Genomic DNA, 57,671 nt, shown 5'->3' with positions numbered 1-57,671 from the left:
TGCAAAAGAAAATAAAAGCAGGGGCTAAATTTTTCCAAACACAAGCACTTTACGACATAAATACAATGAGAAAGTTTAGAGAATTAACAAGGGATATGGATTGCAAGGTATTAGCAGGGATAGTACCTTTAAAATCTCCAGGAATGGCTAAATTTATGACTGCAAATGTACCAGGAATATTCGTTCCAGATGAACAAATCGAAAGATTAAGAGCAGCTGGAAAAGAAAACTGGGTAAGTGAAGGAATAAAAATGGCAGGGGAACTTATCAAACAATTAAAAGAAGAAGATTTATGTGATGGTGTTCATATAATGGCAATTGGGGCAGAAGAGAATATACCTGCTATACTGGATGCCGCAGGTTTATAGTATTGCAAGATTGTAGATTATATAAGGTTTGGGGGAATTAAGGATGAAGATAGTAGTAGTAGGTGGTGGACCAGGAGGATATGTAGCAGCTATAAGAGCTTCTATGCTTGGTGCAGAGGTAACAGTTATTGAAAAAAGAAGAGTTGGAGGAACTTGCTTAAACGCAGGATGTATACCAACTAAAGCACTTCTTGCTTCTTCAGGAGTACTGAATACTGTAAAAGAAGCAAAGGATTTTGGTATAGAAATAGATGGTACAGTTAAGCCAAACTTTACTGCCATAATGGAAAGAAAAAATAAAGTTGTAAACCAATTAATAAGTGGTATAGAGTTCTTATTTGAAAAAAGAGGCGTAAAACTAGTTAATGGTTTTGGAAAGTTAATTGATAAAAACACTATAGAAGTAACTAAAGATGATGGAACAGTAGAAACTATAAAAGCAGATAAGATAATACTAGCAAATGGTTCTGTTCCAGTTGTACCAAGAATGTTCCCATATGATGGAAAAGTAGTAATAACTAGTGATGAAGTTCTTGGACTTGAAGAGATACCTGAATCTATGTTAATAGTAGGTGGTGGAGTCATAGGATGTGAGATAGGGCAGTTCTTTAGAGCCTTAGGAACAGAAGTAACTATAGTTGAGATGGTTGACCAAATACTATTAAATGAAGACAAAGATGTAGCTAAACAACTACTTAGACAATTTAAAAAAGATAAAATTAAAGTTATCACAGGTATTGGAGTACAAACTTGTGAAGTAGTTGATGGTAAGGCTGTTGCAACTCTTTCTAATGGAAAGGTTATAGAAGCACAATATGCACTAGTATGTGTTGGTAGAAGACCTAACCTTGATAATTCTGGAGTAGAAGATATAGGAATTGAAATGGAAAGAGGAAAAGTAGTAGTTAATGAGCATCTTGAAACTAATGTAGAAGGTATATACGCAATAGGTGATATAATAGATACTCCTTTCCTAGCACATGTTGCTTCTAAAGAAGGTATCGTAGCAGTTGAAAATGCTTTAGGTAAGACTAAGGTAGTAGATTACAGAGCAATTCCAAGATGTGTTTATACTGAGCCTGAAGTTGCTGGTGTTGGTAAAACTGAAAAGCAACTTGAAGCTGAAGGTGTAGAATACAATGTAGGTCAATTTGATTTTAGAGGTCTTGGAAAAGCACAGGCTATAGGACATTTCCAAGGATTTGTAAAAATTATAGCTGATAAAGAAACTGATAAGATAATAGGTGCAGCAGTAGTAGGACCTCATGCTACAGATTTATTAACAGAGTTATCACTTGCTGTTCATCTAGGATTAACAGTAGAACAAGTAGGGGATGCAATACATCCACATCCAAGTTTATCTGAAGGACTAATGGAAGCACTTCATGATGTACATGGAGAATGTGTTCATTCTGTACCTAAATTATAATAAACAGACAGAGTACATAAGGCTCTGTGGCTAGATTTAAGGGGGAAGTCTTAAAATGGGATACAATATAGCTGTTGCAGGAAAAGGTGGAACTGGTAAAACAAGTCTCACAGGGCTTTTGATTGATTATTTGGTTAAGGACAAAAAGGGACCAGTATTAGTTGTAGATGCTGATGCTAATGCTAACATAAATGAAGTATTAGGTATCGAAGTTGAAGCAACAATAGGAGAAATAAGAGAAGAAGTAAATCAAAGAGAAAAGTTAGGCAATGCATTCCCTGGTGGTATGACAAAAGCACAATATCTACAATTTAGATTAAATTCTATAATTGAAGAAGGAGAAGGATATGACTTATTAGTAATGGGAAGATCAGAAGGGGAAGGATGTTACTGTTTTGTAAATGGAATACTTAGAGAACAAGTAAACAAAATATCTGGTCATTATAAATACTTAGTCATGGACAACGAAGCTGGTATGGAACATTTAAGTAGAAAAGTCACTAGACATGTTGATACGCTTTTATTGGTTAGTGATTGTTCAAGACGTAGCATACAAGCTGTTGCTAGAATAAGAGATTTAGCTGAGGAACTAAAATTAAGTGTTGGAAGAATACTTCTAATTGTAAATAAAGTTCCAAATGGGGTTATGAATGATGGTGTTAAAGAAGAAATTGAAAAGCATAACCTAGAGCTAATCGGTGTCGTACCTATGGATGAATTGATATATGAATATGATTCTACAGGTATTCCTTTAGTTAATTTACCTGAAGATTCAAAATCTAAAGTGGCTATGAAAGAAATTTTTGCTAAATTAGAATTAAAATAGGCTTAAGGGGGAAAAAAATATGGCATTTAAAATGTCTACTCAAAAATATTCTGGAAAAATATCAGAAGTTGAAGTAGGAATAGGGGAAAAAGCAATTAAATTAGGTGGGGAAAATGTATTACCTTTTTATAGTTTTGATGGGGAAGTAGGTAATTCTCCAAAAATAGGTATACAAATATCAGACGTTTATCCTGAAAGCTGGACTGATTCATATAAGGAGTTATACAAAGATGTAGCTAACTGTCCAGTGGAATGGGCTAAATATGTTGAAGCTAATACACAAGCAGACTTTATTTGTTTAAAATTTGATGGTTCTGACCCAAATGGATTAGATAAGTCAGTTGATGAATGTGCTGATGTAGCTAAAGCAGTGGTTGAAGCAATAAAATTACCTTTAGTTGTAGCTGGTTCAGGAAATCATGAAAAAGATGGTAAACTGTTTGAAAAATTAGCTCAAGCATTAGATGGACATAACTGTCTATTTATGTCAGCAGTAGAAGATAACTATAAGGGAGTAGGAGCATCAGCTGGTATGGCTTATGCACATAAAGTAGGAGCTGAATCTTCTGTTGATATAAACCTAGCTAAACAATTAAACGTATTGTTAACTCAATTAGGCGTTAAAGGTGAAAATATAGTTATGAATGTTGGATGTTCAGCAGTTGGTTATGGATATGAGTATGTTGCATCTACTATGGATAGAATCAGACTTGCAGCATTTGGTCAAAATGATAAGACATTACAAATGCCTATCATAACACCAGTAGCTTTTGAAGTAGGTCATGTTAAAGAAGCTATAGCTCCAATTGAAGATGAGCCAGATTGGGGTTGTCCAGAAGAAAGAACTATAGCAATGGAAGTTTCAACTGCAGCAAGTGTTTTAGTAGGTGGTTCAAACGCAGTTATACTTCGTCATCCAAAATCAATAGAAACTATAAAAGAATTAGTTAACGCATTAGCTTAATTAAATTGTTAAGGTTAGGGGGAGAAAATAATGGCATTAAAAGCTTTAGATATATTTAAATTAACACCAAAGAAAAACTGTAAGGATTGTGGATTCCCAACTTGTATGGCTTTCTCTATGAAGGTTGCTTCAGGAGCTGTAGAAGTAGGTAAATGCCCACATATGTCTGATGACGCTATAGCGAAACTATCAGAGGCTACTGCACCTTTAATGAAAGCTTTAAAAGTTGGTGCTGGTGCATCTGAGTATGAACTAGGTGGGGAAACAGTATTATTTAGACATGAAAAAACATTAGTAAGTAGAAATAGATATGCAGTTTCATTCTGTACTTGTATGAGTGATGAGGCAGTAGACGCTAAGATAGCTAACATGAAAAAAGTTGACTATGTAAGAATTGGTGAACAAATGAAAGTTGAAATGGCTGTTTTAGAGTATTGTGGAGATAAAGACGCATATTTAAAATTAATAGATAAAATAAAAGGCAGTGGATTAGAAGTAGCTTATATTTTAACTTGTGATGATGCACAAGTAGTTAAAGAAGCTGTTGAAGTATTAAAAGATACTAGACCAATGGTATATGGAGCAACTAAAGAGAACTACAAAGATATGATAGAAGTAGTTAAAGGAGCAAGTTTACCATTAGGTGTAAAAGCTGGTAGCTTAGAAGAATTATATGAAACAGTTGAATTAGTTCAAGCTGCTGGATATAAAGAATTAGTATTAGATGTAACAGGAGAAAACATAAAAGATACTTACACTAATGCTATACAAGTTAGAAGAATAGCTTTAAAAGAGCAAGATAGAACATTTGGATATCCTTCAATAGTATTTGCAAATAGATTATCTAATTCAAACCCTATGATGGAAGTTGCTTTATCATCAATATTCACTATAAAATACGGTTCTATAATAGTAATAGATGATATTAGTTATGCTAAGGCATTACCATTATTTGCACTAAGACAAAACATATACACTGACCCACAAAGACCAATGAGAGTTGAACCAAAGATTTATCCAATCAATAACCCAGATGAAAATTCTCCAGTATTAGTTACTGTTGACTTTGCATTAACTTACTTCATAGTTGCTGGAGATATAGAAAGATCAAAAGTTCCAGTATGGTTAGTAATACCAGATGCAGGTGGATATTCAGTTCTTACATCTTGGGCTGCTGGTAAATTTGGTGGAAACTCAATCTCTGCTTTCATCAAAGAAAGTAAAGTAGAAGAAGTAACTAATTGTAAAGACCTTATAATTCCAGGAAAAGTTGCAGTACTTAAAGGTGATATAGAAGATAACTTACCAGGATGGAATGTAGTTATAGGACCAGAGGAATCTATGGAATTACCTAAGTTCTTAAAAGGATACCAAGAAAAAGCATGCCAAACAAACTAATAAAATATTAACTAACTATTAATATTAAATTTAAAGGGGGACATTATAAATGGAAAAATTTATGATTATAGGTGAAAGAATACACTGTATATCACCTTCAATAAGAAAAGCATTAGCAGAAAGAGACCCAGCTCCAATCTTAAAAAGAGCAAAAGAACAATTAGAGGCAGGAGCACACTATATAGATTTTAATATAGGGCCTGCTGAAAGAGATGGCGAAGAAATAATGACATGGGGAGTTAAATTACTTCAATCTGAGTTCAACAATGTTCCTATAGCATTAGATACAGCTAATAAAAAAGCTATCGAAGCTGGACTTAAAGTTTACGATAGAACTAATGCAAAACCAATAATAAACTCTGCTGATGCTGGTTCAAGATTTGATTTAATAGATATAGCAGCTGAATATGACTCAATGGTTATAGGTTTATGTGCAAAAGAAGGTATACCAAGAGATAATGATGAGCGTATGGCTTACTGCCAAGAAATATTAGAAAAAGGCTTAATGTTAGGAATGGAACCAACTGATATACTATTCGACCCATTATGCTTAGTTATAAAAGGAATGCAAGAGAAACAAGTAGAAGTTTTAGAAGCTATAAAAATGATGACTGAAATGGGACTTTTAACTACAGGAGGATTATCTAACGTATCTAATGGATGTCCTAAGCATGTTAGACCTGTTTTAGATAGTGCATTCTTAGCAATGGCAATGGCCAATGGATTTAGTTCAGCTATAATGAATCCATGTGACCCAGAATTAATGAAAACTGTAAAATCTTGTGACATAATCAACGGGGCATCTTTATATGCAGACTCTTTCTTAGAGCTAAATGAAGGTGGATTTGCTTTCTAGGGTTTTTAGGGTATAGTTAATAAAAAATAGGTGTAAATATTAAAGGGGGAAATAGAATGAATCTATATAATATAATCTTTACAGGGTCAGAACAAGCTTTAGGTGCGGCTCAAGCTATGCTAGCTGAAGCTATAGAAAAAAATGGAAAAGAGCATAAAGTGGCTTTCCCTGATACAGCATATTCATTACCTTGTATATATGCTGCAACAGGACAAAAGATGAACACTTTAGGGGACTTAGAAGGTGCTTTAGAAGTAGTAAAATCTTTAATAAATAGAACTCATTTATTAGAACATGCTTTTAATGCTGGTTTAGCTACAGCTTTAGCTGCAGAAGTAATTGAAGCATTAAAATATTCAACTATGGATGCTCCATATAGTGAGCCATGTGCAGGTCATATAACTGACCCTATAATCAGATCACTTGGTGTACCACTAGTTACAGGAGATATACCTGGTGTTGCAGTTGTTCTTGGTGAATGTCCTGATGCTGAATCAGCAGCAAAAGTTATAAAAGATTATCAATCTAAAGGTTTATTGACTTTCTTAGTTGGTAAAGTTATAGACCAAGCTATAGAAGCTGGAGTAAAAATGGGTCTTGAACTAAGAGTTATACCTCTAGGATATGACGTAACTTCTGTTATCCACGTTGTATCTGTTGCAGTAAGAGCGGCATTAATATTCGGTGGATTAACTCCTGGTGATTTAAACGGATTATTAGAGTACACAGCTAATAGAGTTCCTGCATTTGTTAATGCATTTGGACCATTAAGTGAATTAGTTGTATCTGCAGGTGCTGGAGCAATAGCTTTAGGATTCCCAGTTGTAACTGACCAAACAGTTCTTGAAGTTCCAATGAACTTATTAACTCAAAAAGATTATGATAAGATAGTAGCTACTTCATTAGAAGCTAGAGGAATAAAAATAAAAGTTACTGAAATACCTATCCCAGTTTCATTTGCAGCAGCATTTGAAGGTGAGAGAATTAGAAAGAGCGACATGTTTGCTGAATTTGGTGGAAACAGAACTGAAGCTTGGGAACTTGTTGTTAAGAAAGAAGCAACAGAAGTTGAAGACCATAAGATAGAAATAATAGGACCAAATATAGATGAAGTTGATGCAGATGGTGTATTAAGATTACCACTTGCTGTAATAGTTAAAATAGCTGGTAAAAACATGCAAGAAGATTTCGAGCCAGTTCTTGAAAGACGTTTCCACTACTTCTTAAACTATATAGAAGGTGTAATGCACGTTGGACAAAGAGATATGGCTTGGGTAAGAATCTCTAAAGATGCATTTGATAAAGGATTTAGACTTGAGCATATAGGAGAAGTTTTATATGCTAAGATGTTAGATGAATTTGAATCTGTTGTTGATAAGTGTGAAATAACTATAATTACAGATGCTGAAAAAGTTTCAGAATTAAAAGGTGAAGCAATAGCTAAGTACAATGCTAGAGATGAAAGACTAGCTTCATTAGTTGATGAAAGTGTTGATACTTTCTATTCTTGTAACTTATGTCAATCATTCGCACCAGCTCACGTTTGTGTTGTTACTCCTGAAAGACTTGGTCTTTGTGGAGCAGTTAGCTGGTTAGATGCTAAAGCTACTAAAGAATTAGACCCTACAGGTCCTTGTCAACCAATAGAAAAAGGTGAATGTTTAGACGATAGAACAGGTGTATGGAACTCTGTAAATGAAACTGTAAACCAAATATCTCAAGGTGCAGTTGAAGCTGTTACATTATACTCTATATTAGAAGACCCTATGACTTCTTGTGGATGTTTCGAGTGTATCTGTGGTATAATGCCAGAAGCAAATGGATTTGTTGTAGTTAACAGAGAATTTGCAAGTGTTACTCCAGTTGGTATGACTTTTGGAGAACTTGCTTCTATGACAGGTGGAGGAGTTCAAACTCCAGGATTCATGGGACACGGAAGACATTTCATATCTTCTAAAAAATTCGCTTATGCAGAAGGTGGACCAGAAAGAATCGTTTGGATGCCAAAAGAATTAAAAGATTATGTAGCTGATAAATTAAATGCTACAGTTAAAGAAATGACTGGAATAGAAAACTTCTGTGATATGGTTTGTGATGAAACTATAGCTGACGATTCTGAAGGAGTATTAGCTTTCTTAGAAGAAAAAGGTCATCCAGCATTAGCTATGGAAAGTGTAATGTAATTGATGGAAAATTTAAAATAATATGATATAATATTAATATGATTTAAGTAATTTAATCAATAATATAATATTGGGGGTCTATCGAAATGAAATTATTACCAGAATTAAAATACTCTAAAGATCATGAGTGGGTAAAAGTAATTGATGGAGATATTGTATATATAGGTATAACAGACTATGCTCAAGATCAATTAGGAGAAATATTGTTTGTTGAAACACCAGAAGTAGAAGATACTGTAACTAAGGGAGTAGATTTTGGAGTAGTTGAGTCTTCTAAAGTAGCTTCTGATTTAATATCTCCTGTTAATGGTGAGGTATTGGAAGTTAATGAAAAATTAGAAGATGAGCCAGAATGTATAAATGAAGACCCATATGAAAACTGGATATTAAAAGTAAAACTAGCTGATGTGGCTGAACTTGATACGTTATTAAGTGATAAAGAATACGAGGCTGGATTAGAATAATTAAAGATTAGTATATTATTATAATTGGGGAAAGTATAGTAAAATTTGAGTGCACGCAAATTTAGCTATACTTTCCTTTTATAATATATAGAACAAATTGGGAGGATAATATGATAAAAGTAACTTTTACACCAAACAATAAAGAAGTTTATTGTAATGAGGGGGATATATTACTAGAGGTTGCAAGAAATGCAGACATATTTATAGATGCTCCTTGTAATGGAAATGTGTCTTGTGGTAAATGTAAAGTAAAATTATTGAATGGGAAAGTTGATACAGAAAAAACAAGACATATAACGGATGATGAGTGGGAGCAAGGTTATATACTGGCTTGTTGTACAAAGGTAATCTCAGATATAGAAATTGAAGTTCCTTCTAAAGTATCATCTTCTATGCATGGTATGAAGATAGAAGGTAGTAATAAAAAAGAAGATAGAGAAATATTTGAAAGAGCTAAAAAAATAATTGAAGAACATAACCTTCAATTTAAAACAAATATAAAAAAGAAATACATAGAAATGGAAGAGCCAAACTTAGATGATAATATAAGTGATGTAGATAGATTGGAAAGATATGTTAGAAATAACTTAGGATATAATGAAATAGATTTTAGGCTAGATATACTTAGAAAGATGCCAACAGTATTTAGAAAGAGTGATTTTAAAATTACAATAACGTATGTTCAAAAACAAAAAAAACTTACAATCATAAATATAGAAGAAGGTAACAAAGAAAATTCCTTATATGGAGTTGCAATAGATATTGGTACAACTTCAGTAGTAGTATGTTTAGTAGACTTATATTCAAAAGAAGTAGTAGATAAAGCCTCTTCTGGAAATGCACAGATAAAATACGGAGCAGATGTTATAAATAGGATTATATATTCAACTAAGAAAAATGGCTTAGAAACACTTCACAAAGCTATAGTTGAGGAAACTATAAATCCACTATTAAAAACAATATACGAAAGAAATGGAATAAATAAAGAAGATGTAGTTACTTTAGTGGCTGCTGGGAATACAACTATGACAAGTTTATTCTTAGGTGTGTATACAGACTTCTTAAGACAAGAACCTTACATACCACCATTTTTGAAATCTCCAAAACTTATGGGAGAAAATGTTGGACTTTTTGTAAATGACAGTGCATATGTGTACTTAGCTCCATCTGTTGCAAGTTATGTAGGAGGAGATATAACAGCAGGTGTATTATCTGCAGGTATATGGTCAAGTGAAGAAAATGTTTTATTTATAGATTTAGGAACTAATGGAGAGATAGTATTTGGAAATCAAGATTATATGATGAGCTGTGCGTGTTCAGCAGGACCTGCATTTGAAGGTGGAGGTATAAGCTGTGGAATGAGGGCATCAGCAGGAGCAATAGAAAAAGTAACTATTGATAAGGAAACTTTAGAGCCAACATTAAAAATTATAGATGAATGTGCCCCAGTTGGTATATGTGGTTCTGGTATAATTGATTTAATCTGCCAAATGATTACTAAAGGTGTAATAGATAGAAGAGGTAAGATATATAGAGATTTGGACAATAAGAGAGTTAGATTTAATGAGCATGAGATAGGAGAGTATGTATTAGCATTTAAAGAAGAATTTGATTTAGAAAATGATATAGTAGTCAATGAAGTTGACATAGATAACTTCATAAGAGCTAAAGGAGCTATATATTCAGGTGCATACACTCTTGTAGACAGTTTAGGTATGGATTTTAGTATACTAGATAGAGTTTATATAGCAGGTGGTATAGGAAATAACTTAGACATAGAAAACTCAATAATTATAGGATTACTTCCTGATATTGATAGAGAAAAATTTACTTATATTGGAAATAGTTCACTTGTTGGTTCTTACTTAGCTCTTATAAGTAAGGATGCAAAAAATAAGCTTGAGGAAATAGGTAATCAAATAACTTATGTTGAACTTAGTGTATACCCAAGCTATATGGATGAATTTATCTCTGCATGTTTCTTGCCACATACGAATATAGAACAGTTTCCAACAGCAAAGAAATTATTAGAAGAGTAAAATGTAACTGAAAAGGAATAAACTATGAACAATAATCTATCTGAAAAAATGAAAATAGCATTTGATATTAAATTAAGGAATTTTGGAAATAAAATAGAGTTTGCTTATCCTAATCAGACATTAGCTCTTAGTACTACAAGCAATCAATGTAGTTTGAAATGTGCTCATTGTAATGGTCACTATTTAAACAATATGGTGCCAATAGAGGATTATAAGGAAAAAGTACAATCAAGGAATATAACTAGCTTTTTATTGAGTGGTGGTTGTAGTTATGAGGGAGATGTTCCAATGAGTACTCATATTCAGACTATTAAAAGCTTAAAGGAGCAAGGATACAGGTTGAATGCTCATTTAGGACTTATGGATAAATGTAGTATTATAGAGTTGTGTAAGTATTTAGATATAGTTTCTTTTGATTTAGTATTTGATAAAGAAACTATAAGAGAAGTTTATAAGATGGAAAAGAGTAAAGAAGATTATATCGAAGTTTATAATACACTAAGAGAAAATACAGAAGTAGCACCACATATATGTATTGGTTTAAAAGGAGGAAAAATAAAAGGTGAATATGAGATTATAGAATACCTACAAAAAAATCCTCCTAATAAACTTACCTTTATAGTTCTTATTCCAACAAAGGGAACTGAATATGAAAATGTAGAACCTCCTAAGCTAGAAGGAGTAGTAGATATTTTATGTGAAGCTAGAATTAACTTGCCAGATACTGAAATTAATCTAGGGTGCATGAGACCAAGAGGTATGTACAGAAAAGAGTTAGACCAGCTATCTATAATGTGTGGAGTCAATAAAATAGTATTACCATCAAGGTCTGCTAAGAATAAGGCTATAGAAATGAATATGACAATAACTGTGTGTAAGGAGTGTTGCGTTTTATGATTAGATTATCATCTGGGACAGCAATAGAACTTGGAATATTAAACAAAAAAAGCGATATACCTCCTACTACAGCATATGTAATGATTGGAGAAAAGTGTATAAACAGATGCAGTTTTTGTTCTCAATCAATAGAAAGTAGTACTAGAAAAGATAAGTTATCAAGAGTAGTTTGGCCAGCGTTTTCTAAAGAGGAAATATTAGATGCTTTAAGAACTTATAAAGGGAAAAATATAAAGAGAATATGTATTCAATCAATGGCAAGTGAGGAAGCACACAGGTCTGTTTTAGATTTTATAAACTATATAAATGGTAAGATAGATATGCCAATTTCGTTATCTGCAAAATTAGAGAATGATGAAGAAATAAATAAGTTTTTTTCAGCAGGAGTAGATAAAATAGGAATAGCGATAGATGCAGCAAATAAAGAATTATATGAAAAAGTAAAAGGAAATAACTATGACGAAAAGTTAAAATTTATAACTGAAATGTCAAAATCATATCCTAATAAAATAAGTACACATATAATAGTTGGTATGGGTGAAAGTCATGAAGATATATATAGCTTATATACTTATTTAAAGGAAAATAATATAACGATTAGTTTATTTGCATTTACTCCAGTTAGAGGAACTGAAATGGAAAATATAAGTCAACCAAACATAGAAAGTTACAGAAGGGTACAGTTAATGTCTTATATGATAAATAAAGGCTATTCAAAAGAGTACTTTGAATTTAAAAATGGATACTTAGATAGTATAAAACTTAATAATGATATTATAAAAGACATAAACAAAGGCTATCCTTTTGAAATAAGAGGATGCAAGGACTGCAATAGACCATACTATAATGAAAGACCAGGAAGTACTATATATAACTATTCAAGACCTTTAAATCAAAGCGAGATAGATTTAGTTATAAGAGAAATAAATCTATAGAGGATTTCTAGGATATATTTATACTAAAGATGGAGGCGTAATAATCATGAATCAGTGGAGAGTTATACATAATAAATCATATGATGGTGCAATGAATATGGCAATTGATGAAGCTATATTTACTGCATATAAGAAGGGACATAATAGGCCAACACTTAGATTTTATACATGGAAGCCAGCTTGTTTGAGTATAGGATATTTTCAGAAATTGGAAGATGAGATAGATTTGGATAAGTGTAGATGTATGAATATAGACTATACTAGAAGAATTACAGGAGGAAGAGCTGTATTACATGATAATGAGCTAACTTATAGTATAATTATAGGAGAAGATAATCCTTTAATTGATAAGAGTATTAACCAGTCTTATAGATATATAAGTGAAGGTTTAGTCAAAGGGTTAAATTTAAGTGGTATAGAAACAGATAATCTAAATAGAGGCGAGAGAATAGGTAGGGAAAATCTATCAGCTGCATGTTTTAATGCACATGCATCATATGAAGTTACTATTAATAATAAGAAAGTCATTGGAAGTGCTCAAAGTAGAAAAGATGGTGTTCTATTACAACATGGTTCAATAATACTGGATTTTGATGTAGAAAAATTATTTAAATTAATAAAAACTAAGACACCAGAATTGAAGGAAAGGGCTATGAAATTTACAGCTGAGAAGGCAAGTGGAATAGAAAATGAACTTGGTAGAAAAATAGATATAGATATTCTACAAGAAAATATAGTAAAGGGATTAGCTGAACAATTTAATGTTGAGTTTGTAGAGGACGATTTGACTGATTATGAGAAGCAATTAGCTAAAGAATTATATGAAAAATACAAGAATGAAGAGTACAACAAAAAGCGTTAACTTTAATTGACTTTATATAAATTAAAGTGCTATACTTAAGGTATAATAATATACAAAAACTGAAATCATGAAGATTTCTTTGGTGTATTGAAATACCTAAGGAAATCTTTTTTTGATTTTTAATAAAATCATATTAGGAGGAGATTTATATGTGTGAATCATCAGCTTTCATTTGTAAAAGTAATAATGAGTTAGAAAAGGTTATGGAAAATGTGGTTAATATAGACCCTTGTGATGGAAAGATTTATTTAACTGATTTATTAGGAGAGCAAAAGATAATAGATGGAATAATTAAAGAGATAAGATTGATGGACCATAAGATAATAATACAAGAAAATTAATTAATAGGGGAATTTCATATGATAATAGCAGTGATAGATGGAATGGGTGGAGGCATTGGAGCCCAGATAGTTTCTTCTTTGAGAGAAGAATTGCCTACATATGTAGAAATTTATGCACTAGGGACTAATTCTATAGCAACCAGTTCTATGATGAAGGCTCATGCTAATAAAGGAGCTACAGGGGAAAATGCTATAGTAGTGTCAGCTAAAAAAGCGAACATAATAGTTGCACCTATTTCTGTAATAATACCTAATTCTATGATGGGAGAAGTTACTTGTAATATAAGTGAAGCTATTGCAGATAGTGAGGCACTAAAGATACTTTTACCTATTATGCCAGAAAATGTAGAGTTAGTTGGATTAGAAGGTAAACCATTAGCACTACTTGTAAAAGATTCTGTAAATCTTATAAAAAAAGAATTTAATATAAAATAACAGGAGGAATAACTAATGATTTTTGATAGAGAGATTGTAAGATATCATCATGGTAATCATGACCATGACCATTGTCACGAACATACTCATGGAGATATATGTCATGAACATCCACATGACCATGCTCATGACCATGACCACGAACATAGTCATGAGGAATCAGCAGAATCTAAGGATGAAAAAACTTTAAAAATACTTTTAGTACACTGGATAAATCACAATGAAACTCATGAAGAAGGATTTAGAGAGTGGGTTGAAAAAGCTAGAGCTATTGGAAAAGAAGAAACAGCAAAGAGTATTGAAAATGCTATAGAGTATATGGAAGAAGCTAATAAAATGTTGTTAGAGGCTAAAAAACATATGTAAATATAATTAATCGCTTATATGTCTGATATAGGCGATTTTTACGTTTTTTGATATTTAATTATTGAAATTTTTAGGTGGTATGTAATATACTTTAATGAGTAAATTTTATTATAATATGGGGTTATTTAATGTTCCCTACTTATATATTGAGTATTACTATTTAAAGGTAGTATTAATCTTAAGTTAAAAATAGTATTAATGTTAAGATATTCTAAAGACTGTTTAAAATTAATTCAATGTTAGATATAATAAGAGTTAGTGTGATTAAAAAATATTGTTTTAAAGTTAAAAAAAGTTCATGTGATTATATGAGGTTTTTTATTTAAAAAAGGAGTGAATTATTTATGAAGGATGGTCATATACATTCACCTTATTGTCCTCATGGAAGTAAGGATGATTTTGAAAAATACATACAAAGAGCAATTGATGTTGGAATAACAGAAATGACATTTACAGAGCATTTTCCATATGCAGATGGATTTGAAGACCCTGCTCCTGAAAATGATAGTTGTATGAGTATTGATGATTTACCAAAGTATTTCAATGATGTTAAGAAGTTGAAAGAAAAATATGAGGGCAAAATCAAGATAAATGTAGGGTCAGAAGTAGATTTTATAGAAGGATACGAAGAAGGGATAAAAAATAACTTAGATAAATATGGAGAAGAGTTAGAGGATTCTCTTTTATCAGTGCATATAATTAAAATTGAAGATGGTTATTATTGTGTAGATTACAGTGTAGAAGAGTTTCAAAATTTAATCGACAAGTTAGGTAGTATTGAAGCTGTGTATAATAAGTATTATGAAACCTTGATAAAAGCTGTAAATTCAGATTTAGGAATACATAAGCCAAAAAGAATAGGTCATTTAAATTTAGTTAGAAAGTTTAATCAAGTATTCCCATACGATTATGAAGGAAACAAAATTCTTGAAGACTTAATAAAGTTAGTCAAAGAAAAAGGTTACGAACTTGATTACAATGTTTCTGGTAATAGAAAAGAGTATTGCAAAGAATCTTATATAGATGGATACTTGTTAAAATTGGTAAAAAAATACGATATTCCATTAGTTTTAGGTTCAGATTCTCACTGTGCAGAGGAAATAAATAAATACGATATTTTTTAGATATATTCACCTAAAGGGGGTTGTCTCAAAATAGAGATAAGCCTCTTTTTCAGTATTGAAATATGAAAATATATTTGATTTAACACAAAAAAGAGTGTCTTATGAACTATAGGAGCTACTAAATTAACTTATACCAAACTTAGGAGGTTCAACAACCACTATAGATTTTCTATACCTTTCAATCATTTTTTTCTAACAAGTGCTTCTTCTAAGTGATAGTCAGAGATACCATTTTCAAGAGTTATGACTCCAGCACCTAAAATAGCCTTATCAACATTAAATTGTTCAATAGCTGATAGTGTAAGTGGACCAGAGAAAGAACCCTCAGTTTCTCTAAGATAACCACCAAGTACGTATACTTTTATATTAGTATTCATAAGTTCATTTGAAACTAAAATTGAGTTGGTTATTACAGTTAGATTTTTTTGTCTTTTAAATTTTTTGAAACTTCAAGAACAGTAGTTCCAGTATCCATAAAAATAGTATCATTTGTATTTATAAACTCACTACATTTAATAGCAATCTGTTTTTTATCATTTGAGTTTATTTTTTTCTTTTAACATAGTTGAGTTCTACACTACTTGCTATAACTGGTATAGCACCACCATAAGCTCTTTTTAAAAGACCAACACTCTCCATATGAGCTAAATCTCTTCGTGCAGTTTCTATTGATATATCAAACATTTGAATTATGTCATTTATTTTAATTTTAAGCATAACTTACAATTAAGTCAGGGTTTATGTATATTTGTTAAAGAATATTATAAGTGTTATGCAAAATAATTTTACCATATTTGAAACTTAGATTTAAGCGAAAAAGTAAAAATAGATGTTTAATAATTCAAAATAACTCAAATTTTATAAAACAATTGACTAAAATATAATTTTATTATATAATTTACTAGTATAGAGATATGGAGAAGTACTCAAGTGGCTCAAGAGGATCCCCTGCTAAGGGATTAGGCTGGGTAACCGGTGCGAGGGTTCGAATCCCTCCTTCTCCGCCAATTGCTAAAGGCTATTCTTGTTAAAGATAGTCTTTTTATAATGCCTGTAAATGATTTGCTATGTATAACTAAAGAAAGGAGGAAATATATGATAACTTTAATTTTTTTCATAGTGGGAATAGCATCTTTAGTAGTTGCTTTTGTCATTGATGGAGGACATGTTGGAGCATTATTTGTATTTTCATCAGCACTTGTTGTTTTTGGTGGAACTATAGGAGCTGTTGGAGCTTCAACACCATTCTCTGTGTTTAAAAAGTCAATAAAGATAATGTTATTAGCTTTTAAAAATAAAAAATCTAATAACATAGAAAATATAATTTATTTCAAAGAAATTGCAGTTAGGGCTAGGAAAGAGGGGCTTCTTAGTATTGACAAAGAAATAAGTGAGAAAGAAGATTTAGACCCTTTTATTAGAAAAGGTCTTGAACTTATGGTAGATGGAGTTGATGCAGCTACTATAAGAAACATCTTGGAATCACAGATACAGATAACATCAAAACGACATAAAGAAGGAATCGCAATCTTTGATTCAGCAGGAGGATATGCTCCTACACTGGGGATAATAGGTACAGTTATGGGATTAGTACATATTTTAGGGAATCTTTCAAGTAATCCTGATGCACTAGGACCTCAAATCTCTGTCGCATTTTTGGCTACATTATATGGTGTTGGTTCTGCCAATTTGATATGGTTACCAATAGCATCAAAACTTAAGGCTATAAATCAACAAGAAATAAGTGAAAGACTTTTGGTGATAGAAGCAATACTATCTATACTTGAGGGTGATAATTCTAGTTTAATGACAGAAAAATTAAAAATATTTTTAAATTCAAAAGAGTTAATTGAACTTGAAGAAACTGATGGTAGAGCTGAATAATATAAAAGGATGGAATGTTTATGTTAAATGATGAAGATGAAAAAGAAGAAAATAATGAGCGATGGCTTTTAACTTATTCAGACCTCATAACACTACTTATGATTTTCTTTATCATAATGTATTCTATGAGTAATGTTGATGCAGAGAAATATAAACAATTATCTCAATCTTTAAATTCTGCGTTTGGTGGTTCTGCTGGAGTTATTGAAGGTGGTAATAGCAAAATGGAACCAGTAGTTGAACCAGAAAGTAGTAATTTAGATAGTTTACAAAATGCTGAATTTAAAAAAGTTGGTGAAGAAATTCAGAAGTATTTAAATGAAAATGGTATGGATAATTCAGTATCATTAAAAGTTCAAGATAGAGGCTTGGTAATAAGCCTTAAAGATACAATACTATTTGATACTGGAAAAGCAATTATAAAGGATAATTCTAGAGATAAGATTATTCAAATAGGTAAGATGTTAAATGAAATGAATAGTTACATGAGGGTAGAAGGTCATACAGATAATATGTCTATAAAAAATTCTGAATTTAAATCAAACTGGGATTTATCAGTTATGAGAGCAACTAATGTTGTTCAACTTCTTATTGACAATGCAGGGATAGCACCAGATAAGTTATCTGCTGTAGGATATGGCGAATTTAGACCAATAGCAGATAATTCATCTCAAGAAGGTAGGTCAAAAAATAGAAGAGTTGATATAGTTTTAGTTGATAGTAAATATGATAATGTAGAAGATGTTGGAGAAAATAAATAGTTAAAAAAGCTATCTCAGGACAGAATTATTTCTAGAAGGAGATGGCTTTTTTATGCGAAAATTAAAAATAGATGAATAGTAAGTTACCTTTTTGTGAGAATATATGGTATCTTAAATATATAATATTTAAATGATGTAAAAGCTCAATTAAAAAAATTTTATAGAGGGTGAGGAAATAAATGGGTAATAAGAATAAAAACTCAAAATATAAAGATAAAACAAGAGAGAGGTATAATAAAAAAATTGAGAATTTAAATAAAGAAAAACTAAAGGAAGTTAATAAACAGTCTAAGACAGTAGATAAGATTGACGATATTATTAATAAATCTAGTATTGTATTATGTGTACTCTTATTAGTGTTTTCATTACTTTATTTGTTTAAGTTGGTTCAACTTAATATAATAATGATTCTTTTAGTGATTACAGTAGCTATTCAACAAGGATTAGTATCGTTTGGTGCATTTAGAAATAAGAATTATGTAAAAGCTTTATTTTCAATATTTGTAATTGTATGTTTCTTAATTGCTTTTAAATATGTTGTAAATCCTGTTTAAATATATCAGTAAACGTTCTATAGCTAATATAAATAGTGAAGTTACAGTTTTAATGCTATTATAAACTTTATAAATTTGAAGGGGTAGATTTTATGAATAAGCGTAAGTTTACAAAATTAATTATTACATCAATGGTTGTTTTATTACTTACAGGATGTAGTTTAAAAAAGGAAGATAATTATAAGCTAGACCCAGAAAATCTGACATCAATCAAAAGTGGATTTTGAGGAAATTGAAGATTTATATGGTGATTACTTAAATAGAGTGGTATTAGAAATAACAGAGAATGATAAGATTAATGAAGACTTTATTGAGAAAAAGAAAACATATATAAATCATTGGAACATAGTAATTGCTTTAGATGATTTTGGGACAGGATACAATGGAGATGCTGTATTATTGTATATAATGCCAAATTATGTAAAGATTGATATGTCTATTGTAAGAGGTATTGATAAAGATGAAGACAGACAGAAAATATTAAAAAATCTTATCTCATACTCTAATGAAAGAAGTATTAAAGTGATAGCAGAAGGTATAGAGACCAAAGGTGAAATGGAAACATTAATTAATCTTGGAATAGATTATATGCAGGGGTATTATATTAGTAAACCAACATTTATCCCTGAAGATATAAATGCCAAAATTGGAAAAGAGCTCAAGATATGTCATGAAAATAGGAATGGTGTGGTTTAATAGAGGAAAATTTAAATGTATTTTTATGAACTTTTAGTTTATAATTAAAAAGAAAATAATATAATTATAAATTAAGGTGGTGGAGCTAATAATCACAACAAATATAGATATAAGAAAGTTAAATGAAAATCAATTAGAAGCAGTTGAACATATAGATGGGCCTTGCATGATACTTGCAGGGCCTGGTTCAGGTAAGACAAGAGTAATTACATATAGAATAGCTAATATGGTCGTAAACAAAAACATAGCCCCAACAAGAATCTTGGCAATAAGCTTTACCAAGGCATCTTCAATAGAAATGAAAAATAGAGCTTTAAGTTTAAGTAATGATATAAGGCTTAATAAGGTGACCTATGGCACTTTCCACTCTGTATTTTTTAAAATTCTAAGGTATTTTGAAAGATACAATTTAGATAGTATATTTGATGAAAAATCCAAACGAATGACAATCAAGGCAATCTTAAAAAGTTTAAATGTAGAGAATGCTGATGATGATGAGAATATAGGGCAAGTTATAAATGAAATTTCTTATGTAAAAAATGAACTGATGGATAAAAGCGAATTTAATTCAGAAGTACTAACAAAAGATGAGTTTTTAAAAGTGTACAACTTATACGAAGAACAAAAATCTAAAGTTAATAAAATAGATTTTGATGATATGCTTATAAGAACTTACTATTTACTTTTGAATAATAAATCTGCATTAGAAATGGTTAGAAATGTATATAAATATATACTAATAGATGAATTTCAAGACATAAATAAAGTGCAGTTTGAAGTTTTAAAGTTAATTTCTAATCCATTGAACAATATATTTGCAGTTGGAGATGAGGACCAAAGTATATATGGTTTTAGAGGAGCTAGACCAGATTTTTTACTTGAATTTGAGCAATACTTTAATAATACTAAAAAAATAATATTAGACATAAATTATAGGTCTAAAAGTGAAATAGTGCATACTGCAAATAGACTTATAGAAAAAAATAAAAATAGATATGAAAAAGTAATTAAGTGTAGTCAAGGCACTGGAGGAAGTGTTAGTTATATTTCTCTACATGATTCAGAGGAAGAAGCCTTATATATTGCCAAGAAAATAATTGACGAAATAAAAAAAGATTATGTAGAGTATTCAGATTTTGCAGTAATTTATAGAACCAATATACAGTCAAGAGCATTGGTAGATGTGTTTATGGATATGAGAATTCCATTTGTAGTAAAAGATTCAGTAATTACAATATATGACCATTGGGCAAGTCAAGATATACTAGCATATTTAAGAATAGGTATTAATCCAAAATCAAATAAAGATTGGTTAAGAATTATAAATAAGCCATTTAGATATATATCTAAAGATAGTATAAATATGGTTAAGGATGAAAATGATTTTATAACAGCATTAATAAATAAATGTAATCTTCATCCGAAACAAGTCAAAACAATAAATGATTTGGAAATAGATTTAAGTTATTTAAATACTTTAAATCCTAAAAATGCAATATCTTATATTAGAACCAGTCTTGATTATGATAGATACGTTTTAGATTATTGTAGTAACAGAAAAATAAAGACTAATGGGCTTGTAGAGATATTAAATGAACTTGAGAGTTCAGCTACTAATTTTAATACTGTGACAGAGTTTTTAGAGCATATTGATAGGGTAAAGACTGAATTAATGGAAAATAATAAGAATAAACAGAATGATGGTGTCATATTTACAACTATGCATAGTGCAAAAGGATTAGAATTTAGAAATGTTTATATTATAGGTGTAAATGAAGGAACAATACCTCATGAAAAGTCATATGATATTTGTAAGGAAGAGAAAAAAGAAGAACAATTAGAAGAAGAAAGAAGACTTATGTATGTTGCTATTACAAGAGCTGAAGAAAAATTATGTATAAGCTCTACTTTAAATAAATATGGGAAAAAAGTTGATAAATCATTATTTATCAATGATATAAAGTCTCCAACTAAAAAAGAAATTGATAGTATTGGTGTAGGGGATAAGGTATACCATAAAAAATTTCATGAAGGAGAAATAATTAAAAAAGATGGAATTATGTTTACAATAAAATTTAAAGATAGAGAGCGAATCTTAGATTTGAAAACTTGCTTATTGAAGAATATAATTTATACTATTTAATTTATAATCTAAATTTAGATAGGCAAACAATATATTATTTATAAGTATAGACTAGCAAGAAGTATATTATTTATTATGTGTAAGGCAAAGAGATAGATAAAAATGTATTATTTATAATTGTTTAGAAATAGCAAGAATATGAAAGAGATTATATATTATTATCTAAAAAATATCTAAAAATATGAAAGATACTATTTATGATTATCCAAATAATATCAATAAATATAAACTGTAGAGTTCAAATAATTTACAAATAAAAATTATTAAAAAAATAAAAAACTTATTGACAAAAATATTATAAGGAAGTACAATTGTATTAACAATTTAAGGAAACAAATCCAGTGATAGAGAAAGTAACATATATGGATTTACAGCGAGTTAGGGGTTGGTGTAAGCCTAGCAATGAAGTTTATGTGAAGAGAGCTCTGGAGGAGATTATCAGAAGTTTTAGTATGATAATTGGTTTGCCCGCCTTAAGGGATTGAGAGGATAAGTACTTACTTATCAAAAAGAGTGGTAACGCGGATATAATTCGTCTCTTAGCTGTAAAGCTAAGGGACTTTTTTGATTTAAAAAATTGAAGTATCCACACAGCTTAAAGGCTAACATTCACAAATTTTGAAAGTAATATAAGTATTTATCAATAAGAGTGGTAACGCGGTAAAGTCGTCTCTTAGTCATTATAGACTGAGAGGCTTTTTTTGTAAGTCGAAACATTTAAGTATTAAAATTTGAGGGAAATTATAATTAAAAGAGAGGGGTAATTAAAATGAAAGTATTTAAAAAATTATTAAGTTTAGGATTAGTATTAGGATTAACATTATCACTAGTAGGATGTAGTGGTGGAGAAGAAAAGACAAAGTTAGAACAAATAAAAGAAAGTGGAAAATTGGTTGTTGGTACCAGTGCAGAATTTCCTCCATTTGAATTCCATAAGGTAGTAGATGGAAAAGATTCAATAAAAGGATTCGATATAATGTTAGCTGAAGAATTTGCAAAGGAGCTTGGTGTGAAGGTTGAAATTAAAGATATGTCATTTGATGGATTAATAGGTGCTTTAAATGCAGACCAAGTTGATATTATTCTTGCAGGGATGTCTCCAACACCAGAGAGAGAAAAGAGTGTTGATTTCTCAGAATTATATTATTTAAGTAGAAATGCAGTTATAGTTAAGGATGCAGATATAGACAAAGTAAAAACTGAAGATGATTTAAAGAAACTTAGAGTTGGAGTTCAAGCAGGAAGTATCCAAGAAGAATATGTAGTTAACACTCTAAAAATGACAACTACAAAATCTTTAAAAGCAATACCGGATTTAATTACAGAATTAAAAAATGGAAACATAGATGCAGTTGTTACTAATGAAGCAGTTTCTTTAATAAATGTTAAAAAATATGATGGAATAAAAATGGCAAATACTGAAGTTGGTAAAGATGTAACAGAAGGTATGGCAGCAGCAATCAAAAAAGCTGACAACAACAAAGACTTTATAGAATTATTAAATAAAAAGATAAAAGAATTACAAGATGGTAAGAAAATAGAAGAGTTTTTAAATGAAGCATCTACTGAAGCTGCTTCAAATTAGTAAGAAAGTTATGTGGGAGATGAAATTATGAGTTTAGATTTTAGTTTTTTAAGTAGATTTGGGACTTCTTTTTTGGAAGGAACAGGCGTGACAGTATCAATTTCTCTTGTGGCATTATGCTTTGGATTTGTAATAGGTATAATTATCTGTATGGCAAAAATATCAAAGAGTAAAGTGTTAAGAGCAATATCATCAATCTATATCGAGGTTTTAAGAGGGACACCATTATTAGTACAGATATATATAGTATGGTTTGGATTACCTCAATTAGGAATAAGATTCCCTATGTTGTTTGGTATACCAAGTGAATTTATAGCTAGTGCATTTGCATTGTCAGTGAATTCTGGTGCATATGTGGCAGAGATACTTAGATCAGGTATACAATCAGTTGATAATGGACAAATGGAAGCAAGTAGATCATTAGGATTAAATTACTGGTCAACTATGAGATATATAATAATACCTCAAGCTATAAAAAATATATTACCTTCATTGGCAAATGAGTTTATTACACTTGTAAAAGAATCTTCAATAATATCTGTAATAGGAGTTGTTGAGATAATGCGTACTGCGGATATAGTAAAAAATGCAGCATTTAGAGCATTAGAGCCATTAATAGTAGCAGCGGTAATTTACTTTGTTATAACATTTACTCTATCAAGATTAGTTGGATTATTAGAAAAGAAACTATCTGTGTCTAACTAGATGAGGGCATGTTTAGCATTTAGGGAAAACATAGAATAGTAAAAAGGAAAGTGATAATATGATTACAATAAAAAATTTAAGTAAATCTTTTGGAGATTTAAATGTATTAAAAAATATAGACTTAGAAATCGCTAAAGGCGAAATAATGGTTATAGTAGGCCCAAGTGGTTCTGGTAAAAGTACACTTCTTAGATGTATGAATTTACTAGAAATTCCTACAGGTGGAGAGATAATATTTGAAGGAAAAAATTTGGTTGATAAAAAAACTAATATTGATGAGGTTAGACAAAAGATAGGAATGGTGTTTCAGAACTTTAATTTATTCCCACATAAGACTATTTTAGATAATATAACATTAGCACCAATTAAATTAAAAAAAATGACTAAGGAAGAAGCAGAAAAAAAAGCAGAAGTTTTGTTGAGTAGAGTTGGTCTTTTAGATAAAAAAGATTCATATCCATCACAATTGTCTGGAGGACAAAAGCAAAGAATAGCAATAGCTAGAGCACTTGCTATGGAACCAGATATGATGCTATTTGATGAGCCGACATCTGCTCTTGACCCAGAGATGGTAAATGAAGTTTTGGATGTTATAAAAGAACTTGCTAAAGAAGGCATGACAATGGCAATTGTGACTCACGAGATGGGATTTGCTAAGGAAGTTGCAGACAGAGTTATTTTTATAGATGGAGGAAGTATACTTGAAGATAATTCTCCAGAAGAAGTTTTTGGAAATCCAAAACATGAAAGAACTAAATCATTTTTAGCAAAAGTGTTATAATATATAAAAAGGATGTTATTGATATTAGAAATTCAATACATCCTTTTTTATTGATGACTATTAGACGTTTAAAATTAAAATTATATTAATATTAACTTTATTTTTCTAAATTTTTGCAGAAAAAAAAGAGCTCGGGGTAAGCTCTTTTTTCCACCGAATTAATTTCCGTTACTAATCCGATTTTTAATAAATATAAAATATATCCTTATGAAAGGGTATTGGGAATAGATATATTAACTAACTAGGGTTACCAGGGGGATAACCTTAATTTATTATAACAAAATGCGACACAAAAATCAATATTTTTTTTAATATAAATTATAAAAGTTATTTTTATAACAAGTAAGCTTATAAAATTAACTTTTACAGTAAAAATAAAGTACAAGTATAATATAATATATTTATTTTATATAATATATTATTTTATCATATATTGTATTTTATAAAGTGTTTTTGTAGGGTATAGTATAAGTATATTATATTTTACTATAAAAATTTGTAATAAAGTGAAAAAACTAGCTTTTCATGAAATAATATTTTATAAATTTAAGATTGTCTTTTTAATAAAGATTAACAAAAAAAATACTATAATTAGTGGTATAATAGTTAGAGTTGAAGATTTTAAATAAAGGTAGGTGTAATTAAGTTGGAAATATACTTAGACAATAGCGCAACTACAAAACCTTATCAAGAAGTCATAGATAAAATGGTTTATGCACTTAATACGGAATATGGAAATCCTTCTTCTGTCCATAGAAAAGGTGTGGAAGTTGAAAAAGGGATAAAGGAAGTAAGACAGGTCATAGCTAAATCTCTAGGAGCGAAAGAAAAGGAGATTTATTTTACATCAGGTGGCACAGAATGTAACAACACTATAATAAGAGGTATTGCCAATCTAAATAAAAAGAGAAAAAATCATATAATATCTACTAATATAGAACATCCTTCTGTTTTAAATACATTAAAAGACTTAGAAGAAGATGGTTTTGAAGTAACTTACTTAGAGGTCGGAAAAGATGGAAAAATAAATATAGAAGATTTAAAAAATGCGATAAAGTTAACTACATGTTTAGTAAGTATGATGCATGTTAACAATGAAATAGGAACTATACAACCGATAGATGAAGTTGGAAAGTGTTTGAAAGGCTTAAAAGAAAAGATTTATTTCCATGTTGATGCTATTCAATCATATGGAAAAATCAATTTTAGACCATCTAAATATAATATAGATTTTATGAGTGTGAGTGCACATAAATTCCATGGTCCAAAAGGGGTTGGATTTATGTATATAAAAGAAAGCAATCGTCTTAAGCCTATGCTAACAGGTGGAGGTCAGGAAATTGGAGTTAGGTCTGGAACAGAAAATGTACCTGGAATATATGGACTTGGAGAGGCTGTTAAAATACTAAATAAAGATTTAGATGCTATTATTTCGAAAGTAAATAACTTAAAAAATACATTAAAAAGTGAAATAATTGATAATATAGAAGATATAAAAATTAATTCTCCAGAAGATGGAGTATGTCATATATTAAATGTATCATTTAGAGGGACAAAGGGAGAAGTTTTACTTCATTACTTAGAGCAAAAAAATATTTATGTATCAACTGGGTCTGCATGCTCTTCTAAGAAGAAGGGGAGTCATGTATTAAAGGCTATAGGTCTTACAAATGAAGAAATAAATGGGACAATAAGATTTAGTTTATCTGATATGAATACAGAAGAGGAAATGTCAGAAGTTGTGAAAGTTTTGAAAGAATCAATTTGTGACTTAAGGTCAATAATGAAAAGGAAATAAAGAATAATCACAAATAATGAGAATAAATTAGTTTAAGAGGTGAAATGGTGTATAATATATTAATAGTAAAGTATGGAGAAATTGGAGTAAAAGGAAAGAATAGATATATATTTGAGAATAGGCTTATAAGAAATATAAGAAATATGTTAAAGCCAATTGGCAAATTTAATGTATATAAAGAATATGGAAGAATATATGTCGATTTAGAAGATTATGATTATGAAGAAGTAATCGAAGAAGTTAGAAAAGTGTTTGGAATAGTAGGCGTATGTCCTGGAGTAAGAGCCAAAAAAGACTACGATACATTAAAAGCAATTGCTTTAAAGATGTTAGAAGAGAAAATAGATGCTGGATATAAAACTTTTAAGGTAGAGTCAAGAAGAGGAGATAAATCTTTTGGATTGACTTCTCAAGAAATGAGTATGGATATAGGTGGATACTTATTATCAAAGGTAGGAGATAAGATTTCTGTTGATGTAAGAAATCCAGAAGTTAAAATAAAATGTGAATACAGAGAATTCCATACTATGGTCTATAGTGACACTATCCCTGGATATGGCGGATTACCACTTGGAACTAATGGTAGAGCCATGTCTCTTTTATCAGGAGGCATAGACAGCCCAGTAGCTACGTGGATGGTTGCAAAAAGAGGTATGGAAGTAGAAGCAGTGCATTTCCATAGTTATCCATTTACAAGTGAAAGGTCACAGGAAAAAGTTAAAGATTTAGCTAAAATATTGGCAAAATATTGTGGAAGAGTAAGACTTCACAAAGTTAACATATTGGAAATACAAAAAGCAATTGGTGAGAATTGTAATGAAGAAGAAGCTACTATCCTTTCAAGAAGATTTATGATGAGAATAGCACAGAGACTTTCTGAAAAAAGACATTGTGATGCTTTAATTACAGGTGAAAGTATTGGTCAGGTTGCATCTCAAACTATACAAGGACTTACTTGTACTAACGCTGTTGTAGATTTGCCAGTGTTTAGACCACTTATAGCAATGGATAAATCAGATATAGTTGATATAGCAAAAAAAATAGGGACTTTTGAAACATCTATAGTACCTGAAGAAGATTGCTGTAGTGTGTTTTCTCCTAGAAAGCCTGTGACTAAACCTAGACTAGAAAAAATAGAAAAATCTGAAACATCACTTGATATTGAAAAATTAGTACAGGATGCAATTGATGGAATTGAGGTTGAAGACATAGAATTTTAATATATAAATGATTTAGTTATTTGGGGTAGGTGTTACATGTGATTCAAGCATTATATGTTGGTATTGGTGGATTTTGTGGTGCTATATTAAGATATTTAATCTCTCTAAAGTTTGTAGGGACTAAATTTCCATTTGGGACTTTAGTTGTCAACATTATTGGGGGAGTTTTGATTGGATTTGTGATGGAAATGAGTATAAGAACAGATTCTATTTCTAATAATTTAAAATTATTTTTGACAACTGGTTTAATGGGAGGACTAACTACATTTTCTACTTTTAGTTTTGAAACTGTAAAGTTTTTTGATAGTGGGAATTATATATTGTTTGGATTAAATATACTTTTTAACTTTACATTAAGTATTTTGGGAGTTTTTGTTGGAAGAGCTTTATGTAGACACTTTATTGCTATATAGCATATTAAAGTAAGGACTATAATTTTATTTAATGGGAATGATTATTATGAATAAAAAGGGTTTTACACTAATTGAATTATTGGTAGTTATATCTATAATAGGAATTTTAGTTATAGTTGCAGTACCAGCACTATTTAGAAATATAGAAAAAAGTAAGGCAGTTACATGTCTTTCAAATAGAGAAAATATAAAGACTCAAATTATTATTGCAATGGCTGAGGAACCAAGCAAAAATAAGAATGAAGTTATAAAAGATGTATTGAAAAATAAAGATGGGAAGTACTTTGAAACAGAGCCAAAGTGTAAGTCAGGTGGAACATATTCAGCAGAATTTGATGATGGTTATGATGGAATAACTGGAGAAGAAAGTATTGCAAAAGTGTATGTTACTTGTACAGAGCATCCAGATGGTGTTGAAATGGCTAGGGATGTACATCAAAGTATGAAAGATTTAATTGCATCATTTGCAGAGGAACCTTCTATAATACCAGGAGCTTCAAAAAGTAATGATGATTTTAGAAAATATTTATTAGATAACAAATATAAAAATGGATGGCCTACAATTCCAGATGAATTTAAAAAGAAATATAATTTAAATAAAGATACATTATATATACAACCATATGCATATAATCCTATTAAATCTGATGCTACTGTAGTTGTATTTGCAAATACTAAGACTGGAGGTAATTGGTACACTTCCTTAGTTTACGATTATGATGAAGGTAGATGGTATAAAGGTAAAAATGGTATTTCTGTTGCAGGTAGGTCATGGGATGTTGATACAGATACAGCTATATCTGTAAAAAAAGAAATTCATACTAAAGATGGATGGGGTCCTTTAAATTAATATAGCGTGTTTTATTAATCTGGTATTGATTAAATTATAGAAAAGAGTAGTTTCTATGTTTCTATAGATGTCTAATACCAGATTTTTATTTATAGGTATGATTAAAATATATGTCAAAGAGTTTATACTTTTAAGTCTTCACATATAAACTAAAAATAACTATAATAAGAGTATGAAGAAATTTAATTGCAACATTAATTTTCTGAAGATTTAGTATTTATACTAAGAAATACATAAAAAGGGGAATAGATATGATTAATGATTTTCAAGATAACCAAACAATAAAATTGATACAAAGTCGTAGAAGTATACGAAAATTTACAACAGAACAAATTAGTGATGAACAACTAGATACATTGTTACATTGTGCATTTGCAGCACCTTCTGGATGCAATAAACAACCATGGCATATAACTGTTGTACAGGACCAAAAACTTTTAAAAGAGATTAGTGATGATACTCTATCTAGAATTCATGAGGTCAGTAATGTTGAGATAAATAAAAACTTTAAGTTATTTTATGGTGCACCAACCGTTTTATTTATTTCTTATGATGAAAGTAGCTCATGGGCTCCATATGATATAGGAATACTTACAGGAAATATAACAACATCTGCACAAGCACTAGGGCTTGGAAGTTGTATAATAGGAATGGTTAGAGGGTTGTTTACACCTGTTGAGCAAGGGGATATTGTAGGTCTTGTGAGTGTGTTGGCTGAAGATGATGTAAAAGAATCAGAGTCAATAAAGATGGAGTTTAATACAAATAAAAAATACAGAGAGTTACTTGATATACCAGAAGGATATTCTGTACCATTTGGTATTGCTGTAGGGGTTCCAGATGGAAATCTACCAAAGGCTAAAGATGTAGTTTATAAGGTTTCTAGAGTTTAGGCTAGAGTATTTAAAATAATTACTTGAAAAATTAAAACCAGTAATATTTAAATAAATTAATGAAAGAAGAAGTCACTTAAAAAATAATCTAAATTTTCTTTGTAAAATAATTAAATAAAGAATAAGATAATAAGTATTTTATTTATTATCTTATTCTTTATTATTTTGGCTTTGTAAAATGATAAAAGTAAGAATTAAGTGTAATAAAATAGAAACCAAACGTGTTAATTTTAAGTATGCGCTATAAAGTTTATTAAATTTGGAAAACTTAAGATATATTTTCAATATAATGGAAAAAATGTAAAAATATTGAAATAAAGAAAAAATAATGATATAATAAAAAAAACAGAGAAAAAAAGTAGCCCTTAGTTGTAAAAGGGTTATTTTTTTTGCAATAAAATAGCTATAAAAATATGCATATCAAAGCAAATTAAGAAATATTTCATTTCTAAGAAATATCCTAATACAAAAAATAAAGAAATGCTTATAAATTTGATTATTAATCATAGATAATCTTTTAAAAAATATACCAATTTCAACAAATAGTAACTTTTTTACAACAAATGGAAATTATGGAAGCAATAATTAAAATAAAAAATATTATTTTATATTGATAAACATTGAAAATTTAACCTTGTAGCGTAATAATACTTTTTACTAGTTCTTACAAAATCAATAAAAACAAAGATATATATTTTAAAGTACATAAATCTGTAAAATACAGAGGGATGTTTTTAAATTATGCGTTTTATTCTATAACAATAAAATGTTTGATATTCTACTTTGTAGCATATTAATATTTTCATATAAATTTCAAATATATTTTACATTGGACTATAAAATAATAAATTGAATATTGAACACCATATAAAAAATTCGATTTTTAAGTTAGATTTTACAATAGATTAACCAAACTCTAAATAGATAGTTTAAGAATCTATAAAATAAGATATGGAAAATCTATTTAAAATAAAAATTACTATAGGGGGATTCTTATATGAAACACAAGTTAAGAAAATTAGCATCATTTGTTTTGATGTCAACTTTAGTTGCTAGTGTAGCAATGCCATCATATGCACAGGCTTTGCCAGATAAAACTAGTAATGTAGCACAACAATTTACAGAGAAAAGATATGATATGAATGGAAGATATCAAGTAGATTTTCGTGCAAATATGGGTAATGGATATGTAACAATGTTTTCATTGTTTGTACCAAGTGGTGGAAAATCATTAAATGTAAAGTATGTGTGGGGAACTGACCCAAAGGGGGGGTCTCAAGAGGGGTGGATATTACAAATTAATGGAGAAAAAGTTTCAACTATTTATGGAACAAGCTATGGATTTCCAAATGGGATACCATCTGCAGGTATAACAGGAAGTCAGATGACAGGAGTTTATTCTTTTGTTACAAATCGAGATATGTCTGGTGTAAATTGGAGCTATACATCACCTAATACAGGTAGTGGAGGAGCTACAAAAATATCATATGCATCTACTGAGATTTCAAATGCAAAACTTTCTCTTAAAGTCAATTATAAAGATAAAGAAACAGGAGCTATAGTTGCATCATATACAGCTAAAGTACCTGCTAAATATGGAAACAGTACAGTTACGCCTGATATGGCACAAATTCCTGCAGGATATAAATTAAACCCTACAAGCCAATCTAAAGTGGTAAATCTTACTCAAAATGGTGTTAATCCAAATGAAGTTAATTTTACAGTTATTCCTGATAAGGCAGGAGTGCCAGAAGAAAATCGTGTCCTTATAGTTGGATTTAAAGATAAAAATGGAAATAAGGTTGGAAGTACTTATATAGAAGAAATTCCAGATGTATTAGGTTCACATGATATAACCCCAGACACATCAAAAGGACCTAATGGGTATAAACTTGACCCTTCTAATCAAACTCAAACTGTCAATCTTCAACCAACAGGCCTTGATAAGAGTGTTGTTTATTTTACAGTAAGCCCTGATATTCCACTTGTAAATCGTGTAGTTACTATTAACTTTAAAGATAAAGATAGTGGAGCAATAGTAGGTGACCCATATACAGTTACACTACCAGCTGAATATGGAAATCATAGAGTTGAATCTGATTCTACAAAAGTACCAAATGGATATGTACTTAATCCAGATAATCAATTTGAAATGGTAAATCTTAGTGTAAATTCTCTTGTACCAGATACAGTTTACTTTACAGTAAGTAAGATGCCTTCAGAGGCAGAACGTACTTTAACAATTGGATTTAAGGATAAAGATGGTAATGTAGTTGGAGGTACATATACAGAAGTTGTTAATGCTGTATTTGGAGACCATACCATAACTCCAGATTCTACAAAGATTCCAAGTGGATACAACTTAGACCCATCAAGTCAATCTCAAACAGTTACACTTGATTCTTCTGGAATTACTCCAAATACAATTTATTTTACCGTAGCTGAAAAAACTTACAGAGTAGTTTATAACGCAAATTTTCCAGTAGGAGTAGCAGTTTCTGGCTCAGCTCCATATGATCCAATAAAATACAAAAAAGGGGATAATATAACTGTTTCTGGAAATACTGGTGGTCTTACTGCTGATACTTATACATTTGTAGGTTGGAGTACAGTTAAAAACGATGAATCAACAATTGTATCTGGAACAATTACTATGGAAGAACGTAATATCATTTTATATGCTGTATGGCAAAAAAATTAATAATATAAATTAAGTTAACATTGTAACTTATAATCTTAATTTAATATAATTGATATTTAAATAATGAATATGAATTGATAGTCGTAAGAAATGCTGATATATATTTTATCAGTATTTCTTTACTTTAATAAAATCTTATTATTTATTAAAAAATGTTTAATTTTTGTAAAAATGAATAGGAGGGACTTAATGAATAAAAATTTAAAAAAATTAACAACATGTATACTTGCACTTGCTATAATTCCTTTAAACTATTCAAGTGTTTTTGCTGAGAATTATTTAATTAAAACGTTTAATAAGTCAATTCAGGGGAAAACTTTGAGACGAGCTCATTATATTACAATAACTTATGACGAAAATGGAGCTACTGGTGGAACAATAAACAAAGCAGATTATTCTTCTGGAACTATTGCACCTGGTGCAGTAATAAGTGGTCCACAAGTATATGACATTGATGATATTGACAACTCTATGTTAGCAGTAAGTACAAATCTTATAAGACCAAATTACCATGCTGGAGGGTGGAGTCTTTCAAGTGATCATCTATCTAGTACCACTAGCCCATATGCAGATGGGACGGTTATAATTTCAACTGATATTACAAATGATATAACTTTGTATGCCGCTTGGTTCCCAAATTTTATACAAGTGAATTACTATGGAAATGGGAATGATTCAGGTAGTGTACCATTAGATTCAAAAAAGTATAATAATAATGAGAAGCTAACAATTAAGGGGAATGAAGGTAATCTTAAAAAAACAAATTATAAACTTGTAAGATGGAATACAAAAGCTGATGGTACAGGAAAATCATATGAATTAAATTCGGATTTTAATGTTAATTTAACACAATTTAGTGATCTTAATATAAATCTTTATGCACAATGGGAGTATGATTTACAATTGGATGGAAATGGAGGAGCAGGTACAACTCCAGACTTACCAAAGCCGGGAGAAGACAATAAATTTCCAGGTCAAGGTGGACTTGTTAATGGTGATGAAGAATTTATAGGGTGGAATACAAAAGAAGATGGAAGTGGAACGTCTTTCAAAGAAGGTGACCCTATTCCGCCAAATATCGCAGGGAATACAATATATGCGCAATGGGGATATAAATTAGATTATAACTTAAATGGAGGCTCAGGAACTATACCAGAAGAAAAACATAAAAAAGGTACTGAAGTAACTGTTACAAGTCAGATACCATCTAAATCTGGGGCAATATTTAAGGGATGGAACACAAAAAATGATGGTAAAGGTATTTCATACAAAGATGGGGATAAATTTAATCTTACAAAAAACACAACTTTATATGCACAATGGAAAGAGCAGTGTAGAGTAACATATGATAAAAATGGAAGTACTGGAACAGCTCCAGTAGACAATAATACATATGGAGAGGGCGATGAAGTTACTGTACTTGGAGACAATGGTTTAGTAGCACCTGCTGGTAAAAGTGGAAATTTCTACTGGAGCACAAAAGCAGATGGTACAGGTAGCAGATATAAAGATGGAGAGAAGTTTAATATAAAAGATAAAAACACGACTCTTTATGCATTTTGGACAGACAAATGTAGAGTTAAATACGATAATAATGGTGGACAAGGTGATGTACCAGAAGATGAACTACTTGACAAGAATACTAGTGCAACTGTAAAAGGAAATACAGGAAATCTTAATAGAGATGGATATAAATTTATAGGATGGAATACAAAACAAGATGGGAGTGGGATTTCATATAAAGGAGATGGAAGTGATACTCTTAATGTTGATGATAATATAGTACTTTATGCTCAGTGGGAAAAGATACCTGATAATCAAGGTGGTAATAACAATTCAGGTGGAAATAACAATGGAAACAGTGGTGGAAGTAGTAGTGGTGGAAGTGGTGGTTCATCCACTGATACAACTAGCCCATCAGTAGAAAATTTAACAGGTAATGACAGATATGAAACTGCTACAAGAATAAGTAAAAGAGGTTTTGAGTCAGCTGAAAATGTAATACTAGTAAATAGTACATCAATCCCAGATGCCTTATCAGCAACTCCATTTTCATATATTAAAAATGCACCTATTTTATTAACTGAAAAGGATAAATTAAATGTAAATACAGAAGAAGAGATAAAAAGATTAAAAGCAAAAAATATTTATATAATGGGTGGAGAAAATACAATAAGCTCTGATTTAGAAAAAGAATTAAAATTAAAAGGTTTTACTATTATAAGAATAGGTGGAGTAGATAGATATTCAACTTCTCTAAGAATTGCTAAAGAAATAGATAAAATAGTAGATTTAGAAAAAGTATTTGTAGCTAATGGAGAGGCTGGACTAGCAGATGCTATAAGTGTTGGTGGTATTTCAGCACAAAATAAAGCTCCAATAATTCTTACAAATATAAAAAATGACATAACTCCTATTAAAAAATTTATAGATGATGAAGAAATATCAAAATCTTATATTATAGGAGGAGAAACTTCTTTGCCAAAATCTATAGAAAAACAATTTCCAAATCCAAAGAGAATAGGCGGAGAAGATAGAAATAAAACAAATTCAAAAGTAATAGAAGAGTTTTATAAAGATAAAGAATTAAGAAATCTTTATGTAACAAAAAATGGAATCCTAAGAGAAAATGATTTAATAGATGCTTTAACAGTAGGTGTTTTAGCAGGTAAAAATAAATCACCAGTAATGATTGTAGAAAAATCACTTGATGAATCTCAAAAAAACTTAGTTAAGAGTAAGAAATTTGATAAGATAACTAAGGTAGGAGGAAATGGAAATGAAGATGTGTTTGATGAGATAAAGAAATTAGTAAAATAGTATAATCTAAATATATATAGAAAACCAGAAAACAAGATATTAAAAAGTGAGGTGAACACTATGTCAAATTATATATTAACATTACAATTAAAAACAGAAAAGTTTCAAGAAGATATTATATATAATACTTTTAATAAGTATAGAAAAGTATATAATTCATGTTTATCAGAGCTATTTAAAAGATATAACCACATGATAGAATCTAAGGAGCATCAAGCAAATTGTAAATATAAGGGTAAAGATAGAAGTAGAATATTTAATGATATTAATAAGAAATATAATTTAACAGAGTATTCACTTCATAATTTAGTAATAATAAAGAATAATGACAACTATGCTCAAAGAGCAATTCAAGATAAAATAAAGTATTGTAGAATATTTAAGAAATAAAAGGACAAATTGGTTTAGGTAATGTAGGTATAGATATTGGAACTCAAACTATAGCTATATCTAGTAAATGTGATGTTAAGTTATTGGAGTTAGCTCCTAATGTTAATAATATAGATAGGTTAAAAGAATTAAAATTAAATGGTTATAAATTTAATATCTAGTATGGGGATATAAAAACTATATAGGTTGAGAAACGAGCCTAATATTAACGTTAATGGTGTCGACAGATACTTTGTTAATAAAAGTCTTAGGGAATATGATTAGTGATAATATGTTGTAGGTTATGATTTATTATAACTGAGAGTATTGTAGAAATTCATGTAGTACCTAAGAACCCCACACCTTTAGGCGTGGGAGTTTCAGATATAATAGTTGTGAATATACTTTCCTCGAGTATATTATTAAATTAGCTCATATTATTAATTTAAAAGTTTGTGTTGAGGGCATAGAGTCTTATGAAGAATATGATATAGTAAAAAGTCTAGGTGTAGATATTATTCAAGGATTTTTATTTGGAAGACCTGTAAATGCCTCTGAATTTTATAAACTAACTATTATATACTTTTACTCCAAATTTAGAGATTATTTCACTAGCTTGTTTAACATCTTCCTTAGTGGCATCAGGAACATATTTTAGTTCATAATCAATACCTAGATTTTCCCATTTGTGTATTCCCATAGAATGGTATGGTAGTAATTCAAATCTTTCAACATTTTTTAATGTAGCTACAAATTGACCTAGTTTTTCTAAATTATCTACATCATCAGTAAAGCCAGGAACTAAAACATGTCTTATCCATACAGGAATATTTCTTGATTCTAAGTGTCTAGCAAGTTTTAACGCTTTATCCATACCAACACCAGTCAAATCAATAGATTTTTCTTCAACCATATGTTTTAAATCAAGCAAAACCAAATCAGTATTGTCTAAAACTGGGTCTATAGTTTCTATATCTACAAATCCAGATGTATCTAAGCAAGTGTGTATATCATTTTCTTTTGCCTTTTTAAATAATTCACTTAAAAATTCTGGCTGAAGAGTAGACTCTCCACCAGAGGCAGTTATACCTCCACCAGAAAACTTCATAAAAGAAGTATACTTAAGAGCATCCGTTATTATTTCATCAACTGTATATTCTTTTCCTGATTTAATATCCCATGTATCCCTGTTATGACAGTATTTGCATCTAAGAGGACACCCCTGAAAAAATAATATATATCTTATTCCTGGTCCATCTACAGTACCAAAAGTTTCTATGGAATGTATCTTTCCCTTAATCATAGAGTTCACCTCACAATATATTTTAATAACCTTATTAATAGTTATAATATTTCTCTAAAAAAGGCCATCTTATACCAGAAATAATTCAAATATAAGATAGCCTTTTATTTTTATTTTCTACACAGTAGTAATCTTAGTTAAAGTATAAAAATTTAAAGACTAAGCCATTTTACCGTGGAATGTTCTGTTTATAACATCTAATTGTTGTTCTTTAGTTAATTTTATGAAGTTAACAGCATATCCAGATACTCTTATAGTTAATTGTGGATATTCTTCTGGATGTTCCATAGCATCTTCTAAAGTAGCTCTATCAAATACATTTACATTTAAGTGATGAGCATTTTGAGAGAAGTATCCATCCATCATTGCAGAAAGATTATTTATTCTTTCAGTCATATCTTTTCCTAAAGCAGCAGGTACTATAGAGAAAGTATTAGATATACCATCTTGAGCATGCTCATATGGTAATTTAGCAACTGAAGATAATGAAGCTAAAGCACCATTAGTGTCTCTACCATGCATTGGGTTAGCACCAGGAGCAAATGGAGCACCAGCTCTTCTACCATCTGGTGTATTACCAGTTTTCTTACCATAAACAACATTTGAAGTTATTGTAAGTATAGATTGAGTTGGATAAGAATTTCTATAAGTTTTATTCTTTCTTATTTTATTCATAAAGCTTTCAACTAACTCTACAGCTATACTGTCAACTCTATCATCATTGTTTCCGTATTTTGGATAATCTCCTTCTATTTCAAAATCAACAGCTATTCCTTGTTCATTTCTAATAGTTTTAACCTTAGCATGTTTTATAGCAGATAATGAGTCTGCACAAACTGATAATCCAGCCATACCACAAGCCATAGTTCTAAATATATCTCTATCATGTAATGCCATTTCTAATGCTTCATAAGAATATTTATCGTGCATATAATGTATTACATTTAAAGTATTTACATATAATGTTGCTAACCAATCAGTGAATGGTTCAAATTTACTCATAACTTCATCATAATCTAAGTACTCAGAAGTTATAGGTTCAAATCTTGGTCCAACCTGAACACCAGATTTTTCATCTACACCACCATTTATAGCGTATAATAAAGTTTTAGCTAAGTTAACTCTAGCTCCGAAGAACTGCATTTGTTTACCAATTCTCATTGCAGATACACAACAAGCTATACCATAGTCATCTCCCCAGTATGCTCTCATTAAGTCATCATTTTCATACTGTACTGAACTTGTATCTATAGATACTTTAGAACAGAAATCTTTGAATCCTTGAGGTAGTTTAGTTGACCATAGAACTGTTAAGTTTGGTTCTGGAGAAGGTCCTAATGTATATAGAGTATTTAACATTCTAAATGAGTTTTTAGTAACTAATGTTCTACCATCTATTCCCATACCTCCTATGCACTCAGTTACCCAAGTTGGGTCTCCAGAGAATAGGTTATTGTAATCAGGAGTTCTTAGGAATTTAACCATTCTTAATTTCATAACAAAATGGTCCATATACTCTTGTAATTCTTCTTCTGTTACGATTCCAGCTTTTAAATCTCTTTCAAAGTATATATCTAAGAAAGTAGATGTTCTACCTAAAGACATAGCAGCACCATTTTGGTCTTTAACAGCACCTAAATAACCAAAGTATAACCATTGTACAGCTTCTTTTGAGTTAGTTGCTGGTTTTGATATATCAAATCCATAAGACTTGGCCATCTTTTTAAGTTCATTTAAAGCTGATATTTGCTCAGTTATTTCTTCTCTTAATCTGATAACTTCTTCATCCATGCAAGAAACTTCTAATGATTTCTTTTGCTCATTTTTATCTTCTATTAAAGCATCAACACCATATAGAGCAACTCTTCTGTAGTCACCAATTATTCTTCCTCTACCATAAGCATCTGGAAGACCTGTTATTATACCTGATTTTCTAGCAGCTCTCATTTCTGGAGTATAAACATCAAAAACTCCTTGGTTGTGTGTTTTTCTGTATTTAGTAAATATATCTTTTATTTCTGGGTCTAATTCATATCCAAAAGCTTCGCATGAATTCTCAACCATCTTGATACCACCATATGGCATAACAGCTCTTTTTAAAGGGGCATCCGTTTGTAACCCAACTATTGTTTCTAATCCTTTATCTAAATATCCTGGAGCATATGCAGCTATTCCAGAAACAGTTTTTGTATCAACATCTAAAGTACCACCATTTTCTCTTTCTTTTTTAAATAAGACCATTGCTTTGTCCCATAATTTTTTAGTGTTTTCAGTAGCACCAGCTAAGAAAGAGTCATTTCCTTCATATGGAGAATAGTTTAATTGTATAAATTCTCTAACGTTTATTTCTTTAGTCCATCTTCCTGTTTTAAATCCTTGCCATGCATTCATTAAGTGTTTCCTCCTTAGATTTAAATGATAAATAATACTATTAAAATTAATTTTTATATACTTAATTTATTTTATATATTTTTTTAAAAATATATTTTCTAATATAATAATAACATATTATTCGTATCCTGTATACACAAAAAATAAAAAATTGTCGTTTTAAAGTGTAAAACAAATTATATGTTAATAATGTGATGAAATTATACCCATATATAAATGAAATGAAACAAATAAATAACTAATTAATAGGAATGTATTTCTTTATTTTGGGTTTAGAATAAATAAATCTTATTATAGAAAAAAGAAAAAGCATACATCTTTACAAATTGAATATTTATTTAATAGGGGGAGGTGATATATTGTTTATCACAGTGATATTATTTTTAGTAGGTTTTCTATTAATTACTAAAGGCGCAGATATCTTTATAAATTGTACTGTAGAGATAGGGAGAAAAACGAATATATCAGAAATTATACTTGGAGCAACTATAGTTAGTTTTGCGACAACATTACCTGAATTTACAGTGTCTTTGCTTGCTTCTATTGATGGGCACACTACTATGAGTTTAGGAAATGCAGTTGGTTCTATAATATGTAATACAGGATTAGCATTAGGGTTGGTTGTTTTTCTAAGTCCATTTAATGTAGATAAAAAAATGTTTTTTTCTAAGTCCTTACTATTAATAGTGTCTGTTATAGTTTTAATTTTATTGAGTTTAGATGGAGTTATAACAAGAGGGGATTCATTATTACTTATAATAATATTAATCTTTTATATGGTTAATAATTATAGAAGTGTCGTTGGGAAATCCAATACTAAAAATAGAAATATCAAAAATGACGCTATTAAAGATATATCTACTAAAAAAGGTAAAAATTATAGAGGTTTTTCTGTAGTAGAAATTGTGAAAATACTATTACTTTTTGCTACAGGTTTGATAATGATGATAATAGGCTCACAAATCCTTATAGAGAGTGGAGTGAGAATAGCTAGCTTTTTAAATATACCTCAAGGTATAGTAAGTTTGACTATAATAGCACTTGGAACTTCTCTGCCAGAAATAGTTTCATCAATTACTGCTATAAGAAAAAATCATCATGAAATATCAGTAGGGAATATTTTGGGTGCAAACATATTAAATATAGTGTCAGTAATAGCTATATCAGCAATACCAAATAACATACCAATACTATCTCAAAATAGACAACTAGATATACCATTTATGATATTGTTGCTATTAATAGTAATAATACCAACACTTAAATCGAATAGACTTAGCAGAATACAAGGAATATTGATGTTATTCACATATTTTCTGTACATATCAATTTTGTATTTTATGTATATTATTTAACTAAACTGTTTAAAATATTAATTGCAGAATATCCTAAAAAAGTGTATAATGGATAGGTTAAGATTAATTGATAACGGAGAGGAATAATATATGAATATAACAAAGTTTGAAGATTTACCAATAAGTGAGGGAATAAAAAAAGCGATAGCTGAAATGGGGTTTGAAGAACCATCTCCTATACAAGCACAGTCTATACCTGCGATTTTGTCAGGTAAAGACGTTATAGGCCAAGCTCAAACTGGTACGGGAAAAACAGCCGCTTTTAGTATACCTATACTAGAAACAATAGACCCAAATAATAGAAGTTTACAAGCTGTAGTACTTTGTCCAACAAGAGAGCTTGCAATACAAGTATCAACAGAAATAAGAAAACTAGCTAAGTATTCGTACGGAATAAAGACATTACCTATATATGGTGGTCAACCAATAGATAGACAAATAAAATCTCTAAAGAGTGGTGTGCAAGTTGTAATAGGTACACCTGGACGTACAATAGACCATATAAATCGTAAAACATTAAAAATGGATAATGTAAAAATGATTATATTAGACGAAGCAGATGAAATGCTAGATATGGGATTTAGAGAAGATATAGAGATGATTTTAAGTAAGATTCCAGAAGAAAGACAAACAACTTTCTTTTCAGCTACTATGCCAAGAGGAATTTTAGAATTGACTAAGAGATATCAAAAAGACCCAGAACATATAAAAGTTGTTAGAAAAGAACTTACAGTTTCAAATACAAAACAATACTATATAGAAACTAGGTCATCAAATAAATTAGAAGTATTATGTAGATTAGTTGATGTGTATGACCCTAAATTATCTGTTGTTTTCTGTAATACTAAGAGAAAAGCAGATGAATTGGTAGGAGATTTACAAGCAAGAGGATATTTTGCAGATGCATTACATGGTGATTTAAAGCAGACTCAAAGAGATATAGTAATGGATAAGTTTAGAAATGGTACAATAGATATACTTGTTGCTACTGATGTTGCAGCTAGAGGTATAGATGTTGATGATGTTGAATGTGTATTCAATTATGATTTACCACAAGATGAAGAGTATTATGTTCATAGAATTGGTAGAACTGGTCGTGCTGGTAGAGAAGGTATGTCATTTACTTTTGTATTTGGAAAAGAAATGAGAAAGATGAAAGATATAGAAAGATATACTAAATCTAAATTAATAAAGCATAATATACCAACAATAACTGATGTTGAAGAGAAAAAAGTAGGTACTTTCTTTGCACAAGTTAAACAAACTATAGAAGAAGGACATTTAACTAAACAATTACAATGGTTAGAAAGTTTCTGTAATGAAGAAGACTATGCAATGGTTGATATAGCTGCTGCACTTGTGAAGCTATCTCTAGGTGAAGAAATGAAGGAAGAAATAATAGAAGAAAGACCTAGAAGAGAATATGGAGATAGAAAAGGTGGAACTGGAGCTAAAGATGGTATGATTAGATTGTTTATCAATATTGGTAGAAATCAAAGAGTACAAGCCAAAGATATAGTTGGTGCTATAGCTGGAGAAGTTGGAATACCAGGTAAAGTAGTAGGTACTATAGATATATATGATAAATATACTTTTGTTGAAATACCTAAAAAAGATGCAAAAACAGTAATTGAAAAGATGAAAGACATTAAGATAAAAGGTAATAAGATTAATATAGAAAAAGCAAATAAAAAGAAAAAATAATGTATAGTATACAAAAATATATAAAATAGTATATTGGATATTTAAAAAGCCTGATGTGTTTACAAAACAGATAGTAGATAATCTGTAAGAGTTAACAGCATAAGGCTTTTCTTGTTTTATATACTGTAGTTTTGAATATATAAAATTTAATAAATTATGGTATATATATTAATTTTTAATAAGGTAAGAAAATAGAAAGAAGGATATTTTATGGATATAATAAAAAAATTAAGTCATGGATGTACATTAGATTGCTATGATTGTTGTAAATTTAATGTTTATACTAAAGGAAATAATGTAATAAAAATTGAAGGGGATAAAAATCATCCTTACACAAAAGGTTTTATATGCAAAAAAGGGATGGCTCATTTAGATAGATTAAATCATAAGGATAGGATAAAGACTCCTATGCTTAAAGTTGATGGAGTATGGAAAGAGATTTCTTTTGATAAGGCTCTAGAAATAATGGCAGAAAAACTTACATACTATAAAGAAAAGTATACATCAAAGTCTGTCATGCATTATGACCAATATGGAAGTGGGTCTGTATTAAAATACATAGGAGATATATTTTTTAATTTTTACGGAGGTGTTAGCAGACATAAGGGTGGTCCATGTTGGAGTGCAGGGATGCATGCTCAAAAGTATGATTTTGGAGTAGCTAAGGGTCATTCTATAGAAGATATGTTAAATAGTAAAAGCATATTTGTGTGGGGAAAAAATCCAGCATATACTACAATTCATACTATGCAAATAATTAAAAAAGCTAAAGAAAAAGGTATAAAGATAGTAGTGGTTGACCCTATATATACAAAAACAGCTCAAATAGCAGATAAATACATACAGGTAAATCCTGGAACAGATGGGGCTTTAGCTATAGCTATGGCAAAAATTATAGTAGAAGATAAATTATATGATGAAGAATATATAAACTCATATGTTATTGGTTTTGAAGAGTATAAAAAATATTTATGTTCATTGGAATTAAGTTTTTTAATTGATGAATGTGGTGTTAAAGAGAATGATATAAGAGAATTAGTTGCTTTATATACTAACAAATATTCGAGTATAAACATTGGATATGGGCTTCAAAAATATAAAAATGGTGGAAATACAATAAGAGCTATAGATGCTTTAGGAGCTATAACTGGTCAAATCGGATTTAGTGGTGGAGGGGTAAACTATGCTAATAAAGTTTATCCAAGTGTTATAAATTCTGACCCTTACAATAGCCAATCATATGGTGAAGATAGGGAGTTTTATGTAAGTAATATCAGTAAATTTATAGAAGAATCTTTAAAAAATACATCAAATAAAATAAATTATGTATCAGATGAACTTAATAGGGCATTAAATAAAGTGAATCATGTATCAGATGAACTTGATACAACATCAAATAAAACAGATTATATATCAAATGAATTGTATAATTTATCTAATAAGTCAATCAAAGATAATATTCCTATAAAGATGGCTGTGATAACTAAAAGTAATATGCTGAATCAACTGCCAGATTTAGTAGAATTGGAGAGGGTGTTTTCAAAAATTGAATTTAAAGTATGTTTTGATTTGTTTATGACTGATACAGCTACTTTATGTGACCTGTTTATACCTTGTACAAATACACTAGAGAGTGAAGATATAATTTATAGCTCAATGGCTAATCCATATATAACCTATAATGAAAGAGCAGTAAAGCCAGCACATAAATTGATGGATGAATATTACTTCTTTATGGAACTAGCTAAAAAGATGGGAATAAAAAATTATCCATTTGTAGAGAAGAAAGAATATCTAGAGAAAGTGATTGAACCACTTAAACATTTTGATAAAAACATAGATATAGAAAAACTTAAAAATAGTTATTTTACTATACATAATCCTGTTGCTTGGGAGGATAAGAAGTTTGAGACTCCATCTGGAAAATACGAGCTTTATTCAGAAAGGATAAAAAATTTGGGAATAAGTCCAACACCAGTATATATAAGTAATAAACCTAAAAAAATAGAAGAGAAAAATGAAAATATTTCTTTTAGATTATTAACTAATCATCATGCAGATACTTTATTTAGCCAACATTTTATGGATAAAGAATCTATAGCTCAAGCATATATAAATCAAAGCATGGCTAAAAAAATAGGTATTAAGGATAAAGATATTGTGATGTTAAGGTCAAAAAAATCAAAATTAAATGTACAAATAAGTATAGATGATGGAGTAGGTAATTATATAGTAAAAATGTATGTTGGTTGGTGGAAGAAACATGGGAATCCTAATAGTTTGACAGATACTGGTATATCAGATTTTGGTGGTCAGGTAACATATAATGAAAGCATGGTAGAAATAATACGACAAAACTAGTTAAATTTCATTGAAGGAATAGAAATACAATTATAGAATTGATTAAAAGTTACTATTTTTACAAAACTATTGAAGGAGGGATTTTGATGGTAAATTATTCCTTAGAACATAAGAATCTATACATAGAATTTATGTGCTCAGAACTAGACCACCATGTAGCCAATGAAATAAGGGAAGAAATAGATAACTTATTAAGTGTAAATCAAGTTAAAAATGTTGTATTTAATTTTGAAAATATTAATTTTATGGATTCTTCAGGTATAGGTGTCATCATAGGTAGATATAAAAAGATTTCTAATGAAGGGGGACGAGTTTCAGTAATTAATATAAGTTCACGAGTTAAGAAGATTTTTGATTTATCTGGGTTAAATAAAATTATTGGCATTTATGATACGTATGAAGAAGCTCTAAGTTCTTTGTAGGGAGGAGTATGTGATGAATAATATTATGGAAGTTAAATTTTCGGCAATATCTGAAAATGAAAGTTTAGCAAGAGTTATAGTAGCATCCTTTGCAGCTAAGTTAGACCCAACAGTAGATGAATTAGTAGATATAAAAACTGCTGTCTCTGAGGCTGTTACAAATGCTATAATACATGGATATGAAGAGGACAGTTCTAAGTTTGTTTTCTTAAGATGTGAGATAGAAGGAAATACTATAAAGATTATAGTTGAAGATGAAGGGTATGGAATAGAAAATGTGGAGAAGGCAATGGAACCACTTTATACATCAAAACCAGAACTTGATAGATCAGGAATGGGATTCACAGTAATGAAAAGCTTTATGGACGATGTAGAGGTAAGTTCTGTAAAAGATAATGGGACTAGAATTGAAATGACTAAAAAAATAAATGTGCCTAAATAAAGTCCAAAAGTGAGGTTTTATTATGGAAGTAACTGTTGCCAGAGAAGAAAAAAAACCTCTTCTTAGTCATGAAGAGACTCTAGAACTTATTGAAAAAGTTCAAAATGGAGATGAAGAGGCAAAAGAAATATTAATATCAAGCAATTTAGGTCTAGTTAGGAGCGTTGTATCTAGATTTTTAAATATAGGATATGATAGAGAAGATTTATTTCAGTTAGGTTCTATAGGCTTAATAAAATCAATATATAAATTTGACCCAAAATTTAATGTAAAATTCTCTACTTATGCAGTACCAATGATTTTAGGTGAAATAAAGAGATACTTAAGAGATGATGGTATGATAAAAGTATCAAGGTCTTTAAAGCAAATAGCTGTAAAGGCAAAGATGGAAAGTGAAGCTTTAACCAAAAAATTAGGTAGAGAACCGAGTATAGAAGAATTAGCTAAAGCAATAGATGTAGAAAAAGAAGATTTAGTAATGGCTATGGAAGCTAATTTCAACGTTGAGTATTTGCAAGGAGTTATTCATGAAGAGGAAGGTTCTCCAATATGTCTTATTGATAAAATAAGCATGAAAGGAGAAAGTGAAGAAGAAAAAGTAGTGGATAATATATTGTTAAAAGACATACTTGGAAGATTAGATAAGAGAGAACGCCAAATAATAGTTCTCAGATACTTTGAAGATATGACTCAAAGTGAAATAGGAGAAATGCTTAATATATCACAGGTTCAAGTATCTAGGATAGAGAAAAAAGTGTTGTCTAAGTTAAAAGAATATATATCATGAGAGTACTTATGATATGTAGAATAACAAGGATGTGTAGAATAACAAAAAATAATAAAGGTATTACTAAAATAAGTTGTAATAACTTTTTATGTTAAGTTTTTAAATTATTAATAAAAAATAATAAAAATAAGGTGTCTTTATGAGAAAATAAATTTTTTCTTTATCAGGCATCTTTTTTATTTTTTGACAAAACTTTAAACAGTCAAAATAAATAATAGGTTTATTTTTTTAAAATTAACAAATAATACTTTAGAGAGGTGTTTAGTATGGATAAAAATTATAAAAAATATGTAGACCAAATAAGCCCAAAACCTACATATTTAAAAAACTATACACTTGCATTTATTGTAGGTGGAATTATTTGTATGATAGGGCAAGCAATAAATGATTTATACATGAAAGTAGGAGGTCTTGATAAATTAGGTGCTAGTTCTGCAACATCAATAACACTAATATTTATAGGGGCATTTTTAACTGGGCTAGGAGTTTATGACCTAATAGGAAAAAGAGCTGGAGCTGGTTCTATAATTCCAATAACAGGTTTTGCTAACTCTATAGTATCTCCAGCAATGGAGTATAAAAGAGAAGGTTATGTGTTAGGTGTAGGTGCAAACTTATTTAAAATTGCAGGGCCAGTTTTAGTTTATGGTATAGGCTCTTCTATTTTATGTGGAATTATTTATTATATTTTTAAGATGTTTTAGAGGAGTATTATTTAATTTAAATTTTATTAATTACAAAGAAGCTATAAAAGGTAAAGAATAACTATGAAAGTAGTTAATTAGACAATAAACATGCAGATTTTAATTAATATTAAAAAATTAAATAGTAAAATGCAAAATTAAAAAGGTGTGAAAATATGAAAAATAAAAGAATTGGAAAAAGAACAGTCAAGTTAGAAAATAAACCAACAATAATATCAACTGGAACTATAGTTGGTCCTAAGGAAGGTGAAGGGCCACTAAAGGATTATTTTGATATGATTATGACTGACGATTTATATGGTGAAAAAACTTGGGAATTAGCTGAAAGTAAAATGGTAGAAACTGCATCTCAAAAAGCTATACAAAAGGCAGGAAAGAAACTGACAGATGTAAATTATATGCTAGGTGGAGATTTAATAAATCAAATAGTACCAGCATCATTTGCAGCAAGAGAATTAGCCATTCCATTTTTAGGTATATATGGAGCTTGTTCTACAATGGCAGAAGGTCTTTGTATAGGTTCTATGCTTATAGATGGTGGTTTTGCAGATTTAGTACTATCAGGTACATCAAGCCATTATTGTACAGCAGAAAGACAGTTTAGATTTCCACTAGAACTTGGAAATCAAAAGCCAATGACAGCTCAATGGACAGTTACAGGAGCAGGAAGTGTATTATTAGCTTCTAATGGAGAAGGTCCAAAGGTGAAGTATGTTACAGTTGGTAAAGTAATAGATAAAGGTATTGATGATGGTAATAATATGGGACCAGCTATGGCTCCAGCAGCAATAGATACCATATATTCTTATTTTGAAGACACGAATGATGACCCAAATAGCTTTGATATAATTGCTACTGGAGATTTAGGTACTCTTGGAAAGCAGATAACAGAAGACTTTTTAAAAGAAAAGGGCGTAGATATATCAAAATGTTATACTGACTGTGGTATAGAAATGTTTAATCTTAAAGAACAAGATGTCCATTGTGGTGGAAGTGGATGTGGATGTTCAGCTACAGTATTTGCAGGATATATATATGAGAAGTTGAGAAAAAAAGAATTTAACAAAGTAATGCTTGTATCAACAGGAGCACTACTTTCACCAACAAGTACACTACAAAAGCAGACAATACCATGTGTTGCACATGCAGTAGTAATAGTAAACGAGTAGGAAGTGATATATATGTTAATGGACTATGTAAGAGTATTTATTGTAGGTGGAATTATATGTTTAATAGCCCAAGTAATGATGGATTATTTTAAAATGCAAACTCCATATGTTATGGTAACATATGTAACAACTGGTGTAGTTTTAACTTTTCTAGGTCTTTACGAGCCATTAGTTAAGTTTGCATCAGCAGGTGCAACAGTTCCTATAATAGGATTTGGTTATTCACTTGCTAAAGGGGTAATAAAGTCAATTCAAAGTGATGGATTTTTAGGTATTTTTCTAGGAGGTACAACTGCTACAGCTGGTGGAATAGCCGCAGCTATATTTTTTGGCTATCTTATGTCAGTAGTATTTACTCCAAAAGCAAAACCATAAATATAACTTAATAGAATAATAAATTTTTATAAAATGGAGTTGGCTCAAATTTGATTTTTTCTAATCAAATTTTAAGTTCAACTCCATTTTTAGATTTTTAGATGCTATTTTTTATTATTTCTTTTTTAATTAATACCTTAAATTTTAATACAATCTCTTATTCTTTCTTCTGTGGTATCCATCTCAAATTCTTCATTTAACAATACATTGTTTATCCTATTTTTTTACTCTATTTAAAAACTAGTATCATTATCAAATAATAATATATCTATTCATAACAATTCACCATTTACAATAAAAATTGAAAATCAAGAAAAATAATAGTTTTCATATATTTACATAATATAAACCTTTTATACTACATCAATAAAAATTTTACTTTTGTAGTGTTTTTAAAAAATAATTATTTTCATATAATATCTTTATTATTCATATATAATTTATTTATTGTTTTCATATAATCTCATTACTATTCTCATATGACTTATTTATTAGTTTAATAATGTATTTCAAAATAAACTTTTAAATTAATGTATTTTCAAATATTTTAATTTTTATATTTTTTGCAAGATATTATTCCTATTTTACAAATGTAATAACTAATTTTGAATATATGTTGTCAAAATTCAAAAAAAATCATCCTTAAATAAGTGCGAGAGGGGTGATTATATGAAAAAATCTTTTTATGAACTAATTATTTCATCAAGAAGAAATTCAGTAGAGGATTTACAAGAAATTTTATTTACTTTTGAGCCATTACTGAAAAAACTTAGTAAATTTTTACATTATGAAGAAGGGAATACAGATTTAATAATATTTTTTATTGAACTACTAAAAAAAATGGATTTAGAAAAATTTAATATGAAAAATGACGGTGTAATAGTCAAATATATTCATAAATCATTGCTTAATAAAACCTTTGAGTTGTCTAAAAAATATTCTAAAACAAAATTTAAATTTGTAGAATTTGATGAAAATATATTGAATATTAATATTCAGTTAGATAAATGTTGTTTTGAAGAAAGTATTTGTTTCTATGAATACATTTTTAAAGAATTATTTGGCATTCAAAGGAAAGTTATTTTTTATAAATATCTAAAAGGCTATTCTGACAAAGAAATATCTATGAAATTAAAGATATCAAGACAAGCTGTTAATAAGGCTAAAAATAGAGCCTTTAAAAAAATAAAAAATGATTATAAAAAATATTTAAATGTATAGATAAAGAATTTTTGAAACTAACATTAACACAAAGTTTGTATTACATTTAAAAATTTTTTATAGGATAAAAGCAAAAAAATATTTTGAAATATATAAAATAATAGAGAGAATAAATACCAAATTTTAATAGTTAATTTAACCAATAGACTAAAATGATATAGAAGATATATATAAAAACCTAAATTAGATTTACATACTTGTATCAAAGTACGTTTTTATTTAATGGAAGAGCAAGTTAACTAACCAAATATCTTCAAATTAAAATATTGGCAAGTGAATAGATATGAAAACTTAAATTATAAAAGGCTTGATATGAATATATTTTTATAAAGTGTTCTATCTAGTAAGGAGATTTACCAATAAAAAGGTGAGCTACAATGAGTCCACAGTAGTTCACCTTTTTTATGTTTTTACAGTAACAGAATATTTTAATACTTATAACATATGAATTAAACAAAATTGTCTTTTAAATCATTTAAATTAATGTATTTTTAAATAATTTTATTTTATATTTTTTACAATTATAATGCTTAATTTCTAATACATGTTGTCAAAATTCAAAAAAAGTCATCATTATAACTATAAGAGAGGTGATTATATGAAAAGTCCTTTTATGAATTAATTATTTTATCAAAAAGTAATTCAGTAAATGATTTACAAGAATTTTTATTTGTTTTGAGACACTATTGAAAAAAGTTAGTTAATTAAAAAAACATTCTAAAGAAAAGTTTTAATTTATAGAATATTATGGAAATATAATGTATCTTAATGCTTATTTAGAAAAAACAGAGATTTTAAGGAAATAAAAAGGAGTTGTTATAATGGAAGGTGAGATTTTGAAATTAGCATCAACGCAAGGTATATGGTCTGTTTTAAGTATTTTTTTAATTTTTTATATAATAAAAACACAAAAAATATTTGATGAAAGGCAAAGCAATAGAGAAAATAATTATCAAATTTTAATAAAGGATTTAACTGATAGATTAAAAGTTACAGAAAAAATATATAAAGAAATAAAAAATATTAAAAAAATATAAAATAGGTTTACAGATTTCTATAAGATAACCTCTTTATATAATAGAAGAGTCAATTAACTAGTTGAGTGTCTTTAGATTAAAATGTTAGGAAGTGAGTTAAATATGAAAACTTAAATCATAAAAAATTAATATTAATTTATTTTTTTAAATAGAAAGGAGTTGTTATAACAGAAAGTGATATTTTGAAATTAGCATCAACACAAGAAGTGTATAAGATTTATTTTCAAAGTTTAAAACAAGAAAATCAATTTAAAGTAGGCTTAAAACATGGATACTTTATTTAATTAATGAGTTATTATTTGGAGATGTGAAAATTTTAACAATATAAAGCCAAATGATATACTTTACTTTATCAAAAATAATAATACGAGGAGGTTCTTATGCCTTTAATATCTAGAACAGAGTTAATACTACTAGCATTTAGCGTTAAAGCAAAAGAAGATGAGTATAAAACTATATTAAACAATTTAGATGAATATAATAAGTTAGTTACAAACAATAGTGAGGAAAAATATCTACAATTAAAAAAATTAAGTGAATCAATTGATGTTTTCATGAAGAAATATGAGAATTCAAGTAGAAATAAAGCACTCTCTGATTTAAAAGAAGATATATCAGAGGAAGTAATCCTCATTAAAAATTCAAATACAAGTCCTGTAGAAAAGAATTTACATTTTGTATGGATAGGAGGAGAAGTCAGTGATGTTGCTCTTGAATATATAAAGCAATGGACTGATATTAATGCAGAATATAGTACTAAACTATGGTATGATGGCGAAGCATTTTTAGTTAATACACTAAAAAAGGCTATAGTTGAGTCTTCTACCATTGAATCATTACAGTTATTAGAAAAAGATATTCAAGATCCTCAATTTGATTATATGCTATTTTACCAAAAAAGAATGGAATTTATATATGATAGACAAAAGAGATTCATAGCTTATTATAAATCTGAAATCAATAAACCTACAGTACCTACAATAGATGATATTATAAAGTCTCATCTAGTAGATGAATATAGTAAAGACGCAGGTGTACTAGAATCCTATAGAACAAATTCTTTGAAAAAAATAAATAGTAACAATGGGATAGATATCAGATCTAATAACTTGTTTACAGAACAAGAGTTATTAAGTATTTATAATCAGGAATTGTTAAATCATGGAAATCTAGCTGCAGCATCTGATGTAGTAAGATTATTAGTCTTAAAGAAATTTGGAGGAGTATATTTAGATGTTGATATGCTTCCAGGTATACAATCTGATTTATTTCAGACAATATCTAGACCTGATTCTATAGCATCAGACACTTGGGAACAGATAAAATTAGAGGCTATTATGAAGTATAAGAAATATATAAATAATTATACATCAGCAAATTTTGATAAACTTGATCAACAATTAAAAGATAAATTTAAAATCATTATAGAAAGTAAAAGTGAAAAATCAGAGATATTTTCCAAGTTAGGAAATTTAAATTTATCTGATATTGACCTTAAAGCAACTTTCGTTTTCAGCAGTGTTATAAATCAAGGATTGATATCAAAAAAAGATTCATATCTTACCAACCTAGTAATAGAACAAATAAAAAACAGATATCAAATTTTAAATAAACACCTTAACCCAGCTATAGAATCTGGCACTAACTTCTCTGAGACGAATACAATTTTCAATAAGTCATTAGCTAATTCAGAGCTTCAAAAAAACTATACATTTTTAAATAAAATATCAAGATATTTAGAAGTAGGTTTTATGCCAGGTGCTACCTCTACAATAAGTTTAAGTGGTCCAGGAGCTTACGTAACAGCTTACTATGATTTTATGGAATTCCAAGAAAACACTGTAGAAGCAGGTGTATTAAAACCAGGCATAATGGAATTTAAATTCCCAGCAGATAGTATATCCCAACTTACAGAACAGGAAACAGATAGTTTATGGAGACTTAAGCATGCAGATGTAAAATATGAATTTGAGAAATATGTAAGAGATTATACTCAAGGCTCTCTTTCTGAAGATAGTGGAATAGATTTTAATAAAAATACTATTATTAACAAAAGCTATTTATTAAATGATAAAATTCCATCAAATAATATAAAAGAAACTGGAAGTAAAAATTATGTTCACTATATCATACAACTACAAGGAGATGATATAAGTTACGAATCAGCATGTAATCTATTTTCTAAAAATCCTGAAAATAGCATTATAATACAACGAAATATGAATGAAAGTGCAAAAAGTTACTTTTTAAGTGGTGATGGAAAATCTATTTTAGAATTAAATAAATATAGAATACCTGAAAGGTTAAAAAATAAGGAAAAAATAAAAGTAACCTTTATTGGACATGGTAAAGACGAATTTAACACAAACGAATTTGCTAAATTAAGTGTGGATTCACTTTCTAATGAGATAAGTTCATTTTTAGATATCATAAAATTAGATATATCGCCTAAAAGTGTAGAAGTAAACCTGCTTGGATGTAATATGTTTAGTTATGATGTTAATATTGGAGAAACTTATCCTGGCAAATTACTATTAAGAATCATGGACAAAATTACTTCCACTTTACCTAGTGTAAATAAAGATTCTATTACTATAGGAGCAAATCAATATGAAGTAAGGATTAATAGCAAGGGAAGGAAAGAACTACTGGCTCATTCAGGTAAATGGGTAAATAAAGAGGAAGCTATTATGAGGGATTTATCTAGTAAAGAATATATCTTCCTAGATCCGATAGATAATAAACTAAAAGCAAAATCTAAAAATATTCCAAAATTAGCATCAATATCAGAGGATATAAAAACATTGTTACTTGATACAAGTATTAATCCTGATGTGAAATCTATCTTAAGTAATCTTAAACTTGATGTTGAGTCCTCTATTGGAGATCATATTTATTATGAAAAATTAGAACCTGTTAGAAATATAATTCACAACTCTATAGATGATTTAATAAATGAGTTCAATCTACTTGAAAATGTATCTGATGAATTACATGAATTAAAAAAATTAAATAATTTAGATGATAGGTATTTAGTATCTTTTGAAGATATCTCAAAAAATAATTCAACTTACTCTGTAAGATTTATTAACAAAAGTAATGGTGAATCAGTTTATGTACAGACAGAAAAAGAAATTTTTTCAGAATATAGCGAGCATATTACAAAAGAGATAAGTACTATAAAAAATAGTATAGTTGCAGATGTTAATGGTAATTTAATATATAATGTAGAATTAGACCATGTATCTCAAGTTAATACATTAAATGCAGCATTTTTTATTCAATCATTAATAGATTATAGTAGTAATAAAGATGTATTAAATGGTTTAAGTACTTCAGTTAAGGTTCAACTCTATGCTCAACTATTTAGTACAGGGTTAAACACTATATATGACTCTATCCAATTATTAAACTTAATATCAAATGCAGTAAATGAGACTATAAATGTACTACCTACTATAACAGAGGGGATACCTATTGTATCTACTATATTAGATGGAGTAAACCTAGGTGCAGCAATTAAGGAATTATTAGACGAACATGACCCATTGCTAAAAAAAGAGCTAGAGGCTAAGGTAGGTGTTTTGGCAGTAAATATGTCACTATCTATTGCTGCAACAATATCTTCAATTATTGGAATAGGTGCTGAATTTACTATTTTCTTATTACCTATAGCTGGTATATCTGCAGGAATACCTTCATTAGTTAATAATGAATTAATATTACATGATAAGGCAACTTCAGTAGTAAACTATTTTAACCATTTGGCTGAATCTAAAAAATATGGTCCTTTTAAAACAGAAGATGATAAAATTTTAGTTCCTATTGATGATTTAGTAATATCAGAAGTAGATTTTAATACTAATGCAATAAAATTAGGAACATGTAATATATTATCAATGGAGGGTGGCTCAGGACACACAGTAACTGGTAATATAGACCACTTTTTCTCATCTCCATATATAAATTCTTATATTCCTCCATTATCAGTTTATTCTGCAATAGGTATGCAAACAGAAAATTTAGATTTTTCAAAAAAATTAATGATGTTACCTAATGCTCCTTCAAGATTATTTTGGTGGGAAACTGGAGCAGTTCCAGGTTTAAGGTCATTAGAAAATAATGGAACTAAATTACTTGATTCAATAAGAGATTTAAATCCAGGCAAATTTTACTGGAGATTCTATGCATTTTTCGATTTTGCAATAACTACATTAAAACCAGTGTATGAAGATACAAATGTTAAAATTAAATTAGATAAAGATACTAGAAACTTCATAATGCCAACTATAACTACTGACGAAATTAGAAACAAATTATCTTATTCATTTGAGGGAGCAGGAGGAACTTACTCTTTATTATTATCTTCATATCCAATATCAACGAATATAAATTTATCTAAAGATGATTTATGGATATTTAATATTGATAATGAAGTAAGAGAAATATCTATAGAAAATGGAATTATTAAAAAAGGAAACTTAAGAAAAGATATTTTAAGTAAAATTGATATAAATAAAAATAAACTTATTATAGGTAATCAAACAATAGATTTTTCAGGGGATATAGACAATAAAGAGAGATATATATTCTTGACTTGTGAGTTAGACGATAAAATTAGCTTAATGATAGAAGTAAACCTTGTTGCAAAATCTTATAGTTTATTATTGTCTGGAGATAAAGATTATTTGATATCTAATTTATCTAATACTATTGAGAAAATTAATATTCTAGGTCTAGATGTTAAGAATATAGCGTACAATTACACTGATGAATCTAATAATAAATATTTTGGAGCTATATCTAGAACAAGCCAAAAAAGCATAATACATTATAAAAAAGACAATAAAAATATATTAGAATCTTATAATGGCAGTACACTAGAGTTTAATAGTAAAGACTTTGTTGCAGAGAATATAAATGTATTTATAAAAGATGATATTAATACTATAACAGGAAAATACTATGTTGATAATAATACTGATAAAAGTATAGAGTTCTCTATTTCCTTAATAGGTAAAAATAAAGTAAAAGTAAATGGATTATATTTAGATGAATCTGTATACTTATCTTTCCTTGATTTTGTAAAAAATTCAGATGGAAACTACAATACTTCTAATTTTATGAACTTATTTTTGGATAAGATACAGTTCTGGAAATTATTTGGAGTTAAGAATATAAACTTTGTAGTTGATAAATACTTTGTTCTTAATGGAAAAACTAATCTTGGATATGTAGAATTTATTTGTGACAATAATAAAAATATAGACATATATTTTGGGCAATGGAAAACAGCAGCATCTAAAAGCTCTATATTTAGTGGAAATGGTAAAAACCTTGTAGTAGAACCTATATACAATATTGATACAGGTGAAGATATATCTACTTCACTAGATTTTTCTTATGAACCTCTATATGGAATAGATAGATACATCAATAAAATATTGATTGCCCCTAATTTATATACAAGTTTAATAAATATTAAAACTAATTATTATTCAAATGATTACTACCCTGAGATTATAGTTCTTAACCCTAATACATTCCACAAAAAAGTAAATATAAATTTGGATAGTTCTTCTTTTGAGTATGAATGGTCTACAGAAGGATGTGACTTTATTTTATCTAGATATTTAGAAGAAAGTAATAAAAAAATATTACAAAAAATAAGACTTAAAGATATTTTATCTAACGTTCAGTCATTTAATAAAATGAGTATAGATTTTAAAGATATTAAAGACTTATCTTTAGAATATATAATGAGTAATTTTAAATCATTTAATTCTGAAAATGAATTAGATAGAGACCATTTAGGGTTTAAAACAATAGGTAATAAAACTTATTACTATAATGAAGTTAGTAAATTGGTTAAAGGATTAATCAATATAAATAATTCATTATTCTACTTTGATCCTATAGAATCTAACTTAGTAACTGGATGGAAAACTATAAGTGGTAAAAAATATTATTTTGATATCAATAGCGGTGCAGCTTATACTGGTTATAAAACCATTAGTGGTAGACACAATTATTTTGGTAGTGATGGTGTAATGAAGATAGGTGTATTTAAAGGACCAAACGGATTTGAGTATTTTGCTCCTGCTAATACGGCTAGTAACACAGAAGGTCAAGCTATAAATTATCAAAATAAATTCTTAACTTTTAATGGAAATCTACACTATTTCAACTCTAGTTCAAAAGCAGTAACTGGATGGCAAACTATTGATGGTAAGAAATACTACTTTAGCCCTAGTACCAGCATTGCTGTAGTCGGATTACAAGTAATTGATAACAATAAGTATTATTTCAATCCTGACACTGCTATCATCTCAAAAGGTTGGCAGACTATTAATGGTAGTAGATACTATTTTGATACTGATACAGCTATTGCTTTTACTGGTTATAAAACTATTGATGGTAAACATTTTTATTTTGATAGTGATTGTATAATGAAAATAGGTGTATTTAGTGGCTCTAATGGATTTGAATATTTTGCACCTGCTAATACTTATAATAATAACCTAGAAGGTCAAGCTATAGTTTACCAAAATAAATTTTTAACTATAAATGGCAAAAAATATTACTTTGATAATAACTCAAAAGCAGTAACTGGATGGCAAACAATTGATGGTAAAAAATATTACTTTAATCCTAATACTGCTGTTGCAGCTACTGGATGGCAAACAATTGATGGTAAAAAGTATTACTTTAATCCTAATACTGCTGTTGCAGTAACTGGA

General features: G+C 29.0%; 48 protein-coding genes, 1 tRNA gene, 2 pseudogenes and 1 other annotated feature (1 of these 52 running past the window's edge). Of the genes and pseudogenes, 47 read left to right on the top strand and 4 right to left on the bottom strand.

Annotation, left to right across the window (positions count from 1 at the left end; translation table 11 throughout):
* The 16 genes from KGF39_RS00255 to hisJ all read left to right on the top strand — a co-directional run.
* A protein-coding gene (locus KGF39_RS00255) for a methylenetetrahydrofolate reductase (protein ID WP_003432262.1) crosses the window boundary here: on the top strand, positions 1-368 show its end. Its footprint begins 514 nt before the window's first position; 368 of the gene's 882 nt are visible here — the last part of the coding sequence; its start codon lies off the left edge, out of view; it ends in the stop codon at positions 366-368.
* A 43-nt stretch (positions 369-411) separates the two neighbouring features.
* On the top strand, positions 412-1,797 hold the full coding sequence (gene lpdA / locus KGF39_RS00250; RefSeq protein ID WP_227820736.1) for a dihydrolipoyl dehydrogenase: 1,386 nt from the start codon (positions 412-414) through the stop codon (positions 1,795-1,797).
* 55 nt (positions 1,798-1,852) lie between these two features.
* Complete coding sequence (locus KGF39_RS00245) at positions 1,853-2,623, top strand: carbon monoxide dehydrogenase accessory protein CooC (protein WP_003418348.1); 771 nt, start codon at positions 1,853-1,855, stop codon at positions 2,621-2,623.
* Between the two features lie 19 nt (positions 2,624-2,642).
* Positions 2,643-3,587, top strand: coding sequence for an acetyl-CoA decarbonylase/synthase complex subunit delta (gene acsD, locus KGF39_RS00240; protein WP_107595792.1), 945 nt, complete (start codon positions 2,643-2,645; stop codon positions 3,585-3,587).
* 30 nt (positions 3,588-3,617) lie between these two features.
* Complete coding sequence (gene acsC / locus KGF39_RS00235; protein ID WP_227820735.1) at positions 3,618-4,985, top strand: acetyl-CoA decarbonylase/synthase complex subunit gamma; 1,368 nt, start codon at positions 3,618-3,620, stop codon at positions 4,983-4,985.
* 49 nt (positions 4,986-5,034) lie between these two features.
* A complete protein-coding gene (gene acsE, locus KGF39_RS00230; RefSeq protein WP_054272672.1) occupies positions 5,035-5,841 on the top strand; it encodes a carbon monoxide dehydrogenase/acetyl-CoA synthase methytransferase subunit in 807 nt (268 codons plus the stop codon).
* 56 nt (positions 5,842-5,897) lie between these two features.
* Positions 5,898-8,024 carry an acetyl-CoA decarbonylase/synthase complex subunit alpha/beta gene (gene acsB / locus KGF39_RS00225; RefSeq protein WP_227820734.1) on the top strand — a complete coding sequence of 709 codons (2,127 nt, stop codon included), beginning with the start codon at positions 5,898-5,900 and terminating at the stop codon, positions 8,022-8,024.
* A gap of 86 nt (positions 8,025-8,110) precedes the next feature.
* Positions 8,111-8,488 (top strand): glycine cleavage system protein GcvH, encoded by a 378-nt coding sequence (gene gcvH / locus KGF39_RS00220; RefSeq protein ID WP_227820733.1) that lies wholly within the window; start codon positions 8,111-8,113, stop codon positions 8,486-8,488.
* Positions 8,489-8,598: 110 nt separating this feature from the next.
* Positions 8,599-10,527, top strand: a complete 1,929-nt coding sequence (acsV, locus tag KGF39_RS00215) for a corrinoid activation/regeneration protein AcsV (protein WP_054272674.1) — start codon at positions 8,599-8,601, stop codon at positions 10,525-10,527.
* A gap of 24 nt (positions 10,528-10,551) precedes the next feature.
* On the top strand, positions 10,552-11,424 hold the full coding sequence (locus KGF39_RS00210) for a radical SAM protein (RefSeq protein WP_227820732.1): 873 nt from the start codon (positions 10,552-10,554) through the stop codon (positions 11,422-11,424).
* Positions 11,421-12,359, top strand: a complete 939-nt coding sequence (locus tag KGF39_RS00205; protein WP_227820731.1) for a radical SAM protein — start codon at positions 11,421-11,423, stop codon at positions 12,357-12,359. Before KGF39_RS00210 ends, KGF39_RS00205 begins: the two co-directional genes overlap by 4 nt.
* 46 nt (positions 12,360-12,405) lie before the next feature.
* The gene (locus KGF39_RS00200; RefSeq protein ID WP_227820730.1) at positions 12,406-13,221 is read left to right on the top strand and encodes a lipoate--protein ligase family protein; all 816 of its coding nucleotides are present in this window, start codon (positions 12,406-12,408) and stop codon (positions 13,219-13,221) included.
* Between the two features lie 149 nt (positions 13,222-13,370).
* Positions 13,371-13,562, top strand: a complete 192-nt coding sequence (locus tag KGF39_RS00195; RefSeq protein ID WP_003418375.1) for a CooT family nickel-binding protein — start codon at positions 13,371-13,373, stop codon at positions 13,560-13,562.
* A gap of 18 nt (positions 13,563-13,580) precedes the next feature.
* The gene (locus KGF39_RS00190) at positions 13,581-13,997 is read left to right on the top strand and encodes a DUF3842 family protein (protein ID WP_003418377.1); all 417 of its coding nucleotides are present in this window, start codon (positions 13,581-13,583) and stop codon (positions 13,995-13,997) included.
* Between the two features lie 15 nt (positions 13,998-14,012).
* Positions 14,013-14,363, top strand: coding sequence for a zinc transporter (locus tag KGF39_RS00185; protein WP_227820729.1), 351 nt, complete (start codon positions 14,013-14,015; stop codon positions 14,361-14,363).
* Between the two features lie 344 nt (positions 14,364-14,707).
* Positions 14,708-15,487, top strand: coding sequence for a histidinol-phosphatase HisJ (gene hisJ / locus KGF39_RS00180; RefSeq protein WP_227820728.1), 780 nt, complete (start codon positions 14,708-14,710; stop codon positions 15,485-15,487).
* 182 nt (positions 15,488-15,669) lie between these two features.
* On the opposite strand, the pseudogene KGF39_RS00175 reads toward hisJ, so the two are convergent.
* Together KGF39_RS00175 and KGF39_RS00170 are read right to left on the bottom strand one after the other, a co-directional pair.
* Positions 15,670-15,986 (bottom strand): annotated as a pseudogene (locus KGF39_RS00175) (hypothetical protein).
* Positions 15,987-16,030: 44 nt separating this feature from the next.
* Complete coding sequence (locus KGF39_RS00170; RefSeq protein ID WP_227820727.1) at positions 16,031-16,204, bottom strand: DeoR family transcriptional regulator; 174 nt, start codon at positions 16,202-16,204, stop codon at positions 16,031-16,033.
* A 199-nt stretch (positions 16,205-16,403) separates the two neighbouring features.
* Here KGF39_RS00170 and KGF39_RS00165 point away from each other — a divergent pair.
* The 19 genes and pseudogenes from KGF39_RS00165 to KGF39_RS19760 form a co-directional block, all read left to right on the top strand.
* Positions 16,404-16,494, top strand: a tRNA-Ser gene (locus KGF39_RS00165).
* 88 nt (positions 16,495-16,582) lie between these two features.
* Positions 16,583-17,371 carry a flagellar motor protein gene (locus KGF39_RS00160; protein WP_227820726.1) on the top strand — a complete coding sequence of 263 codons (789 nt, stop codon included), beginning with the start codon at positions 16,583-16,585 and terminating at the stop codon, positions 17,369-17,371.
* A 20-nt stretch (positions 17,372-17,391) separates the two neighbouring features.
* Positions 17,392-18,132, top strand: coding sequence for a flagellar motor protein MotB (locus tag KGF39_RS00155; RefSeq protein WP_227820725.1), 741 nt, complete (start codon positions 17,392-17,394; stop codon positions 18,130-18,132).
* Positions 18,133-18,311: 179 nt separating this feature from the next.
* The gene (locus tag KGF39_RS00150) at positions 18,312-18,686 is read left to right on the top strand and encodes a hypothetical protein (protein WP_227820724.1); all 375 of its coding nucleotides are present in this window, start codon (positions 18,312-18,314) and stop codon (positions 18,684-18,686) included.
* 92 nt (positions 18,687-18,778) lie between these two features.
* Positions 18,779-18,913: a hypothetical protein gene (locus KGF39_RS19765; protein ID WP_255643195.1), complete on the top strand. Its 135-nt coding sequence runs from the start codon at positions 18,779-18,781 to the stop codon at positions 18,911-18,913.
* Positions 18,903-19,382 (top strand): EAL domain-containing protein, encoded by a 480-nt coding sequence (locus KGF39_RS00145; RefSeq protein WP_227820723.1) that lies wholly within the window; start codon positions 18,903-18,905, stop codon positions 19,380-19,382. Before KGF39_RS19765 ends, KGF39_RS00145 begins: the two co-directional genes overlap by 11 nt.
* A gap of 76 nt (positions 19,383-19,458) precedes the next feature.
* Positions 19,459-21,525: an ATP-dependent helicase gene (locus KGF39_RS00140; protein WP_227820722.1), complete on the top strand. Its 2,067-nt coding sequence runs from the start codon at positions 19,459-19,461 to the stop codon at positions 21,523-21,525.
* 332 nt (positions 21,526-21,857) lie between these two features.
* Positions 21,858-22,068: a binding site (T-box leader), on the top strand.
* A 226-nt stretch (positions 22,069-22,294) separates the two neighbouring features.
* Positions 22,295-23,110: a transporter substrate-binding domain-containing protein gene (locus KGF39_RS00135; RefSeq protein ID WP_054272691.1), complete on the top strand. Its 816-nt coding sequence runs from the start codon at positions 22,295-22,297 to the stop codon at positions 23,108-23,110.
* A 27-nt stretch (positions 23,111-23,137) separates the two neighbouring features.
* Positions 23,138-23,815 (top strand): amino acid ABC transporter permease, encoded by a 678-nt coding sequence (locus tag KGF39_RS00130; RefSeq protein ID WP_227820721.1) that lies wholly within the window; start codon positions 23,138-23,140, stop codon positions 23,813-23,815.
* 58 nt (positions 23,816-23,873) lie between these two features.
* Positions 23,874-24,596: an amino acid ABC transporter ATP-binding protein gene (locus KGF39_RS00125; RefSeq protein WP_054272693.1), complete on the top strand. Its 723-nt coding sequence runs from the start codon at positions 23,874-23,876 to the stop codon at positions 24,594-24,596.
* 646 nt (positions 24,597-25,242) lie between these two features.
* Positions 25,243-26,394 carry a cysteine desulfurase family protein gene (locus KGF39_RS00120; RefSeq protein ID WP_227820720.1) on the top strand — a complete coding sequence of 384 codons (1,152 nt, stop codon included), beginning with the start codon at positions 25,243-25,245 and terminating at the stop codon, positions 26,392-26,394.
* Between the two features lie 44 nt (positions 26,395-26,438).
* Entirely contained in the window at positions 26,439-27,614 is a 1,176-nt protein-coding gene (thiI, locus tag KGF39_RS00115) for a tRNA uracil 4-sulfurtransferase ThiI (protein ID WP_227820719.1), read from the top strand.
* Between the two features lie 38 nt (positions 27,615-27,652).
* Positions 27,653-28,027 carry a fluoride efflux transporter CrcB gene (gene crcB, locus KGF39_RS00110; RefSeq protein WP_054272696.1) on the top strand — a complete coding sequence of 125 codons (375 nt, stop codon included), beginning with the start codon at positions 27,653-27,655 and terminating at the stop codon, positions 28,025-28,027.
* A 46-nt stretch (positions 28,028-28,073) separates the two neighbouring features.
* Positions 28,074-28,877 (top strand): prepilin-type N-terminal cleavage/methylation domain-containing protein, encoded by an 804-nt coding sequence (locus KGF39_RS20025; RefSeq protein WP_306800907.1) that lies wholly within the window; start codon positions 28,074-28,076, stop codon positions 28,875-28,877.
* A 251-nt stretch (positions 28,878-29,128) separates the two neighbouring features.
* A complete protein-coding gene (locus KGF39_RS00095) occupies positions 29,129-29,770 on the top strand; it encodes a nitroreductase (protein ID WP_227820718.1) in 642 nt (213 codons plus the stop codon).
* A 997-nt stretch (positions 29,771-30,767) separates the two neighbouring features.
* On the top strand, positions 30,768-32,471 hold the full coding sequence (locus KGF39_RS00090; RefSeq protein ID WP_227820717.1) for an InlB B-repeat-containing protein: 1,704 nt from the start codon (positions 30,768-30,770) through the stop codon (positions 32,469-32,471).
* Between the two features lie 189 nt (positions 32,472-32,660).
* Positions 32,661-35,291: a cell wall-binding repeat-containing protein gene (locus KGF39_RS00085; protein ID WP_227820716.1), complete on the top strand. Its 2,631-nt coding sequence runs from the start codon at positions 32,661-32,663 to the stop codon at positions 35,289-35,291.
* A gap of 60 nt (positions 35,292-35,351) precedes the next feature.
* A complete protein-coding gene (locus KGF39_RS00080) occupies positions 35,352-35,681 on the top strand; it encodes a hypothetical protein (protein ID WP_227820715.1) in 330 nt (109 codons plus the stop codon).
* A gap of 364 nt (positions 35,682-36,045) precedes the next feature.
* Positions 36,046-36,237: pseudogene (locus tag KGF39_RS19760) on the top strand (EAL domain-containing protein); the annotation flags it as partial.
* Here KGF39_RS19760 and pflA read toward each other — a convergent pair.
* Together pflA and pflB are read right to left on the bottom strand one after the other, a co-directional pair.
* Positions 36,229-36,963, bottom strand: a complete 735-nt coding sequence (pflA, locus tag KGF39_RS00070) for a pyruvate formate-lyase-activating protein (RefSeq protein ID WP_227820714.1) — start codon at positions 36,961-36,963, stop codon at positions 36,229-36,231. The pseudogene KGF39_RS19760 and the gene pflA overlap by 9 nt on opposite strands.
* A 159-nt stretch (positions 36,964-37,122) precedes the next feature.
* Positions 37,123-39,354, bottom strand: coding sequence for a formate C-acetyltransferase (gene pflB, locus KGF39_RS00065; protein ID WP_107595556.1), 2,232 nt, complete (start codon positions 39,352-39,354; stop codon positions 37,123-37,125).
* Between the two features lie 359 nt (positions 39,355-39,713).
* Here pflB and KGF39_RS00060 point away from each other — a divergent pair, with 359 nt between their 5' ends.
* The 12 genes from KGF39_RS00060 to KGF39_RS00005 all read left to right on the top strand — a co-directional run.
* Positions 39,714-40,709 carry a calcium/sodium antiporter gene (locus tag KGF39_RS00060; RefSeq protein WP_227820713.1) on the top strand — a complete coding sequence of 332 codons (996 nt, stop codon included), beginning with the start codon at positions 39,714-39,716 and terminating at the stop codon, positions 40,707-40,709.
* Positions 40,710-40,799: 90 nt separating this feature from the next.
* Entirely contained in the window at positions 40,800-42,413 is a 1,614-nt protein-coding gene (locus KGF39_RS00055) for a DEAD/DEAH box helicase (RefSeq protein ID WP_227820712.1), read from the top strand.
* A 210-nt stretch (positions 42,414-42,623) separates the two neighbouring features.
* On the top strand, positions 42,624-44,774 hold the full coding sequence (locus KGF39_RS00050; protein WP_227820711.1) for a molybdopterin-dependent oxidoreductase: 2,151 nt from the start codon (positions 42,624-42,626) through the stop codon (positions 44,772-44,774).
* An 86-nt stretch (positions 44,775-44,860) separates the two neighbouring features.
* Entirely contained in the window at positions 44,861-45,196 is a 336-nt protein-coding gene (gene spoIIAA, locus KGF39_RS00045) for an anti-sigma F factor antagonist (RefSeq protein ID WP_003418414.1), read from the top strand.
* A gap of 13 nt (positions 45,197-45,209) precedes the next feature.
* Positions 45,210-45,638 (top strand): anti-sigma F factor, encoded by a 429-nt coding sequence (gene spoIIAB, locus KGF39_RS00040; RefSeq protein WP_003418415.1) that lies wholly within the window; start codon positions 45,210-45,212, stop codon positions 45,636-45,638.
* A gap of 22 nt (positions 45,639-45,660) precedes the next feature.
* The gene (sigF, locus tag KGF39_RS00035) at positions 45,661-46,425 is read left to right on the top strand and encodes an RNA polymerase sporulation sigma factor SigF (protein WP_003418417.1); all 765 of its coding nucleotides are present in this window, start codon (positions 45,661-45,663) and stop codon (positions 46,423-46,425) included.
* Between the two features lie 266 nt (positions 46,426-46,691).
* A complete protein-coding gene (gene spoVAC, locus KGF39_RS00030; RefSeq protein WP_003418420.1) occupies positions 46,692-47,129 on the top strand; it encodes a stage V sporulation protein AC in 438 nt (145 codons plus the stop codon).
* Positions 47,130-47,284: 155 nt separating this feature from the next.
* Positions 47,285-48,298, top strand: coding sequence for a stage V sporulation protein AD (gene spoVAD / locus KGF39_RS00025; protein WP_107595560.1), 1,014 nt, complete (start codon positions 47,285-47,287; stop codon positions 48,296-48,298).
* A gap of 12 nt (positions 48,299-48,310) precedes the next feature.
* The gene (gene spoVAE, locus KGF39_RS00020) at positions 48,311-48,673 is read left to right on the top strand and encodes a stage V sporulation protein AE (protein WP_079739934.1); all 363 of its coding nucleotides are present in this window, start codon (positions 48,311-48,313) and stop codon (positions 48,671-48,673) included.
* A 669-nt stretch (positions 48,674-49,342) separates the two neighbouring features.
* Complete coding sequence (locus tag KGF39_RS00015; RefSeq protein WP_227820710.1) at positions 49,343-49,894, top strand: sigma factor-like helix-turn-helix DNA-binding protein; 552 nt, start codon at positions 49,343-49,345, stop codon at positions 49,892-49,894.
* An 821-nt stretch (positions 49,895-50,715) separates the two neighbouring features.
* Positions 50,716-50,931: a BhlA/UviB family holin-like peptide gene (locus KGF39_RS00010; protein ID WP_227820709.1), complete on the top strand. Its 216-nt coding sequence runs from the start codon at positions 50,716-50,718 to the stop codon at positions 50,929-50,931.
* Between the two features lie 380 nt (positions 50,932-51,311).
* A partial coding sequence (locus KGF39_RS00005; protein ID WP_227820708.1) for a TcdA/TcdB pore-forming domain-containing protein occupies positions 51,312-57,671 on the top strand: 6,360 nt, incomplete at its 3' end.

The organism is Clostridioides sp. ZZV14-6345, assembly GCF_020657775.1.
In the GTDB taxonomy this organism is placed as follows: Bacteria; Bacillota; Clostridia; order Peptostreptococcales; family Peptostreptococcaceae; genus Clostridioides; species Clostridioides difficile_D.
The sequence above is the reverse complement of the archived record's forward strand: the minus strand, read 5'-3'. Positions and strand labels throughout refer to the sequence as shown.

What these genes read in the sequence shown, in the direction of transcription:
- lpdA (WP_227820736.1), top strand. Translation starts at nt 412, where the DNA reads ATGAAGATAGTAGTAGTAGGTGGTGGACCAGGAGGATATGTAGCAGCT.
- KGF39_RS00245 (WP_003418348.1), top strand. Translation starts at nt 1,853, where the DNA reads ATGGGATACAATATAGCTGTTGCAGGAAAAGGTGGAACTGGTAAAACA.
- acsD (WP_107595792.1), top strand. Translation starts at nt 2,643, where the DNA reads ATGGCATTTAAAATGTCTACTCAAAAATATTCTGGAAAAATATCAGAA.
- acsC (WP_227820735.1), top strand. Translation starts at nt 3,618, where the DNA reads ATGGCATTAAAAGCTTTAGATATATTTAAATTAACACCAAAGAAAAAC.
- acsE (WP_054272672.1), top strand. Translation starts at nt 5,035, where the DNA reads ATGGAAAAATTTATGATTATAGGTGAAAGAATACACTGTATATCACCT.
- acsB (WP_227820734.1), top strand. Translation starts at nt 5,898, where the DNA reads ATGAATCTATATAATATAATCTTTACAGGGTCAGAACAAGCTTTAGGT.
- gcvH (WP_227820733.1), top strand. Translation starts at nt 8,111, where the DNA reads ATGAAATTATTACCAGAATTAAAATACTCTAAAGATCATGAGTGGGTA.
- acsV (WP_054272674.1), top strand. Translation starts at nt 8,599, where the DNA reads ATGATAAAAGTAACTTTTACACCAAACAATAAAGAAGTTTATTGTAAT.
- KGF39_RS00210 (WP_227820732.1), top strand. Translation starts at nt 10,552, where the DNA reads ATGAACAATAATCTATCTGAAAAAATGAAAATAGCATTTGATATTAAA.
- KGF39_RS00205 (WP_227820731.1), top strand. Translation starts at nt 11,421, where the DNA reads ATGATTAGATTATCATCTGGGACAGCAATAGAACTTGGAATATTAAAC.
- KGF39_RS00200 (WP_227820730.1), top strand. Translation starts at nt 12,406, where the DNA reads ATGAATCAGTGGAGAGTTATACATAATAAATCATATGATGGTGCAATG.
- KGF39_RS00195 (WP_003418375.1), top strand. Translation starts at nt 13,371, where the DNA reads ATGTGTGAATCATCAGCTTTCATTTGTAAAAGTAATAATGAGTTAGAA.
- KGF39_RS00190 (WP_003418377.1), top strand. Translation starts at nt 13,581, where the DNA reads ATGATAATAGCAGTGATAGATGGAATGGGTGGAGGCATTGGAGCCCAG.
- KGF39_RS00185 (WP_227820729.1), top strand. Translation starts at nt 14,013, where the DNA reads ATGATTTTTGATAGAGAGATTGTAAGATATCATCATGGTAATCATGAC.
- hisJ (WP_227820728.1), top strand. Translation starts at nt 14,708, where the DNA reads ATGAAGGATGGTCATATACATTCACCTTATTGTCCTCATGGAAGTAAG.
- KGF39_RS00170 (WP_227820727.1), bottom strand. Translation starts at nt 16,204, where the DNA reads ATGCTTAAAATTAAAATAAATGACATAATTCAAATGTTTGATATATCA.
- KGF39_RS00160 (WP_227820726.1), top strand. Translation starts at nt 16,583, where the DNA reads ATGATAACTTTAATTTTTTTCATAGTGGGAATAGCATCTTTAGTAGTT.
- KGF39_RS00155 (WP_227820725.1), top strand. Translation starts at nt 17,392, where the DNA reads ATGTTAAATGATGAAGATGAAAAAGAAGAAAATAATGAGCGATGGCTT.
- KGF39_RS00150 (WP_227820724.1), top strand. Translation starts at nt 18,312, where the DNA reads ATGGGTAATAAGAATAAAAACTCAAAATATAAAGATAAAACAAGAGAG.
- KGF39_RS19765 (WP_255643195.1), top strand. Translation starts at nt 18,779, where the DNA reads ATGAATAAGCGTAAGTTTACAAAATTAATTATTACATCAATGGTTGTT.
- KGF39_RS00135 (WP_054272691.1), top strand. Translation starts at nt 22,295, where the DNA reads ATGAAAGTATTTAAAAAATTATTAAGTTTAGGATTAGTATTAGGATTA.
- KGF39_RS00130 (WP_227820721.1), top strand. Translation starts at nt 23,138, where the DNA reads ATGAGTTTAGATTTTAGTTTTTTAAGTAGATTTGGGACTTCTTTTTTG.
- KGF39_RS00125 (WP_054272693.1), top strand. Translation starts at nt 23,874, where the DNA reads ATGATTACAATAAAAAATTTAAGTAAATCTTTTGGAGATTTAAATGTA.
- thiI (WP_227820719.1), top strand. Translation starts at nt 26,439, where the DNA reads ATGGTGTATAATATATTAATAGTAAAGTATGGAGAAATTGGAGTAAAA.
- KGF39_RS20025 (WP_306800907.1), top strand. Translation starts at nt 28,074, where the DNA reads ATGAATAAAAAGGGTTTTACACTAATTGAATTATTGGTAGTTATATCT.
- KGF39_RS00095 (WP_227820718.1), top strand. Translation starts at nt 29,129, where the DNA reads ATGATTAATGATTTTCAAGATAACCAAACAATAAAATTGATACAAAGT.
- KGF39_RS00090 (WP_227820717.1), top strand. Translation starts at nt 30,768, where the DNA reads ATGAAACACAAGTTAAGAAAATTAGCATCATTTGTTTTGATGTCAACT.
- KGF39_RS00085 (WP_227820716.1), top strand. Translation starts at nt 32,661, where the DNA reads ATGAATAAAAATTTAAAAAAATTAACAACATGTATACTTGCACTTGCT.
- KGF39_RS00080 (WP_227820715.1), top strand. Translation starts at nt 35,352, where the DNA reads ATGTCAAATTATATATTAACATTACAATTAAAAACAGAAAAGTTTCAA.
- pflA (WP_227820714.1), bottom strand. Translation starts at nt 36,963, where the DNA reads ATGATTAAGGGAAAGATACATTCCATAGAAACTTTTGGTACTGTAGAT.
- pflB (WP_107595556.1), bottom strand. Translation starts at nt 39,354, where the DNA reads ATGAATGCATGGCAAGGATTTAAAACAGGAAGATGGACTAAAGAAATA.
- KGF39_RS00055 (WP_227820712.1), top strand. Translation starts at nt 40,800, where the DNA reads ATGAATATAACAAAGTTTGAAGATTTACCAATAAGTGAGGGAATAAAA.
- KGF39_RS00050 (WP_227820711.1), top strand. Translation starts at nt 42,624, where the DNA reads ATGGATATAATAAAAAAATTAAGTCATGGATGTACATTAGATTGCTAT.
- spoIIAA (WP_003418414.1), top strand. Translation starts at nt 44,861, where the DNA reads ATGGTAAATTATTCCTTAGAACATAAGAATCTATACATAGAATTTATG.
- spoIIAB (WP_003418415.1), top strand. Translation starts at nt 45,210, where the DNA reads ATGAATAATATTATGGAAGTTAAATTTTCGGCAATATCTGAAAATGAA.
- sigF (WP_003418417.1), top strand. Translation starts at nt 45,661, where the DNA reads ATGGAAGTAACTGTTGCCAGAGAAGAAAAAAAACCTCTTCTTAGTCAT.
- spoVAC (WP_003418420.1), top strand. Translation starts at nt 46,692, where the DNA reads ATGGATAAAAATTATAAAAAATATGTAGACCAAATAAGCCCAAAACCT.
- spoVAD (WP_107595560.1), top strand. Translation starts at nt 47,285, where the DNA reads ATGAAAAATAAAAGAATTGGAAAAAGAACAGTCAAGTTAGAAAATAAA.
- spoVAE (WP_079739934.1), top strand. Translation starts at nt 48,311, where the DNA reads ATGTTAATGGACTATGTAAGAGTATTTATTGTAGGTGGAATTATATGT.
- KGF39_RS00015 (WP_227820710.1), top strand. Translation starts at nt 49,343, where the DNA reads ATGAAAAAATCTTTTTATGAACTAATTATTTCATCAAGAAGAAATTCA.
- KGF39_RS00010 (WP_227820709.1), top strand. Translation starts at nt 50,716, where the DNA reads ATGGAAGGTGAGATTTTGAAATTAGCATCAACGCAAGGTATATGGTCT.